Here is a 57,313-nt window from a genome sequence, read left to right on the forward strand (position 1 = left end):
AAAGATGTAATCTGGGCAACTTTGACGTTATGGAAAATTGTAGACCTTCCATTCATTGAAAGGTTCGAATACATAGGGATTTCCGTTTGGCTGTTCATGGTGCTGCCGAATGTTTGCCTAGGGGTTTGGGCAGCAAGCAGGACAGCGAAAAGAGTATTCGGATTTAGACAAAAAAAGATGATGGTTCTCATTCTGATCATCATCTTGGTTTCCTGCATTTTTTTGGATAACCGCTATAGGATCGATAAGTTTAACACGATCAGTTCGCAAATTGGTTTTTATATCGTTTATTTGTATCTTCCTCTCTTATTCATATGGCAGTCGATCGTCTATAAAGTCAGGGGGCATAAATCATGAAAATCAAACTTCTCTTGATAACATTAGCGAGCTTTTTAATGGCGGCGTGCGGCGTGGAAAAGCAAATATTAGAAGACATATTAATTGCTGAAGTCGTAGGTTATGATGATGCCGGAGACAAGAAAATCAAGGGTACGGTCGTGGTCAGCGTTCCCCAGCCTGGGGAGGAAGCAGATCTGGGTAAAGAAGTATATGAAGCGGACTCCCATGATATAAAGGCGGCCCGCCAGCAGGAAAATGCAAAAACACCATACCCGATTGTCGGCGGGAGACTGACAGTCACTCTATATGGTGAGGAATTGGCAAGTAAGGGATTGAATGATTATGTCGATACATATAGGCGTGATCCAATGGTGGGAAGGGATTTGTATTTAGCGGTCGTTCATGGCAAAGCGGAGGATGTAGTTAAAATGGAGCCGAAGTTGATTAAAACTCCAGGGGTTCAAGTGAAGGAGCTGATCGAACAGAATATAAGGACCAATTTGCCTGATGCAGACCTTCACAGGTATTTATATGCGTGTCATGGTATCGGGATCGATCCGGTCTTGCCCTTATTGGAAACTACAGGAGATCAAATACGGGTAAGGGGAATCGCCTTGTTTAAAAAGGATCGTTATATTGGTAAATATATACCTTATGAAGAAGGCTTCTTATATAAGGTCCTTAGTGAAAATTTTAAGCTGGGGAGTTATGAAATTAAATGGAAGGAAAATGACTTTACCGATATCAATAACGTGGAGTCACGTGTCCATTATCATATTTCGAATGCCAATCAAGACCCTAAGGTCAGGATTGAAGTGAAAATGAAAGCGAGTCTGCTAGAGGTCCAAGGCTATGACTTGGGCAAAGAGGTCGACCTGAATAAAATAGAGGCAAGGGCCGAGCGGGTCATTGGTAAAAAATTAAATGAGATGGTAACCATGTTTCAGGAGAACCATATAGATCCGCTTGCACTCGGTGATCATGCTAAAAGTAAAACAAGAAATTTTAATCAAAAGCATTGGGAGGAGACATATCCCGATATTCCAATCGAGGTCGATCTGGATATTGAAATGATTCAAACGGGAATAGCTGAATAAAAGTAGAATATTCTGGAGTTTCCCCCTTTATAATAGGGTATTGGTGTAAGGATTGTGTCAATGCGGCTAAAAAGGGGGAAAAGCATGGACAAAGCATGGTGGAAAGAGGCAGTTGTGTATCAAGTGTATCCAAGGAGTTTTATGGATAGTGATGGCGATGGTATTGGTGATATAAACGGGATTTTGATGAAGCTCGATTATTTACAAGAGCTGGGTGTGAACGTGATATGGCTATCCCCAGTTTATCAATCTCCCAATGATGACAATGGGTACGATATCAGTGATTATAAAGCAATCATGACTGAATTCGGGACCATGGCTGATTTCGATAGGTTGTTGAAGGCCGTTCATGAACGTGGAATGAAGATCATGATGGACCTCGTTGTCAATCATTCTTCAGATGAACATCCATGGTTCGAGGAATCCCGTTCCTCAAAAGATAATCCGAAACGTGATTATTATATTTGGAAACCTGGCAGGAATGGAAAAGAGCCAAATAATTGGGAGTCGATTTTTAAAGGTTCAGCATGGGAATATGATGAAGCAACCGATGAATATTATTTACATTTATTCAGCAGGAAACAACCGGATTTAAACTGGGAAAATCCTAAGCTCCGTGAAGAAATCTACAGCATCATGACTTGGTGGCTGGATAAGGGTGTCGATGGTTTCCGGATGGATGTCATCAACTTCCTTTCAAAAGATCAAAGCTATTCAGATGGAGCCGTCCAGCATGAAAAGCAGTATGGTGATGGAAGCCCCTTTTTCCTGAATGGCCCGCGCATACATGAGTTTTTGCAGGAAATCAATCAACGGGCCCTTTCTGGACATGACGTGATTACGGTTGGGGAGATGCCAGGCGTCACGCCGGAGGAAGCGCAGTTGTTCACAGGTAAAGATCGTGGTGAGCTACATATGGTCTTTCAATTCGAACATATGGATTTGGGGAAGGGGCCAGAAGGGAAATGGAGTAACGATAAATGGAAGCTAACCGATTTAAAGCGAATCCTCTCTAAGTGGCAGACTGGTTTGGAGAGGGATGGCTGGAACAGTTTATACTGGAACAACCATGATCAGCCCCGGGTTGTCTCAAGGTTTGGTAATGATGGAAAGTATCGTATTGAAAGCGCAAAGATGCTTGCCGCTTGTCTTCATATGCTGCAAGGTACACCTTATATATATCAAGGGGAAGAGCTGGGAATGACCAATGTTGCATTTGAAAGCATCGATGAATACCGGGATATCGAAACATTGAATTCATATGACGAACTCGTCCATTCTCATGGCTGGTCAAAAGAGCGGATGATGTCAGCCATCCACGCCCGCAGCCGGGATAATGCGAGGACACCGATTCAGTGGAATGACTCCCGGAACGCAGGATTCACGAAAGGGACCCCTTGGATTAAGGTTAATCCCAATTTTCCCGAGATTAATGCAGAAAAGGCTTACAATGATCCGAATTCCATTTTTCATTTTTATAAAAAGCTTATCCAACTGCGCAAGGAACATGATATCGTCGTTTATGGCCGTTTTGAACTGCTGTTGCCGGATGATGAACGAATATTTGCGTACACGAGATCGTTTGAGGAAGAGAAGCTATTGGTGCTATGCAACTTTAAAGAAGAGCAGGCCGCTTATACTTTGCCTGAAGAGCTGCATGCATATTCTGCCACAAAGCTGATCGGCAATTATGGTCAGGAGGAAGAAGGAATCTCCAGCAAACCCCTGCAACCATATGAATGCCGTGTTTATCATTTGAAATGAAAAAAGGACCTGTCCTTCTCAGGTTAGGGAAGAACAGGTCCTTTGCGTATTATTTTGATTTAAGGTCACATTCCTCGAGCGGAATGATTTTCGTTTTATGCTTAATTTTATAACCGAACCATAGGACGAAAAATAGAATCAAGCCAATGTAGGAAACGAACATTGAATTCCAGTCGATCCCATCGCTGCTGAACGCTTGATAGCCTTGTCCGATGATAATGATAATACAAAGGACAAGCGCGAATATAGGTCCGAATGGGAAGCCTTTTGCCCGGAATGGTAAAGCATTCATATCAAGGCCTTGAGCTGCATAAGCTTTGCGGAACCGATAATGGGCAATCGCAATCCCTACCCAAGTGACGAATCCTGCCATGCCTGAAGCGTTCAATAACCAGATATAAACGACGCCGTCCCCGAAAAATGAAGCTAAGAATGCAACGCAGCCAACTAAGGAAGTCACGATAAGTGCATTCACGGGCACTCCTCTTTTATCTAACTTGCCTAGGAATTTCGGTGCTTTCCCATCACGTGCCAAGTCCCATAACATACGGGTTGAAGCATACATGCCAGAGTTACCGGCAGAGAGTACGGATGATAAAATGATCGCGTTCATGATGGATGCAGCAAATGCAAGGCCGGCCCGTTCAAATACAAGCGTGAATGGACTTACGGCAACATCTTGACTCAATAAACGTGAATCCGTAAACGGAATGATCATTCCAATAACGAAAATTGCAAGGATATAGAACAAGAGGATGCGCCAGAAAACGGATCTGATTGCTTTAGGGATATTTTTTTCTGGATCTTCACTTTCACCAGCAGTCACTCCAAGCAATTCCGTACCTTGGAATGAAAAGCCGGCAGCCATGAATACGCCTAGAATCGTGAAGAACCCTCCGTTAAAGGGACCTTCGCCCATTGTGAAATTGGAAAAACCGATTGGGTCTTTCCCACCCATGATTCCAAGAATGATCAGAACACCCGTAATCAAGAAAATGACGACTGTCACGACCTTGATCATGGCAAACCAGAATTCTGTTTCCCCGAAACCTTTAACTGACATGTAATTGATAAGAAACATAGTGATTAACGCAATGGCACTCCAGATAAATGAAGGGCTATCAGGGAACCAGAACTTCATAATTAAGACAACGGCTGCCAATTCGGCGGCAATGGTGATTGCCCAGTTATACCAGTAGTTCCAACCAATCGCAAAACCGAAAGACGGATCGACGAATTTGGATGCATAGACACGGAACGAACCGGCCACTGGCATGAACGCCGCCATTTCTGCAAGACTTGTCATTAAGTAATAAACCATGATGCCGATGACCGCGTATGCCACCAAGGCACCGCCGGGACCGGCTGAATGAATGGCACCGCCACTTGCTAAAAATAAACCTGTTCCAATCGTTCCACCTAATGAAATCATCATTAAATGACGCGCTTTCAGGCTCCTTTTCAATTCAGTAGGGCTTGATGCTGATTGTGAATTTGACAATTGATGTTACACTCCTTTTTATTGGAAGGGAACGAAAAATAAAAAAACAGCAGTCGAAAAAGATCGACGGCTGTTTATAATAAACCCGTTTATCCTTCCGAAGATAGCTCCCCACGCTTTTTTGAAAAAACGTGACAGTGGTGTTCCTGTTCGGTAACACCGCCAGCGAGAATATACATGGAATATACCCTAACTTCGGCAACTTATCCTTTCAAACGGAGTCTTTAATTTTCCAGAATCTCGTCCGTTTTACTTTTATAAGATGCAGCCTCTAACTCATCGGTAAATGAGGAAGTATTCAATTTTCTAAAATCGTTGGCGTCAGTTTGTAGGTGACGTCGTACGACTGTACTCATGAATTTCATGCAATCGCTAATAGATTGCTAGTAATTGAGTAAACTTTACTATATCAAAATTATAAAATAACTTCTGGGATATCGCAATGATTATTTTATGTGGTTATTTTTTCCTAGTTAATGAATGATGGCAGTAAGGAAGAATCAAGTGACGATATATTAAAATATAGCACATCCTGATAACTAAACGGTTTTTCTTTTTATTAGGGCATAGTCCAGTTTTACATGTTTGACCTCTTCAGGATTCTCAAAGAGATCCACTGCCATTTTCCCGATCCATTCCAGCGGTAAGGAAATGGTCGTGATGTCGAGCATTTCGCCAAGGCTATCATTATTGAAGCCGAGAATGGCCACATCTTCCGGTACCCTTATACCCGATTTCTTAGCGGTAAGAATGAAGCCCGCCGCCGTGTCATCATTCGTGATGATGATGGCTTCAGGTTTATCCATCATCGAATTCCATTCCTGAAACAATTGTTCACCGTCTTTGATATGATAACTGCCTTCAAACAGCCATTCTTTATTGTTTATCAATTGATGTTTACTCATGATATCGTTAAAGGCCTTTGTACGATGGGAACTGTTTCTGCTCTTTTTACGGCCGAGGCTGTATCCGATTTTCTTATATCCTTTAGTAATCACGTACTCAAGGGCACAGGAGAAAGCTGCATAATGATCAATGCTGATGGATGAGAATTCAGCCTGGGCGGTATCTTCACATAAAATAATCGGTCCGTATTTTTGATAATCCAAGAGGATTTTCATTTCCGAAATCCTTGAACAAACGATAATGCCATCGAGCTGCTTCATTTGCAGCATATTAAAAGCCTGGATCTCTTTCTCCCTGTCATAATTTGTTTGAAAGATGACGATATGACAGCCGATTGCATTTGCCTGTTTTGTGATTCCGTTAACGATTGCCCCGTAATATGGGTGATTGTTGAAGGGGATGATGACGCCGATAAGGTTGGTTTTCCCTTTTGAAAGATGGATCGCGTTGATGTTTCTCGTATAATTCAAACGATTGATCGCTTCTAGGACGCTCTTTCTTTTATCGGGGCTTACATAAGGATGATCATTCAATACACGAGACACTGTTGAGACAGATACACCAGCACATTGAGCTATTTCTTTAATATTTGTCATGGTATCACCGTTTTTCTTTTTTTATATTGTACTGTATGAAACCCATTTCAGGGCAAGGGAACAGTGGGGACTGCTGAAGATTTCTTGAAATAGGGTCTTGTTATGGTATTGGTTTCATCCTTTAAGATTGGTCTAAGTCTTAGAGGAGGAGGAAATCAAGATGTTCCAAACTTTAATCACCCTGTTTTTGCTTTGCGGAATCGAATTGGGATTTGCGTACTTGGCCATTTCCTTGAAACAGGAGAAATGAGTGGCAATGCCCGTCAAGAAGTCCGCGACTTTACGCGTGGAAACCGCGTTTACTCGTGAATTTCACGTCGTCCAGAAATAGCTCCCCCTAGTTATGTTCACCAGTAAAACTCCACAATATAAATATAATTTCATCATACGGAATGACTGACTGTCAGAAGCTGCCTAGTGGAGCTTCCTGACAGTTTTTGCTGTGTGTAAAAGTCATTCGCCTTTTTGAAATGTTTAAAAATAGTTGCACTTTTTTTGTATATTTGTGTATAGTATAAAATAAGTTGTGTAGAGGAAACTTTTTAGCATTTACGACAATGTAAAAAAATTTACACTTAGTTTTGCACATGGCAAACTATTTTAGAAAGATGAAAAAGGGAGGGAATATGGATGGGTTTTCTTAAATCTATTGGAGGCGTGCTTGCTGCATTGCTGGTTTTAACGGGGTGCGGCAATGATACGGCCGAAAGTGATAATGGCAATGGCAAGTTGGATGTCGTTACAACAACGGGAATGATTGGGGATTTGGTTGAGAATATCGGCGGTAAACATGTCGAGGTCACAAGTTTAATGGGACCGGGAGTCGACCCCCATCTATATAAAGCGACGCAGGGTGATGTGAAGACATTGGATTCGGCTGATATGATTTTTTATAACGGACTGCATCTTGAAGGGAAAATGACGGATATATTTGAAATGATGAGCAAGGATAAACCGACGATTGCCGTAACGGAAGACTTCAAGGAGAACCAACTTCGCAAAGTGGGTGCATCTGAGCATGATCCCCACGTATGGTTTGATGTAAAGCTTTGGATCGTTGCGGCGGAGGCAGTTAAGAAAGAATTGATTGCCAAGGACCCGGACAATGAAGCGGAGTATCGTGAAAATTATGAGGAGTACGTTGTGCAATTGGAGGAACTTGATAAATATGTCCATGAGGAAATCGATAAAGTGCCAGAAGACCAACGGGTGCTCGTTACGGCACATGATGCTTTTGGGTACTACGGGCAGTCATATGGCCTGGACGTAAGAGGGCTCCAAGGGATCAATACATTATCGGAATATGGATCGAAAGATGTGACGGATATGCGGAACTATCTTGTGGAGAACAAAATAAAAGCGATTTTCATAGAGTCAAGCGTACCGAGGAAGGCTATCGAGGCTGTCATTCAAGGAGCAGGTAAGCAGGGCCACAAAGTGGAAATCGGCGGTGAATTGTTCTCGGATGCCATGGGTGAAAGAGGGACGGAAGAAGGAACGTATATCGGAATGGTCCGTCATAACACGGACACCATCGTCCGTGCTTTGAAATAGGGGGGAGAAACTATGAATCAAGCAGCTTTGAAGGTCGAGAATTTAACGATTGCTTATCATAAGAAGCCGGTTGTCGAAGATGTCTCGTTTGAGGTGCCGGAAGGGAATTTAATCGGAATCATAGGCCCCAATGGAGCAGGGAAGTCCACTTTGATAAAGGGGATACTCGAATTGATCCCGAAAATATCGGGGCACATCACGATCAAGGGCTCTACTTATAAATCGATGAGGAAGAGCATCGGCTATGTACCACAGCGGGAGTCAGTGGATTGGGATTTTCCGACCAACGCACTTGATGTCGTGATGATGGGCAGATATGGTCATCTCGGATGGCTGAGGCGACCAGGGAAGTCCGAAAGGCAGAAGGGGATGGAGTGCCTGGAGAAGGTGGGGATGGCTGAATACGCAAACCGCCAGATCAGCCAGCTATCAGGCGGACAGCAGCAACGGATATTCCTGGCCCGTGCATTGGCACAGGAAGCGGATATTTATTTTATGGATGAACCGTTCGTAGGGGTGGATGCCGCAACAGAGAAAGCGATCATACAATTGCTGATGGAATTGAAGGAAAAAGGCAAAACCGTTCTGGTTGTGCACCATGACCTATCCACCGTGAAGGAATATTTCGACTGGACGATGTTATTGAATAAGAAGGTGATGAAAATAGGTCCGACAGAAGAAGTGTTCATTCCCGAATACCTACAGGCAACATATGGAGGCCGCCTAGCGATACTATCAGACACAAAGTCCGGCCTTTTATTAAAATGAGGTGTACACGATGAATATAATGGACATTATCACCGATCCAAATACAAGGTGGATATTGCTTGGCACGATGTTCCTCGGATTAAGCAGCGGGGTCATCGGCAGCTTTGCCTACCTCAGAAAGCAGTCTTTGCTTGGCGACACGCTCGCACATGCAGCGCTACCCGGTATCTGTGTCGCCTTCATGTTAACTGGAGTGAAATCCACTTCCTACTTTTTGATAGGTGCCGCCCTGGCTGGCTTAGTCGCTGTCTTCTTGATCAGTGTGCTTACGAGATACAGTAAGATCAAGCAGGATGCGGCCTTGGGAATCGTCTTATCTTCTTTCTTTGGTTTCGGAATTGTGATGCTTACGCAAATCCAGCAGAGCGAGTATGGAAACCAGAGTGGATTGGATACCTTTTTATTCGGACAGACGGCGTCAATGGTCATGTCCGATGTATATATGATGATGACGGTTTCCTTCATTCTCATTTTCACTTGTACCGTATTTTTTAAAGAATTCAAATTACTGTCCTTTGATCCCGGGTTTGCTAAGGGGATGGGATTGCCGGTGGTTTTTCTGGATTATTTCATCATGATGCTGATCGTGGCAGCTGTAGTGATCGGTATCCAGGCTGTAGGCGTCGTATTGATGGCATCTTTACTGATAACGCCTGCGGTATCAGCGAGATATTGGACGGAGCGCCTGCATATCATGGTCATCCTGTCTGGTATATTCGGAATGTTGAGCGGTGTGTCTGGAACGTTGATCAGTACATCTGTCAATGATTTGCCGACAGGACCGTTAATTGTCTTATCCGCGACGGTATGGTTTTTCTTTTCCATGCTTTTTGCACCTAAACGCGGAGTGCTTTCATCTATATGGAGAAGGGTTTCGACGAAAAAGAAATATTCTCTCGAACAGGATAGAAGGAAAGGGAGCCACTCATCATGAATGATTTTTGGATTATCTTAGTCGGAGCATTAGTGGCGGGTTCTTGCAGTGTATTGGGGTGTTTTTTGATAGTCAGGAAAATGACGTTGATTGGGGATGCAATCAGTCATTCCGTTTTGCCGGGAATCGTATTGGCATTTTTAATAACCGGAACCCGTGATTCGGTTCCAATGCTGATCGGGGCTGCTGCGCTCGGCTTGCTTACCGTGTTCTTGATCCAGCTTTTCCAATCGTCGGGCGTTCAATCCGACGCTGCTATCGGGATTGTATTCACGTCCCTTTTTGCAACGGGGATCGTACTTGTGAGCTTGTACACGCAACAAATAGATTTTGACCTGGAACATGTCCTTTATGGGGAAATAGCCTATACCCCGTGGAACACGATGACAATCGGGGGAATCGAGGCTGGACCAAAAGCTGTTTGGATAGTCGGCAGTTGTTTTATCCTGAACCTCATAATGATTTTCCTTTTCTTCAAACAGTTTAAACTCGTTTCATTTGATCCAGCACTTGCTGCCGCGATGGGAATTCCTGTACTGTTCTTTCATTACTTATTGATGAGCCTCATTTCACTGACAACTGTTGCTTCTTTTGATAGTGTAGGTTCCATTTTAGTAGTTGGAATGCTCATCATACCTGCGGCAACGGCCTATCTGCTGTCAGACCGTTTAAGCCGCATGATATTGGTCAGTATCGGGGTCGGGGTGCTAAGTTCCGTCATCGGCTACTATTCAGCCACCATTTTGGATGCCTCGATATCAGGTTGCATGGTGGGTTCGGCCGCCATATTATTCGGATTGGCCTTTCTCTTCTCCCCAGGCAATGGATTGGTCAGCCTATTGCTGAAACGGAGAAAATCAAAGGAATCACACGCATAGCTCCCATGCCTGCAGGCTTCATGGAAATAACTCCATGAAGCCTGTAAACTATTCTTCTATATAGTTGTGATTTTATTTGTTTAAAGTATAATGAATAAGTGTATTTATAGATGTATCGCAGGAGCCTTTTTAAGGGAGAGTTTAGTATGGAAGAACAAAATAAATTTTCATCTCGAATAGATTTTTCTTTGGTCACAATATTGCTGTTATTATGCGTTGGAAGCTGCCTGGCAATCTATAGTGCCCAAACGACTGGACAGTACGCTGAAAACTTCTTAATAAAACAAATTTTTTGGTATATAGTGGGGATAGGAATCGTATTAGGGTTCATCACATTGGATTCAGACCAGTTGAAGAAAATCTCTTGGTACGCTTATGGCTTCGGATTATTTTTACTTTTTTTGCTGATCATTATGCCGGAAAGCATCGTTCCTGTCCGGAATGGTGCGAAAAGTTGGTTCATCATTCCGGGAATCGGTTCGATTCAGCCATCGGAATTCATGAAGGTTTTCCTGATCCTGGCTTTAGCGAATGTCATATCGAACCATCATCTCAAAAACACGCTGAAAACGATTCAAACGGATATCTGGCTGCTTATTAAAATCGGTCTTGTGACCGGTGCCCCTTTATTGTTAATCATGCAACAGCCGGATTTGGGCACCTCGCTTGTCATCATGTCAATCATGCTCGGAATGATTTTCATATCAGGGGTAACATGGAAGATCCTGCTGCCGATCGTTTCGGGAGGAATTGTCGTCGCTTCCACGGTCCTGTACTTTGTACTTTGGAAGCCGGAAATCCTGGAAAAATACCTAGGGGTAAAATCTTATCAATTCGGCCGTATCTATTCTTGGCTGGATCCATATAATTATGCCAGCTCCGAAGGGTATCACTTAACCAAATCCTTACTGGCCATCGGCTCCGGCCAGACCACAGGCAAGGGAATCGGTTCAAGGGAAGTGTATTTGCCCGAGAGTCATTCGGATTTCATTTTCAGCATCATCGGTGAAGAATTCGGCTTCATCGGATCAAGCATCATCATTTCCTTGTTTTTCCTATTGATTTACCACATAACAAAAACGGGAATGGACACGAAAAATAACTTCTATACATATATCTGTGTGGGCGTTATAAGCATGTTGACGTTCCACGTTTTTCAAAATATCGGCATGACTGTAGGCCTTTTGCCAATTACGGGGATTCCGCTTCCATTTGTCAGTTATGGAGGAAGCTCGCTCATGGGGAACATGATGGCGATGGGCTTAATATTCAGCATTCGGTATCACTATAAGAAGTATATGTTTTCCACGGATATCTAATAATAAAGCCGGCCCCCGATGGGCCGGCTTTATTTGTAGCAAAAAAACAAAAGGAGCAGAATCCCCCCCCTGAATGTTTGTTTATTGAATGTTCGTTCCAGATGGAAATTGATTTTTATAACCGGAAAATTGTTGATGCGATTGGCTTAAGCTGGAAGCTTGCGCCTTTTCTAAACTATACCAGCCTTTTTCGAACATAAGGTTATAGAGTTCACGCTGCATCTCCTGATTTTCTTTGGAAATGGAGAAAATGTCTTGGAATAATGCTTGATTGCTCATTTCATGCAGGGCAACGGAAAGGGAGTTACAAAAGTACTTTTCAGTTGTGAGCATATCATTTATAAAATCCCTGTCATTCATTTGCGGTGTTTTTGCCACGGGAGATTCAGGGTTTTGGACTTTGTTTTCATTGGGCATCAAGAACCCTCCTTTATTGATATTGTTGTTGACTCTGATTTTGGTCCGGGTTCAAATGTTTCAAAATGGTATCGTAATGGCGTTGATGCATGAGTCCGCACCGATTTAACGCTTCAATGATTTGCGGGTCCTTACATTGCGTGGCAAAAAAATGTGCCTTTTTAACCGCATTCAGATTCCATGCAAGCATATCGGTTAAGTATAAGCTATCTTTCACCGAAACCATCTCCGGCGGCTGTTTCATAAAGCCGGTCGACTGCTGTTGGCTATTAAACGAATTTTGCTGTTCCATCATTCTACCTCCTCATGTGTTCTTTAATCGGGCTTAATTTTCCCTTCATGAAATTTTTTATTCTTGATTCTAAATATCTGAAAAATGAATTAAATGGTAAAATAATCTTGTGCATCTATTTTCCAAAATGATTTGGAGGGGAATGCAGATGGAAAGGATTTTGAAAAATCTATTCCTTTTTTTATCAAAGAATAAAGCTATGACACAGGCAGCGAAAAAATACGGGCTGCGGTTTGGTGCATCTCGCTTCGTGGCAGGAGAATCCTTGGATATGGCATGTGATGTGATTGCTGAACTTAACCGGAAGGGGCTTGCTGTCACCATTGATTATTTGGGTGAATTCATTGAAGATGAACAAGAAGCAGGGAAGATGGCAGAAGAGTGCATCGAAGCCATCCGGATGATTGGCACAAATGAACTGGATTCACAGTTATCCCTGAAGCTGACCTCGATGGGCTTGGATGTGTCCGAACAAGTCGTAATGAATAACATGCGGAGAATCTTGGATGAAGCTAGAGCCCATCGTGTTTTCGTGACGCTTGATATGGAAGATTTTCCGCGCTGTCAGCCGACTTTGGATGTATTCAAAACCCTTAAGGCTGAATATAATGAATTGGGGACTGTCATTCAAGCTTATCTGTATCGTACTGAGAGGGATATTGAAGAGCTGGATGCATACGATCCGAATTTAAGACTTGTTAAAGGGGCTTATAAAGAACCAAGGGACGTGGCTTTTCCTGAAAAAAAAGATGTGGATGAGAATTTCAAGAAAATCATCAAGAAGCATATGCAAAATGGAAATTACACAGCCGTTGCCACACATGATGATAATATCATTGATTATACGAGGGACCTAGTCAAAGATCAGGGAATACCCCGGGATTCATTTGAATTTCAAATGTTATATGGCATCCGCACTGAAAAGCAGCTTGAACTTGCTAAAGAAGGATATAAGGTAAGGGTGTATGTTCCTTATGGTACGGATTGGTATGGATATTTCATGCGCCGCCTTGCGGAGAGGCCAGCCAATATTGCTTTCGTTTTAAAAGGCCTATTCAAGAAATAGGAAGCGAGAGCCGCCCCGGAAAAGGGACGGCTGCTCAAATCAAGAAGGATTATCTTTTGAACTGATTGTTCTGGCTGTTCACTTTATTGATTCCATGTTGACGTTCAGCGCCAGGGCCGGCATTGCCTTTAACACTTGCTGCGCTCACGGCTGCTTTAGAAGGATTATCTTTACGCTTCATTATATAAGTCACCTCCTGCCCGGTTATTTTTTACTGAACGGAGGAGAAATAACCGAAAGAATGCAGAGAAAAAAATATATTTTTTCCTGTTTAATCATTGCGGAATTTCCAAATATATTCTATATTAGTAATAAGAAAAAATATTCAAAATTTTTTTGAATTAAAAATGAATGAACATTCATTCAATAAATTGTGTAAGGGGGATATAAACTTGGTTCGACAAATACGAAAGGCTGCTGTTCTAGGGTCAGGAGTTATGGGATCAGGGATTGCTGCACACCTTGCTAACATCGGCATTCCGACTTTATTATTGGATATTGTACCTCGTGAACTCACTGAGGATGAAAAGAAAAAGGGACTGACATTAGATAATAAACAAGTGCGTAACCGCATCAGCCAAACGGCGATTACGAAACTTTTAAAACAGAAACCAGCTCCGCTTTCGGCTAAGGGAAACATCGCGTTGATCGAGGCTGGAAACCTGGAAGATGATATAAGTCGTTTAAAGGATGTCGATTGGATCATCGAAGTGGTCGTTGAGAAGCTTGAGGTTAAGCAAAATGTATTCGCCCAGGTTGATCAGCATCGTAAACCAGGAAGCATCGTTTCATCGAATACATCCGGAATTTCAATCGAAGCGATGGCAGAAGGACGTTCGGAGGACTTTCAAAAGCACTTCCTGGGAACTCACTTCTTCAATCCGCCGCGTTATCTTAAATTGTTGGAAATCATCCCTACTAAGGCAACTTCACCAGAAGTGCTTGAATATATGAAACGATTTGGCGAAGATGTTCTTGGAAAAGGTGTTGTCGAAGCCAAGGATACCCCCAACTTCATCGCAAACCGCATTGGAACTTATGGTTTATTGGTCACTTTGCGGGAAATGCAAAAAGGCGGATACAGTGTCGGTGAGGTCGATTCGGTTACAGGTCCGTTGATTGGAAGGGCAACTAGCGCGACTTTCCGGACACTTGACGTCGTTGGATTGGATACCTTTGCACATGTTGCCAGAAACGTTTATGACCAGGTGGACGGAGAAGAAAAAGAAGTTTTCAAGATACCTGATTTCATGAATGAAATGCTTAAGAATGGGTGGCTTGGAAGCAAGTCAGGACAAGGATTCTTCTTGAAAAAAGGTAAGGAAATCCTTGAACTGAATCCCGAAACCCTTGAATATGCTGCACGAAAAAGATTAAAAACGCCTTCCATCGAAATGGCTAAACAGGCCAAGGGCTTGGATAATAAAATGAAAGCGCTTGTTTATAGTGAAGACCGTGCCGGCCAATTGCTATGGAATGTTTTGAATCCGGCGCTTGTGTATTCTGCCCAGCTGCTTGGGGACATCGCGGATGACATTGTGGCGATCGATCAAGCGATGAAATGGGGATTTGGATGGTCCACAGGCCCATTTGAAACCTGGGATGCGATAGGGGTAGAAAAATCGGCAGCCCGAATGGAAGCGGAAGGCATCACCGTTCCGCAATGGGTGAAGGATATGCTCGCTAAAGGCATCACGTCATTCTATAAAGAAGAAAATGGCATAGTTCACTATTATGATAATGGTGAATATAAAGAGCTTGTCGAAAATTCTAAAGTGATCAATCTTAAAGCGATCAAGAAGCAAAAAGGCGTAATCAAGAAAAACAGTGGCGCAAGCTTGATCGATATCGGCGATGGAGTGGCTCTGCTTGAATTCACTTCGCCGAATAATGCAATCGGTCTGGATATCATACAAATGATCAATGCCGCGGTTGACGAAGCGGAAACGAATTTTAAAGGCCTGGTCATCGGAAACCAAGGAAAGAATTTCTGTGTCGGCGCTAATATTGCAATGATGCTTATGGAAGCGCAGGATGACAATATTTTTGAACTCGATATGGTCATCAGCCAATTCCAACAGGCGATGCTTAAAATTAAGTACAGTGCAGTTCCTGTAGTGGTTGCCCCGTTTAATATGACACTTGGCGGGGGTGCTGAAGTGTCCCTTCCGGCAGCGCGCATCCAGGCAACGACTGAAACGTATATGGGACTAGTGGAACCTGGTGTCGGCTTGATCCCAGGCGGCGGCGGGACTAAAGAACTTTATGTGAAGACGTTGAGGAATATGCCGAAGGGCGTTGACTTCGACTTACAGAAAGTGGCCAACCAAGTATTTGAAACGGTCGCCATGGCAAAAGTTTCGACCTCAGCCGAGGAAGCGAGGGGGAATAATTTCCTTAATTCAGCTGATGGAATAAGCGTGAATGCAGATCATCAGCTTTATGATGCGAAACAGGCGGTACTTTCCATGCATGAACAAGGCTATACCGCTCCAGCCCGCACAAAGATCCCTGTCGTAGGTGAAACTGGATATGCCGCACTGCTATTAGGGGCGGAATCCATGCGCCTTTCAGGATTTTTATCTGAACATGACCTTGTCATAGCCAAAGAGCTGGCATACGTCCTGGCAGGGGGGAAACTCCCATTTGGCACGGAAGTAGATGAACAGTATATCTTGAACCTGGAAAAACAGGCATTCCTAAAACTGATTTCGACTCCGAAATCCCAGGCAAGGATGCAGCACATGCTCGTTAAAGGTAAACCACTCCGTAATTGATGAATAGATGAAGATATGGCCAAAACGAGATCAATAGATCGATAGCTTAAAAATGAGTAAGGGGGATCCTCATGAAAGAAGCGGTAATAGTAGCTGGAGCAAGGACTCCGGTAGGAAGAGCGAAAAAAGGTTCTCTTGCTAGTGTACGTCCTGATGATTTAGGGGCTCTTGTCGTAAAGGAAACGTTAAAGCGTGCAGGGAATTATGAAGGAACGATAGATGACCTGATTATCGGTTGTGCAATGCCTGAAGCGGAACAAGGATTGAACATGGCGCGTAACATTGGAGCATTGGCAGGATTGCCTTATACAGTACCGGCCATAACGATTAATCGTTATTGTTCAAGCGGGCTGCAAAGTATCGCATATGGAGCGGAAAGGATCATGCTCGGCCAAAGTGATACAGTCATTGCAGGCGGGGCGGAATCCATGAGCCTTTTGCCAATGATGGGCCATGTAACACGTCCGAACGCGAGACTTGCGGAAACGGCACCGGAATATTATATGGGGATGGGTCACACTGCTGAGGCCGTTGCCAAAAAATACGGCATTTCCCGTGACGAGCAAGATGCATTTTCTGTTAGAAGTCATCAGAAGGCGGCTAAGGCCATTGCAGAAGGAAAGTTTTCCGATGAAATCGTACCGGTTGACGTTACCCTTCGTTCAGTGGGGCCAGATCTTAAGTTAAAGGAAAATTCATTTACTTTTACACAGGATGAGGGCGTTCGTCCAGGAACGACTGCTGAAGTGCTGAAAAAATTAAGACCTGCATTCTCCGTTACGGGATCCGTAACAGCAGGGAATTCATCACAGACGAGTGATGGTGCAGCCGCGGTCATGGTCATGGACGGGGAAAAGGCTTCTTCCTTAGGGATGAAACCGATGGGTAAGTTCCGTTCCTTTGCTGTAGCAGGAGTACCGCCTGAAATTATGGGTATCGGACCGATTGCAGCCATACCTAAAGCCTTGAAGCTAGCGGGTCTTGAATTATCGGATATTGGTTTATTTGAATTGAATGAAGCATTTGCTTCCCAATCCATTCAAATCATTCGTGAGCTCGGATTGAATGAAGAGATTGTCAATGTAAATGGCGGAGCCATCGCTTTAGGCCATCCACTAGGATGTTCGGGAGCGAAATTGACATTAAGCCTGCTTCATGAAATGAAGCGCAGGAACCAACAGTTCGGAGTCGTGACAATGTGTATCGGCGGCGGGATGGGTGCTGCCGGAGTGTTTGAATTAATGGCGTAATCCAAACCCTTCCGGAAGCTGTCATGCTTCCGGCGGGTTACTATCTTAAACACATAGGAGGAAATAACATGTCCAATCAAACTACAGATAACCTCATTAAAGGCGGGGCCTTTTTAATAGAAGATATTACGTATGATCAAGTGTTTACACCGGAAGATTATTCTGATGAGCATAAAATGATTGCCAAGACTTCCGAGGAATTCGTAGTGAATGAAATTCTGCCGCAGGTTGAACATTTAGAAAACCACGAGTTTGACCGTTCCGTTAAATTACTGAAGCATGCAGGTGAAATCGGTTTACTTGGTGCTGATGTTCCTGAGGAATACAGCGGATTGGGTCTCGATAAAATCAGTTCGGCATTGATTACGGAAAAAATGGCACTTGCAGGCGGTTTCGGAATTACGCATGGTGCACATGTAGGTATCGGCTCTTTGCCAATCGTATTATTCGGGAATGAAGACCAAAAGAAAAAATACCTTCCTTTACTTGCAACGGGTGAGAAGATTGCTGCGTATGCCTTAACGGAACCAAGCTCAGGTTCTGATGCCTTGGGAGCAAAAACGACAGCGAAATTGAATGCGGAAGGAACACACTATATTTTAAATGGCGAAAAACAATGGATTACAAATGCAGGTTTTGCAGATGTCTTCTGTGTATACGCCAAAATCGACGGCGAACAATTCTCCGCTTTCATTGTTGAGCGTGATTATAAAGGCGTATCAACTGGGGCTGAAGAAAAGAAAATGGGGATCAAAAGCTCATCTACACGTACTTTAATCCTCGAAGATGTTCATGTACCAGTCGAAAACCTTTTGGGTGTAGCCGGAAAAGGGCATGTCATCGCTTTCAATATCCTGAATATCGGCCGCTATAAATTAGGCGTCGGTGCTGTCGGCGGATCTAAACGTGCCCTTGAGATTACAGCTGCTTATACGAATCAACGTCAACAGTTCAAAACGAAAATTTCCGATTTTAACTTGACGAAAGAAAAACTTGCAACAATGGCAGCGAAAATTTATGCAGCAGAAAGCTCTGTATATCGTACGGTTGGCCTTTATGATCAAAGACAAAGCAAATTGACGGATGAGCAAGTGAAAGATGGGAAATCAATGGCGGCTGCAATCGCTGAATATGCCATTGAATGTTCATTGAATAAATTCTTTGCTTCCGAAGTATTGGATTACGTTACGGACGAAGGCGTACAGCTTCATGGCGGTTATGGTTTCATGCAGGAGTATGAAATTGAAAAAGCATATCGCGATTCCCGTATTAACCGGATCTTTGAAGGTACAAATGAAATCAATAGATTGCTTGTCCCGGGAACTTTCCTGAAGAAAGCACTTAAAGGGGAATTGCCGCTACTTCAAAAAGCTCAAGGCCTGCAAGAGGAATTAATGATGATGATGCCGGAAGAACCTGGCGAAGAGCCACTGGCACAAGAAAAAATGCTTGTTAGGAACGCTAAGAAAATCGGTATTCTGGCAGCTGGGCTTGCGGCACAGAAATACGGCAAAAATCTTGATCAAGAACAAGAAATCCTCTCCAACATTGCAGATATCGCATCCCTTGCCTATGCAGCTGAATCCGTGGTATTGCGTACGGAAAAGGCAATTGCAGCTACAGGTCTGGAGAAGAATAAACAAAAAGTGCTTTACACTGAAATCTTCGTTCAGGAAGCTTTCAATGAAATAGAACAGCATGCAAAGGAAACGTTAATTGCGGTGGAAACAGGCGATACTCTCCGCATCATGCTTTCGTCGCTCCGTAAGCTGACAAGACACACTCCGATCAATGTCATTGCGAAAAAACGCGAAGCATCCGTCAAAGTAATCGAAACGGAAAAATATGCTCTTTAAGCAATGAGTCAGAATCCGAAAAGGGAATGCCCGTATAGGCATTCCCTTTATTTCCTTTGATGAAATCGCATTGGAAATTCAAAAGACATTTCGTTGTATTGCGTGGTAAAAACGGGTATTCTATTGATAGGTGGTGAAATGATGGGCTTAACATTATATTGGTACCCAAAATGCGGTACATGCCGTAATGCGAAGAAGTGGCTGGATAATCATGAACTGCAATATGAAGCGATCCATATAGCGGATAATCCCCCTTCGCGAACTGAAATAGAACAACTATATAAAAACAGCAATTTGGAGTTGAAGAAGTTTTTCAATACTAGCGGTCAAAAATATCGGGAGCTGGGCTTAAAGGATAAGCTGAAAGAAGCTTCTGAAGCAGAGATGCTTGATATATTGTCCACAGATGGAATGCTTCTGAAAAGGCCGATTGTTACGGATGGCACCAAAGTGACGGTAGGATTCAAAGAAGAGCAATTCGAACAGGTTTGGAACTGAAATTTCACAAAATATTTGGTTAATTCCTTACTTAAACAAACAATCTACCTTATAATGGAATAGATAAAATAAGATGTACATATGGAGGGTTAATTATGACAACAACACCAAAAGAACTTCGTTACACTAAAGAACATGAATGGGTCAAAACGGAAGATGGAACAGTGCGCATTGGAATTACGGCATTCGCACAGTCCGAGCTAGGGGACATCGTATTCGTTGAGCTTCCGGAAATCGGCGATGAATTGAAAGCGAACGAACCATTTGGAAGCGTTGAATCCGTTAAGACCGTTTCTGAACTTTATGCACCTATCAGTGGCAAGGTTGTTGAAGTGAACGAAGATTTAAGTGACAACCCTGAATATGTAAATGAGTCTCCTTATGAAAAGGCATGGATGGTCGTGCTTGAACCATCTAATAGCAGTGATATTGAAAACTTGATGAGCGCTGAAGAGTATGAGAGTTTAATCAACGGTTAAAAAGAAAGGAGAGGGGGGACTGAAAAGGCCTGCTCTCTTTTTCATTTGTACAGTGGGTGAGTTGCGCACATAATTCGTGAGATGGAGTGATGACATGGAGTGGGGCGAATTCGATAAAGTGATCATTGTAGAAGGCAGTTCCGATAGAAGAAAAGTTGCCTCCGTTTTAAATGAAGATGTGGAAATAAGATGTACGAATGGGACCATATCATTAACTAAGCTGGATGAATTAGTGGATGAATTGATCGACCGTGATGTTTATCTCCTTTTTGACGCAGATGAATCAGGAGAAAAGCTGCGGAAGCAGTTCCGAAGGGAAATGCCGGAAGCGAACCACCTGTATATTAATAAAATGTACAAAGAAGTGGAGAGCTCACCCGAACATCATATCGCAACTGTGCTCCTATCTGCCAATATGAATGTGAAAATGAAATTTTTAAGTCAAAGGGTGAACGACTAATTGATGCAGGAATGGAAAGAAGAAGAGTGTAAGCTTGCTGTTGAAAATGGGGAAACCTTTTGCTTATATTTATATACACCTTTATGCGGAACCTGTCAGGTGGCCTCCAAGATGCTGACGATATCCTTGGAGCTTTTCCCCGAATTGAAGGCAGGCAAAATGAATATGAACTATATCCAAGCAATTGCCGAATCATATGAAATCGAAAGTGTTCCTTGCTTATTGCTTTTCAAAGAAGGGCAGCTGCACAAGAAAATATATGCCTTTCAATCCGTTCCTTATTTGTACGGATTGCTTAAGGAAATCAGTTAGGAAACCAACCAGAACCGCGGTTGGTTTTCTTTGTTACTGACATTAGAATGAGAGTAGGAAATAAACAAAGAATATTCTAACAATTCATTGACTGATTTAATCTAAAATGCTATATTTTGAATTAAGTAATGGCAGAATTTAATAGTTCTTATCAAGAGTGGCGGAGGGACTGGCCCGACGAAGCCCGGCAACCGGTATAAATTTTTATATACGGTGCTAATTCCTGCAGAGTGTTGGCTCTGGTAGATGAGGTGTGTTCTTGAAACCTCTTCTTATAGAAGTGGTTTTTTTGTTTATAAAAAGCCAGATTTCATATAAATCCAACTAAATCCATAGAAAAAAGGTGAAATTATATGTCAGAGAAAAAGTTGCGTTTCGAAACATTGAGTGTTCATGGCGGTCTGCAAGCTGATGAAACAGGTGTCCGTGCCGTTCCTATCTACCAAAGCAATGCATACTTGTTCAAGGATACCGACCATGCAGCGAATTTATTTGGCCTAAAGGAGAATGGCTATATATATTCACGGCTTCATAATCCCACGGTCAGCGTTTTTGAGGAAAGAATGGCCTTATTGGAAGGCGGTATCGGCGGATTGGCAACGGCAAGCGGAATGGCCGCCATCTCACTTTCGATCCTGAATATTGCTGCCGCAGGGGATGAGATTGTTTCAGCCTCTACATTATATGGCGGTACGTATAACCTTTTCGAAAACACTCTTCCTAAATATGGGATCAAAGTGAAGTTCGTTTCTCCCGATGACCCTGAGAATTTTAAAAGGGCGATTACACCAAGAACTAAAGCCATTTTTGCTGAAACGATCGGAAATCCAAGTTTGAGGGTGCTCGATATTGAAGCGGTAGCGGAAATCGCCCACGAAGCCGGCATACCTTTAATCATTGATAATACCTTCGCAACACCGTATCTTTGCAGACCAATTGATTTTGGAGCGGATATTGTCATCCATTCCGCTACAAAATGGCTTCTTGGAAATGGAACGACGCTAGGCGGTGTCATCGTGGATGGAGGAAAATTCGATTGGAACTCGCCAAACTATCCTGGCTTCACGGAGCCTGACCCTAGTTACGACGGTCTGGTATACGCCGAGGCAGTTGGCCCTGCCGCATTCATAACGAAAGCCCGAGTCCAGTTACTCCGTGATTTGGGCCCTACGCTAAGTGCCCAAAGTGCATTCCAGTTTACGCTTGGACTTGAAACGCTGCATGTAAGGATGAAAGAGCATCTATCAAACACCAAGTCTGTCATTCAATATTTAAAAAACCATCCTGCCGTGACCTGGGTTTCACATCCTGGTGATGAGGATCATCCCGATAAAGCCCTTGCGGATAAATATTTGCCAAAGGGAGCTGGATCTGTCGTCACATTTGGGATTCAAGGTAATCGCGAAGCTGGGGCAAAACTTATCAATTCGGTGGAATTATGGTCCCATGTGGCGAATGTAGGGGATGCGAAGAGCTTGATCATCCACCCAGCAAGTACCACCCATCAACAATTGAATGAGGCAGGTCTTGCGAAAGCGGGTGTAAGTGCCGATCAAGTCCGTTTATCGATTGGGATTGAAAATGTAGACGACTTAATAGAAGATTTGGAGCAGGCAATTGAAAAGGCGACGAACATCGTCTCCTTGACTTCCAAAACGCTTTAAGCAAAGTTCCTGTTCATTCTTGTACTAGAAATAATATACATTGCGCTCCTTTTTTATCTATGATAAAATTTCTCCATACTAAAGAACTTAATGATGTACAAATATTCTATATATTAGCTCTTATCAAGAGAGGTGGAGGGATGTGCCCGATGAAACCCGGCAACCGACAAGGTGATTTCCTTGGAAAGGTGCCAATTCACACAAAGTTTAATCACTTTGGAAGATGAGAGGAAGGCCTGATTCTTCACCTGCCTTTCTGCTCATGCAGAAAGGTTTTTTCTATTTTAATTGGGAACATGATAGGAGAAACAGACTAATAATGTAGAGAAATCAACTAAGTTCATAGGTTTTATTGGATAAAAGAGGTGAGGGTTAATGATTACATTGACGAAAGTCAGTAAGCTGTTCCGAACAGGAAAAGGAAACAGTGAGACGATCAAGGCTGTAAATAATGTGAATGTTGAAATAAATAAAGGCGAGATTTTCGGGATCATCGGTTACAGTGGAGCGGGGAAAAGTACTTTGATCAGAATGCTCAATGGATTGGAAACACCGACAGAGGGATCCGTTGTGGTGGCTGAAAAGGAAATTTCAAAAATTAAAGGGGCTCAGCTCCGTAAGGCCCGTCAAGAAATCAGCATGATTTTCCAGCATTTCAATCTATTATGGTCAAGGACCGTTCAGGAGAATATATCTTTCCCGTTGGAAATTGCAGGAGTTTCTAAACCTGAACGCACCAAGCGTGTGAACGAATTGATCAAGTTAGTCGGACTTGAAGGCAGGGAAAAGGCCTATCCTTCGCAATTAAGCGGAGGGCAAAAGCAAAGGGTGGGAATAGCCAGGGCTCTGGCAAATGACCCTAAAGTGCTTCTGTGTGATGAAGCGACTTCTGCTTTGGATCCGCAGACTACCGACTCCATACTCGAATTGCTTGTTGACATCAATAAGCGTTTGGGATTGACGATCGTCTTGATTACGCATGAAATGCATGTAATACGTAAAATCTGCCATCGTGTCGCCGTGATGGAAAGCGGGCAGGTTGTTGAACAGGGTCCTGTCCTGGATGTTTTCAAGAATCCTAAAGAACAAATGACGAAGCGTTTCGTGCAACAGGTAACGGAACCGGAAGAAACGAAAGAAACGATGGACCATTTGCTCGAACGCTATCCAGCAGGCAAAGTGATTCAATTGACCTTTGTAGGTGATCATGCAGAAAGCCCATTGATCACCAAGCTTGTACGTAACTTCGAGTTGGATGTCAATATCGTTCAAGGTAAGATATCCCAAACAAGAAGCGGTTCATATGGAACATTGTTTATCCATCTAGATGGCAAAGAGGATGAAATGCTCCGCGCAATCGAATTCATTAAAGCACAGCAGGTAGGCGTGGAGGTGATTACTCATGCTTGAAGAATTATTGCCGAATGTTGATTGGGAAGACATCATTGAAGCTACGAAAGAAACGCTTTACATGACAAGCGTCTCTGTAGTGGCAACCTTTTTTATAGGCATAATACTAGGATTGATCCTTTTCCTGACAGGGAAGGGTAATATGTGGCAAAACCGGGCTGTCAACGGAGTCATGAGTGCTGTCGTCAATATATTCCGCTCCATTCCATTTCTTATTTTGATCGTGCTGCTCATTCCTTTCACTAAAGCGCTTGTCGGTTCCATGATCGGTGAGAACGCTGCACTGCCGGCACTTATTATCGGTGCTGCCCCATTTTATGCGCGTATGGTTGAAATCGGCCTTCGTGAAATCGATAAAGGTGTAATTGAAGCCGCTAAATCGATGGGAGCAAAAACGAGCACGATCATTTGGAAGGTCCTTCTTCCAGAGTCGATGCCTGCCCTTATTTCCGGGATTACGGTAACATCGATTGCATTGGTTGGATATACCGCGATGGCCGGGGTCATCGGCGCTGGCGGGCTTGGTAATCTAGCCTATTTGGACGGCTATCAAAGAAATCAAAATGACGTTACGCTTGTAGCGACAATCGTTATTCTAATTATCGTCTTCATAATTCAAATTATTGGAGATGTGATTACATCTAAATTGGACAAAAGATAAAGGGAGATGAAGAGGATGAAAAAGTTTTTAGGATTTGCATTAATCTTAGTGTTATCTATCGCTTTGGCTGCTTGTGGAAGTGAAAAGGATAAAAGCGGCAGCGATACGGATAAAGAATCGAAGAAAATAGTTGTAGGGGCATCCAATGTTCCTCATGCAGAAATCCTTGAGGAAGCTAAACCGCTTCTTAAAGAAAAAGGAATCGATTTGGAAATTGAAACGTTCCAGGACTATGTTTTACCGAATAAGGCGTTGAATGATAAGGAATTGGATGCTAACTACTTTCAACACATTCCATATTTAGAGGGGCAAATTAAAGAAAATGGATATGACTTCGTCAATGCTGGCGGAATCCATATCGAGCCGATTGCTCTATATTCACAAAAATATAAAAGCATTGATAAACTTCCGGAAGGCGCAACAGTTATTATGAGCAGCTCTGTTGCTGATCATGGACGCGCTTTATCCCTTTTGGAAAAGAATGGCCTGATCACTTTGAAAGAAGGCATCGATAAAACGACAGCTACAACGAAAGACATCGTAGAAAATAAGAAAAACCTTAAATTCGATGCCGATTATGAAGCGGCCCTGCTTCCTAAAATTTATGAGAGCGGCGAAGGCGATGCAGTCTTGATCAACTCCAACTATGCAATTGACGCCGGTTTGAATCCGCTTGAAGATTCAATTGCGATTGAAGATTCCGAATCACCTTATGTGAACGTCATTGCCGTAAACAAAGGTGACGAAAATAAAGAAGCAATCAAAGCGCTTGTAGAAGTATTGCATTCTAAAGAAATTCAAGATTTCATTCTTAAAGAATACAAAGGTGCAGTTGTACCGGCGGATAAATAATTCGAGAATGGCGGCCTGATTTAATTCAGGTCTCAGTTTAAAAAGGTTTCGGAATGGTCTCATTCCGAAACCTTTTTTTTTATTGGATTTGAATCACAATAGCCCTCTATATTTGTTATTGAGTGCCGATGGGCAGGGATAGTTGCGGAATCTGCGTCAACAGCTTCAGGTTTTATTCATTTATGCTTCAGCAGACAGTAACGGAGTTGTGTTGGGACGATAGTAACACCCGGAAATACTCGATTAAGAGCCTCTGGCTGAACAAATGATTAATAAAGCTGCCGAACTTAGAGAAGTGAAGCACTTTATCACGGAAATCCTAACCGGCATCGAATGGAATATAGAATGTAGGTGAAAGTGATTCTATCTGATTGTGTAGTCTTAGTGGATTGGAGCGGGTGTTCGAGACTCCTGCGGGAAGCGAGTCAAGGGGAGACACCGCAGGCGCAAAAGCGCCGAGGGCGGACCGCCCGCGGAAAGCGAGTGCCTGAAGTGGAAAGTAACGTTCAAATTTTGAAAACCTAAAAATCTAAAAAACTGTAGACAAACTAAAAATTATGAGCGACGCATTATGTAAAAGCTGAACGGACAAACCAGCTCGCTATAATGATTATCCAGGTTGTTTCAGTCTGCGTCTTAATTTAATTCCTTTCATGTTTAATCAGGAAAGGAAAGGGTATATAGATAATGAAGGTGAAAAAATGATACACAAATTTGAAAGGATGGTTCACTATCAATACTCTGGATTTAAATGTAACAAGCGAAATGGAAAAGGCGATGCAGTCTTCACATGGGATTGGCTACAGTGAGTACAGTAGAGACTTAGACCTCCGTATCGAGGTTGAGAAGGAACGGGATAGGGAACATGTAAAGTGCAACAAAATGGTCCAGGAACTACAACGCAAAATTCACGGCTAAGCATATAAAAGAATTCTTTAAAAGATCGGTCTGTAGAGGTAAAATGGAAAGTGGTCCATAAAATAAGGGTTTCCTTATTGGATAAACTTACATAATACCTGACAGTCCGATTTTTTTCTTTTTAAGCGGAACGTTCATACCTTGCAATCGAAACCTTTGAACATATAGTAATAAGGACGAAGATTTGCCGAATAATAAGATAATTTTAACAAAAGATAAAATAAGTATGAATATGCAGTAAACAGGCCATATCTGTTAATATTGTAAGAATCGGACAGGTTTTTAACATGGCCGAAGTGGAAACCCCTATCTATTTAGTTGATTCCAAATTGGATTTGTTATAAAATTGGAATGAGAATAAAGTGAGAATGCTTTTACGGAAATTATAGTAATGAAAGTAATCTTTACTTTCTGGTAATAAAATTGGAATTAGTTCACGGAGGTATTATTATGTCAGCTTCTACATTAACGGTTAAAGATCTGCACGTATCAATTGAAGGCAAAGAGATTTTAAAAGGGGTAAACCTTGAAGTTAAAGGTGGGGAAATCCATGCGATCATGGGACCAAATGGAACTGGTAAATCAACTTTATCATCAGCAATCATGGGTCACCCTAAATATGAGGTAACTAGCGGAAGCATCACATTCGATGGTGAAGATGTATTGGAGATGGAAGTAGACGAGCGCGCTCGTGTCGGTCTATTCCTAGCTATGCAATATCCAAGTGAAATCAGCGGTGTTACAAATGCAGACTTCTTACGTTCTTCCATTAACGCACGCCGTGAAGAAGGCGATGAAATTTCATTGATGAAATTCATCCGTCAAATGGACCAAAAAATGGAATTCCTTGAAATGGATGAAGATATGGCGCAACGCTATTTAAATGAAGGTTTCTCAGGCGGAGAGAAAAAACGCAACGAGATTCTTCAATTAATGATGATCCAACCTAAAATTGCAATCTTGGATGAGATTGATTCAGGTCTAGATATCGATGCACTTAAAGTCGTTTCAAAAGGAATCAACGAAATGCGCGGAGAAGACTTTGGATGCTTGATCATCACCCACTACCAACGTCTATTAAATTACATCACTCCTGATTTTGTACATGTAATGATGCAAGGACGTGTCGTAAAATCAGGCGGTCCTGAACTTGCTGCCCGCTTGGAAGCGGAAGGTTATGACTGGATTAAACAAGAATTGGGCATTGAAGACGAAACTGTTGGCGAAGAAGCGTAAGTAGGAGGATTTGCAATGACTACAGAAACGAAATTACCGTTTGAACAAGAGGATATAAGCTCCTATTCAACTAAAAATAATGATCCAGCTTGGCTATCCGAGCTTCGGATTCAAGCGTTTTCTGAATTAGAAAAGCTCCCGATGCCAAAGCCGGATAAAACGAAAATCGATAAATGGAATTTCACTTCTTTCCAAACTCATACGGTTGAGAGTGAAGCTTTTGCCTCTTTAGAGGAGCTTCCGGAAGAAATTAAGTCCATCATTGAAGAAAATGAAAACTTGTACATCCAACGCAATAATACGCCGGCACATATCAATCTGTCAGCTAATGTGAAAGAACAAGGCGTCATTTTTACGGATATTTTATCAGCGGCCCGCGATCATGCTGAGCTCGTGCAAAAATATTTCATGAAAGACGGCGTTAAAATAGATGAGCATCGTTTAACAGCGCTTCATGCTGCATTGGTTAATGGGGGAGCATTCCTTTATGTTCCAAAAAATGTAGAAATCAAAGAGCCGATTCAATCGGTATTCCTTTTGGATAATCCGGATACTACACTTTTCAACCATGTCTTGATCGTAGCTGAAGATAATAGCTCTGTCACATATGTAGAGAACTATTTCTCAACCGTTGAGTCTAACGAAGGTGTTGCCAACATCGTAACTGAAGTATTTGCAAATGCGAATGCCAAAGTCCAATATGGTGCGGTCGATACCCTTTCAAAAGGCTTCACGACATATGTTAACCGCCGTGGAGTGGCAGGACGTGACGCACGTATTGAGTGGGCGCTTGGCCTGATGAACGACGGAAATACGATTTCGGATAATACAACATATCTAATGGGCGATGGCTCCCACGGTGATACAAAAACCGTTGTAGTAGGACGCGGGGAACAAAAGCAGAACTTCACGACAGCCATCATTCATTATGGCAAACGCTCTGAGGGTTATATCCTTAAGCACGGTGTCATGAAAGAATCCGCATCCTCCATTTTTAATGGAATTGGGAAAATAGAGTATGGTGCTACAAAGGCCAATGCTGAACAAGAGTCACGTGTGTTGATGTTAAGTGAAAAAGCACGCGGAGACGCCAATCCGATCCTCTTGATCGATGAAGATGATGTAACGGCTGGTCATGCTGCTTCAGTCGGCCGTGTCGACCCGCTTCAACTGTATTATTTAATGAGCCGTGGTATTACAAAGAAAGAAGCAGAAAGACTTGTCATTCACGGATTCTTGGCCCCTGTTGTTAACGAGCTTCCAATTGAGGGAGTCAAAAAACAATTAGTAGCGGTCATTGAAAGGAAAGTACAGTAATGAACCCATACGAAATTCGTAAGCTTTTTCCAATATTAGATCAAGAAGTCAATGGTCAGCCATTAGTTTATTTAGATAGTGCTGCAACCTCTCAAAAACCGGCTGCAGTGATTGAAGCGATTGAGCAATATTACCGCGGCTATAACTCGAATGTTCACCGCGGGGTGCATACACTAGGAACAAAAGCTACGGATGCGTATGAAGGTGCTCGTGAAAAGGTACGTAAATTCATTAATGCTTCTTCTACAGAAGAAATCATCTTTACCAGAGGCACAACGACTGCTTTAAATACTGTAGCAAGAAGTTACGGTGGTGCAAATATTAAAGAGGGTGACGAAATCGTCATCTCTTACATGGAGCATCACAGTAATATCATTCCGTGGCAGCAGCTTGCCAAAGAAAAAGGCGCTGTATTGAAGTATATTCCGCTTCAGGAGGATGGCACGATTTCCGTTGACGATGCGAGGGCTACAATTACGGAAGCAACGAAAATCGTGTCCATCATGCAGGTTTCGAATGTGCTTGGCGTTATCAATCCTGTGAAGGAAATCGCCCAAATTGCCCATGATCACAATGCTGTAATGGTAGTCGACGGGGCACAAAGCACGCCGCATCTAAAAGTGGATGTCCGTGATTTGGATTGTGATTTCTTTGCCTTCTCAGGTCATAAAATGGTCGGTCCAACAGGCATCGGCGCATTATATGGCAAGAAAGATCTTCTGGAAAAAATGGAACCGATTGAATTCGGCGGAGAGATGATTGATTTTGTAGGTTTGTATGAGTCTACATGGAAAGAACTCCCGTGGAAATTCGAAGGCGGTACCCCAATCATCGCCGGCGCCATCGGCATGGGGGCTGCCATTGATTTCTTGGAGGAAATCGGTTTGGATAATATTGAACGGCATGAACATAAGCTCGCCGCTTATGCAATGGAGAAAATGTCAGCAGTTGAAGGACTGACCATTTACGGTCCTAAAGATGCAGAAAAGCGTGCTGGTGTAATAACCTTTAATATTGATGACGTACATCCACATGATGTCGCAACCGTTCTTGATGCAGATGGAATTGCTGTCCGTGCCGGTCACCACTGCGCACAGCCATTAATGAAATGGCTTGACGTATCAGCGACAGCAAGAGCAAGTTTCTATCTATATAACACGGAAGAAGATATTGATAAGCTTGTGTCCGGGCTTGTTAAAACGAAGGAGTATTTCAGTAATGTCTTTTGATAACCTTGATACACTTTACCGTCAAGTCATTATGGATCACTATAAGAAACCTCGTAATAAGGGCATGCTAGAAGATGGAAGCATGACAATCGATATGAATAATCCAACTTGCGGCGATCGGATTCGTTTAACGATGAAGATTGAAGACGGCAAGGTCAGCGATGTTAAATTCGATGGTGATGGTTGTTCGATATCGATGAGTTCGGCTTCCATGATGACGCAAGCCATTAAGGGCAAAGACGTTGATACTGCCCTAGCGATGTCCGAGACTTTTTCCTTAATGATTCAGGGAAAAGAATACGACGATGAGATGGACCTTGGGGATATTGAAGCCCTTCAGGGTGTTTCTAAATTTCCTGCCCGAATCAAGTGTGCTACCCTAGCTTGGAAAGCCATGGAAAAGGGATTGAAGGAATAATTAAATTAAAATGAGCTGTTGTAATTCAGCCATTTGAAATGGAGGAATACGAGCTATGGCAAAGAAAATGCCTGATATCGGCGATTATAAATATGGCTTTGCGGATAAAGATGTTTCCATCTTCCGTTCAAAGCGTGGTCTGACAAAAGAAATCGTGGAAGAAATTTCTCGAATGAAGGATGAACCGCAATGGATGCTTGATTTCCGTTTGAAATCATTGGAGCATTTTTACAACATGCCAATGCCTCAATGGGGCGGCGACATGCAGAGCCTGAACTTCGATGAAATCACATACTATGTTAAGCCATCAGAGAAATCAGAGAAGTCTTGGGATGAAGTTCCTGATGAAATCAAACAGACTTTTGATAAATTGGGAATTCCTGAAGCCGAACAAAAATACCTTGCCGGTGTATCTGCCCAATATGAATCTGAAGTGGTTTACCATAGCATGAAAGAAGAATTGGAAGACTTGGGTATCGTGTTTAAAGATACGGACTCAGCACTTCGTGAAAATGAAGATATCTTCCGTGAGCATTTCGGGAAAACGATCCCGCCTACTGACAATAAATTTTCTGCATTGAACTCGGCAGTTTGGTCAGGTGGATCATTCATCTATGTACCAAAAGGCGTTAAAGTGGATACTCCGCTTCAAGCTTATTTCCGGATCAACTCTGAAAACATGGGGCAATTCGAACGTACGCTAATCATTGTTGATGAAGGCGCATCCGTTCACTATGTAGAAGGTTGTACAGCTCCTGTTTATACAACTAACTCCCTTCATAGTGCGGTTGTTGAGATTGTCATCAAGAAAGATGCCTACTGCCGTTACACGACGATCCAAAACTGGGCAAACAACGTGTTTAACCTGGTTACGAAACGTGCGGTTTGTGACGCTAATGCAACAATGGAATGGATTGATGGTAACATCGGTTCGAAATTGACAATGAAATATCCTGCTGTCATCTTAAAAGGTGAAGGCGCTCGCGGTATGACATTATCGATTGCCATTGCTGGTAAAGGCCAACACCAAGACGCGGGAGCGAAAATGATTCACCTAGCGCCAAATACATCTTCAACGATTGTATCTAAATCAATTTCTAAACAGGGCGGTAAAGTAACATACCGTGGTATCGTTCATTTTGGACGTAAAGCGGATGGAGCTCGTTCCAACATTGAATGTGATACATTAATCATGGATAATCAGTCTACATCTGATACGATCCCTTACAATGAAATCTTGAATGATAACATTTCCCTTGAACACGAAGCGAAGGTTTCCAAAGTATCTGAAGAACAATTGTTCTACTTGATGAGCCGCGGAATTTCTGAGCAAGAAGCAACGGAAATGATCGTAATGGGCTTCATCGAACCATTTACAAAAGAACTTCCAATGGAATATGCGGTTGAAATGAACCGTCTGATCAAGTTCGAAATGGAAGGCTCCATCGGATAATAACCGACTGGCCTGCCTGTAAGGCGATTTAGAATAATCATTCATACAAAAGCCTGCCGGGTTTGACTGGCAGGCTTTTTGTTTTGATATTTTGATATTCCACACCCTTATACGAAAGATTAGATATGGCTCAATGAGGGTAAAAAAATAAAAGAAGAAGTCAGGAAATGGTCCTGTCCCAAAGGAGTGATGATGCAGATGATTTATGTTGGTGTGACCGGTTGGGGTGATCATGATAGTTTATATCATGGAGGTGTTTCCCAACGTGATAAACTCAAAGAGTACGGCGCTCATTTTCCCATTGTGGAGGTGGATGCTTCATTCTATGCAGTCCAGCCAAAGAGGAACAGTGAAAAGTGGGTATCCGAGACGCCAGCATCATTCCGGTTTGTCGTTAAAGCCTACCAAGGGATGACAGGACATCAACGTGGGGAAATCCCATTTGAAAGTAAGAAGGAGATGTTCAAGGCGTTTTGCGACTCACTGGAAGCATATCGGAAGTCCGGCAAGCTCGCGATGGTCTTATTTCAGTTTCCGCCATGGTTTGATTGTAAACGTGAAAACGTGAATTACCTGCGATGGTGCAAAGCTGAAATGGGCGATATCCCAGTTGCCATAGAGTTCCGGAATCAAAGCTGGTACAGGCCAAACGTAGTCCAGCAAACTTTGGATTTTATCGAAAAGGAAGGCTGGATCCATACTGTATGCGATGAGCCGCAGGCTGGTGAGGGATCCATTCCTGTCGTTCTGCATGCCACCGATAAAGATAAAACCCTGGTACGCTTTCATGGCCGTAACCTGCATGGTTGGCAAAGGCCTGCTTCGGGGGATAATTGGCGTGAGGTCAGGTACCTATATCGATATAATCATCAGGAATTGACTGAATGGGTGGAGAAAATCAGGATATTGGAAAAGGAATCCAAGGAGTTATATGTCCTGTTCAATAATAACTCAGGCGGGGATGCAGCTGATAATGCCAAACAAATGATCGAGCTGCTTGGTATAGAATATGAAGGGCTGGCTCCTAAGCAGCTTGGTTTGTTTTAAGAGGGATTATATAATGAATAATGTGATGATGTGACAAGCTAGTAGAGGTAATATCCTCACAAACAGATAAAGGCGGATTTTTTCATGGTATGGTTAGTATTAGTGGGTATTGGATTATTAGCGGGATCAATCGGCGCTCTTGTCGGTCTGGGAGGCGGAATCATCATTGTGCCTTCCCTTTTATATTTAGGTACATCTACAAATATTATCGATGAGCTGACTCCACAGGTCGCCGTTGGTGTTTCAACCGTAATCATGATTTTTACCGGCTTATCTTCCACTCTATCTTATTTAAAGCATAAGGTGGTGGATTATAAGGCCGGCTTAATCTTTTTTATTGGCAGTGCACCTGGCGGAATAATGGGGGCCCATGTGAATAAAAACCTTAACGCCGAAGCTTTTTCATTGTACTTTGGAATTTTCATGGTTTTCATGGCCATCGTGTTATTAGTGAAAAATCGTTTGAAGCCCATGCTTTTCAAGCCTGGAAAAGGGAAAATAGTGAAAACGTATAAAACCGAAAATGGACATTCATTTTCCTATGGTTACCACCCCCTGTTAGCTGTATTGATTTCTTTTGTGGTGGGATTCAGCTCCGGGTTATTTGGAATTGGCGGCGGAGCCTTAATGGTACCCGTCATGATGCTTCTTTTCTTCTTCCCTCCGCATATGGCTGTAGCGACTTCGATGTTCATGGTATTTCTATCTTCCATCACTAATTCGATTACGCATATTTCCCTTGGAAATGTAAATTGGCCATATGCTTTTGCCCTGATTCCGGGTGCGTGGTTCGGTGCTAAATTGGGTGCATTCATAAATACGCGCCTAAAGAGTGCGTCGCTGGAGAATATGTTGAAAATAGTGCTGATAATCATTGGTTTACGTCTTATATACCAAGGCATTACAGGATAAACGAGGAGGAAAAATGATGTCAGAAATCATTCATTTATATCACACCAATGATCTCCATAGTCATTTTGAGAATTGGCCTCGTATTGATAAGTTTCTTAAAGAAAGAAGACAACTTCATCAAGAAACGGGAGAAGAAGCGATCATACTGGATATAGGCGATCATGTGGACCGCTGGCATCCATATACAGAAGGTACGTTGGGTAAAGGAAATATTGAACTGCTTAATGAAGCGGGCTACCAATATGTGACCATCGGCAATAATGAAGGGATCACTTTACCTCATGATGCATTGGACTCCTTATATGATCATGCAAGGTTCAAGGTCTTGGCAGCCAATATTTATTACGGTGATAATGAAAGGCCGGAATGGGCGCTTCCATTTTGGATACATACAACGGCAAAAGGCACCAAAATCGCGATGATAGGTTTGACAGCCTTTTTTCAAAAGTTTTATTCTGCGATGGGCTGGGAAATAAAGGAACCATTCATGGAGTTAAAGGCGCAGCTCGAAAGGGTCAAAACAGAGGCGGATGTAATCATCATCCTTTCCCACCTGGGCATCCATGATGATGAGAGGATGGCAAGGGACTTTCCGGAGATTGACATTATACTTGGCGCGCATACCCACCACATCCTCCACCAAGGTAAATTGATCAATGACACACTCCTTTGCGGGGCAGGGAAATATGGTTTTTTTGTTGGACAGGTGGAAATGACCGTCAATCAGGAAAAGAAAATTAGCCAGAAGAGGGCCATTCTTTATGATACCAATGACTTTTTGGAATTGGAGAATGAACGTTCATGGATTGAAGAAATATACCAGGCCGGAGGGAAAACGCTAAAACAGGTTGCTGTGGATTTACCGGTGGCACTAGATAATGATTGGTTCAAACGAAGTCCTTTGACGGAAATCCTTGTGGAGGCCCTAAGGGAGTGGAGTCAGGCGGATTGTTCCTTTTTGAATGCAGGTCTTCTGCTCGAGGGGCTTCCGAAGGGACCTGTCACAAAAGGGGATATTCACAGAATCTGCCCACATCCCATCAATCCTTGCGTCGTTGAAGTAGATGGGAATGAGTTAAAGGAAATCTTGATGCAATCGAGAAATGAAGAGTGGCCTCATATTCAGGTGAAAGGTTTCGGTTTCCGCGGAAAAATCATGGGAGTCATGCAATACGATCAAATTGAATTTAACGAAATGGAGAATGGAATCGTAAAAGGGATCCTTATAAAAGGAGAGAAACTGCAGGCGGATAAGTCCTATAAATTGGCAATACCTGATATGTTCACGTTCGGGCACTTCTTTCCAAGTATCCATCGCTCCAATCGCAAGGAATACTTACTGCCGGAATTCTTACGGGATATCCTTTTATGGAAGCTGAAGAAAATATACACTAACCCCTGATTCAAAAATCACGGTTTTGCCCTTTTTTTCATAAAGTATGGGGAAGGAAGGGGCGAAACCAATTGATTAACATGATCCCAATAATTCTTGATAATCATACATTCCTAGCCATTTCTGTCCGACTGCCGAAAACGAATTTACTTGCTGTCGCGTCCGAAAAAGGGTATATAATGTGCGGTGCATTAGATGTTGGACTGCTGAACGATAAATTGAGAGATCGTAAAATCCTTGCAGGGAGGGCCACAGGAGTTAAATCGATTGAAGAGTTATTGGAAGCGCCGCTTGAATCAGTCACCTGGGAGGCTGTGGAAAAGGGCATACATCCAGGAATGATTGGTAAAGAGGCATTAATCAAAATGATTTGAAAAGGTGGGCTTTCTTTCTTCCGAAGGGGGCCTTATTTTTTTATCAAAGTAAATGCTAATATTTTATAAATAAATATGTTCTAAAAGATTCATTTATAAAAATATGCTCCGATAAAACTTATAAAAGAAAGAATCGGTTTGAATTATAAATATTGAATGGGGAAACGGAGTACAAGTATGAGGCTAGCTATTAGAAAGTCCCTAAGACCTGGAGCAAGGATCGGTAAAAACATTTATAATGATCGGGGCCATATCCTATTGTGCGAGGGTCAATCGACTGGTTTCCCTTAATATTCCCTATGTTTACATTCAAGATTCCAGGACGGATGACATTATTCCGAAGCCCCCAGTTTCCGGGAAACTTAGAAGAGAAGCCATTAATATGATTGAAACCACTTTCCTGGACATGAAAAATAAAATGAACCTGGATGGATCATTCACGATAGAGCAGGCTAACGTCAAATTAACTCAAATAGTCCGGAACATCATGGGCGAGCTGAAAAGGAATAAAGAGCTAATGACTTTATTGGCCGACGTTTATACATACGATGACTATATCTTCACACATTCCTTCAATGTGACCTTATATACCTTGGCGATCGGGGTGGAATTGAATATCAATGTTAAGAATCTCGAAATTCTTGGGCTTGGAGCGATTTTACATGATGTCGGCAAAATGCTCGTGCCTTTGGAAGTCCTCCGTAAACCCGGTAAGCTGACGGAAAAGGAGTTTGAACAAATCCAAAAACATGCCGATTGCGGATTTCATCTAATTAAAAATGTTCATACCGTTTCACTTTTAGTTGCGAATTGTGCCTATCAGCATCATGAAAGGTTAGATGGATCTGGATATCCCCGTGGGATAAAAGGGGATGAAATCCATTATTTCGGCAAGATCATTGCCGTTGCCGATGTGTTTGATGCCGTTACTTCCAATCGGGTTTACCGTAAGGCCATGCTGCCGCATCAAGGATTGGAAGTCCTTTATGCCGGAGTCGGGAAAAAGTTCGACAATGCGATCATCGAGGCTTTCCGCAGGGCGGTTGCCATTTATCCCAATGGTCTATCCGTCGAATTGAATGATGGGAGGAAAGGGGGAGTATCCTCTCAAAATGAGGGGATAGGAGACCGCCCAATGATAAGGATACTTGAAGAAGATGGAGAGCGGATAAAAGAGCCCTACGAAGTGGACTTGAATAAAAACCTGCATTTGCTCATCATGAAATGTCTCGATATACAAGAACCAGCCTAACCTCAAGGATAAGCTGGTTTTTTCATTCCTTGTTTTCCTTCATGATGGCAGGTGCAACCGAGCCGTTTCCGTTACTGAAATAACTTGGAACATCACCTTCGATCAGCAGGCTTCCGACTGTCACTTCCTGGCTTACCTTGGTCTCCTTCGTGAAAGAGGGGATGACGATTTGAATATTGACATCAAAGTCCACAATCAATTCATAATAAACATTATTGATGCCTGCGTTTGTCAGTTTTGTCCTCAAATCCGATTCAACATTCCCGATGACTGACATTTTCACTGGGATTTCAGGTCCGTAATTGGAAAGGAGGTTATTCCCGGTTACGACACCAAATGGTATATAATACACCACACTTTTATATTGTTCATCATTTATTTTGGCTGAACCTGTTTTAAAAGGGTTTCCCTGTTTGATGCCAAGCTTCTTTTGAATATCCTTCGTGATGTTAGCCCGCAATTCACTATATATGACTGGATTGAAGCTATAGGAAGAACTGGAGTCCTCACCACCCTTGGTGTTGGTGATGATTTTGTTCATGTCAATCTTGGCTATATTCTCATCAACCGATTCATGAATCGTTTCGGTTGCAATCCTTTTGATTTCATATTCGGCTACACTCATGATCACGGGTTCGATCGATTTGTCCACGTACCAAAGAGTCATGATGCTTGATATGATGAACAGGATAAATGAATAGAGAAATACTTTTCGGGTGGGAAGAGGCCCCTTTTTTCGGAATTTCTTCGTTCGAAATCTTTTTCGGAACACGCTTTAGCCCCCTTTACTAATAACTATGCATCAAGTTCAGGGGTTTATGTTCGAATCAAAAAAAAGCAGCGTAAAATTCACGCCGCTCACTATTTCTTTTTGGCCAGATCTTTCCTTTCCCACAATTTTAAATAGGGGTAAGGGTCAAAGCTCCATTCTGTGATTCCGTTGTCTTTGTACATTCCGTAATGAAGATGAGGAGGGAATTTTCCGGAAGTTCCTGGAGGACCGTAGCCCGTACTGCCGACACCCCCGATGACTTGTCCGGGCTCAACGATTTGACCGACTTTCAACCCTTTGGCGAAGCCGCTTAAATGGGCAAAGTAATGATAGGTATTATTTAAATCCCGTATCCCGATCCTCCAACCGCCGAATTTATTCCAGCCTTTCATTTCAATGATTCCATAGCTCGTGGAACGAACGGGAAGGCTATAATCCGCAAAAATATCAGTGCCCTCATGGATTCTCCTTCCGCCCCATCCGCGAGCGCTTCCCCATGTATTCAAGTACGTATAATGAGTCCGTACTGGAACCGGGAAGGCTTTTTCATGTAGATCCAACCGGTCGTATTTCTTATAAATCTCGGCATTGCCCATAATGATGCTGACGGCTTTATCGCGTTTATAATAATCCCACAAGCCGATCCGGATATTATCTTCATCTGCACCATATGCTTGGAGATGCTTCGAAAAAGCATATAATCGATCGGTATCATTAGTAATATCCGCTTTGCCATCACCATTGCCATCCTGGCCCAACCCATCAAAAAATGTGATCGTGAGCGGGTTCACATCGTTTAAGTCAGGATTGAGAGCCCCGCTCCACTTTGAAGGCTCGATGTGGATGCCTATAAAGCCTTTTGCCGGCTCTAAATCCCTTCGTGCGGCCCTTAGGCTGTGTTCATATTGATCTGCTCCAGCAAGGTAATACCACGGGATTTGGAGGGCAGCCTCCATATTTTTATATAGCGCCATTCTCCCGGCATAAACATCAGGGGTATCGGCAGCATTGGCGACTTGGCCTGGTGCCAAGATAAACAAACAAGTTATCGTTAGAAGGAATAATTTTTTCAACGGGGCAGGCTCCTTTCATGATATTCTCCGTTATTAAAAGACATCAGTCCATCCATCTTTTATAGTTTTGCTTATTTGGCAATAAACATGAAAAATAAATAATGGGAAACCAACTATAACTTGTATAAATGCTTTTTTATTGTTAAAGTAGGGTGTGTTAATTTCTATAGAATGGAGTGGCATTTTCATGTCTTCTAGAAATAAAGAAATTCTTCGAAAACCAGATTGGTTGAAAATAAAGCTTAATACTAACGAAAATTACCTCGGTTTAAAAAATATGATGCGCGAGAAAAATCTTCATACTGTCTGTGAAGAGGCAAAATGTCCGAATATTCACGAATGCTGGGCAGTGAGAAGGACGGCTACTTTCATGATTCTAGGTGAAATCTGTACAAGGGCTTGCCGTTTTTGTGCAGTAACAACCGGACGTCCGAATGAATTGGATTGGGCTGAACCGGAGCGTGTTGCCGATTCCGTTGTTTTGATGAATTTAAAGCATGTCGTGATTACAGCTGTTGCCCGTGATGATTTAAAGGATGGAGGCGCTGAAGTTTTCGCTGAAACGGTCCGTGCCATCCGTCGCAAAAATCCATTTACATCAATTGAAGTATTGCCGTCTGATATGGGCGGGGTGTTTGAAAATATCAAGACTTTGATGGATGCTAAACCGGATATCCTTAACCATAATATAGAGACTGTCAGAAGTTTATCCGACCGTGTACGGGCTCAGGCCAAGTATGATCGTTCATTGGAGCTTTTAAGAAGAGCCAAGGAACTGTATCCGGAAATACCGACAAAGTCCAGTTTAATGGTGGGGCTGGGTGAAACGCGTGAGGAAATCCTTGAGACAATGGATGACCTAAGGGCCAATAATGTGGATATCATGACGATCGGCCAGTATTTGCAGCCGACTAAAAAGCATTTAAAAGTGCTGAAATACTACACGCCTGAAGAATTTGCCGAACTGAAAGAACGTGCATTGGAAAAAGGATTCAGCCATTGTGAATCAGGTCCGCTTGTCCGTTCGTCCTACCATGCGGATGAACAGGTTAATGCTGCGGCAAAACATAAGCAGAGCAAAGGTGAAGAATTATTGAAATAGAGTGAAATAAAGGACCGAAAAAATTCGGTCCTTTTGTATTCAACGGTTATCCATTTTTTGATGGATGTTATCGTGATGATCTCTTTTATCGTTAACCATTTCGCCGTTTTCATTTTCACCGTCACTCATTTTGTATCCTTGAGGCGACTTCAGCATTCTTTTGATGGTCTGTTCAATCGTATAGTCAATCCCTCTGCTGCCGGATTTCACTGTAGCGAAGTTCTCGACATCTTGGGCAAGGGTTTGATAATCATCACTGACATAGACATGATAGTAGCGAGGCACGACGGACATGGCAGTACGTTTAACCTGGTCTGCGGTTTCCGTCCGATCCTTTGCATTGGTATCATATACGACAAGCACTTCCTCATCAGTAACGAGGGTAGCGGCATCATTGACATTTGGAATCTGAACACTCAGTTTAGAGATGACATCAGAAAGTTGTTCACGGTCAATGGAAGCAGCTTTGTTGGAAATGTTACGGCCGTCAATGGTTGCACTATTTGTGCGGGTAAAACCGAAATCATCACTTTTATTGTCATTATTACGATAATCCTCGTCATAATATTGAGTTGGATTATTTACGTTTGTTGGGTTACCGGCATTGTTTTTTGCACCTAGCCCCTGGTCTTCTTCTTTATCAGCACATCCGGATAGTGCAATAATCGAGCTTAAACCAATCGTTATTATCGTTTTTTTCATCAATAACACCCCCATAACTTTAGGATGAACATATTTCTCTATTTTTCGCTTAGTAATTGATGGGGAATCAGTTATAATTTAAAGAAGGAATGTATATATGAGAGGTGAAAACAATGATTAACATCAATAACATGACCTATGAAATAATTGAGGATGAAAGGGTAGGCTATAACGAAGAAGCGTTTAAAGCCAGATACAGTGAGATTTTAACGAAGTATGATTATATAGTGGGCGATTGGGGTTACGGGCAATTGAGGCTGCGTGGATTTTTTGATGATTCCAATCAGAAAGCCACCTTTGATACGAAAATAAGCACGCTTAGTGAATATCTATATGAATACTGCAATTTTGGCTGTCCTTATTTCGTCGTGAAGAAAATAAAGAAATAAAAAGGCCAGAATTCACTCTGGCCTTCCATGTTAAGAGTTGCCATATCCTTTATATGGAGGCTGTTCGTCTTTTTCTGAATCATCATGTGTCGGATGTGCCCCAGGATATTGTCGAGGCATACCCTCATGTAACGATTTATTTTCATAATCAAAGGCACTTTGATATCGTTGCCCTTCCTGCCACGGGGTATTTTTATTCTGAACTGGTTCATCTTTTGCTATGGCTGATCCAAAAGGTCCTTCGGGAAATTCTTCAGGAATTAAATAATCCCTCTGTTTTTCGACATTGGAAAAATCGTGGTATTCTTCTTTGTCCAAGATAATCCCCCCTCATGTAATCGGTCTTACACTCAGTAGGTTTCCCGTTTAAGCTAAAAAACTTCAGCACTCAGACGATTTCCATTAAAAAGTGACGAAGTTCTTCGGCTTCCGCTTCCGACAATTGAAAGGCATGCTCAAGATAGCCTTCCTCTTCCAAATCATCAGGCCCAATAATCGCGAAACGGTTACTCTGCATATTTAAAACAAGCTTCTTTCCATAGAAACGATCGGTTGCCGTAATGGCCAGGTCGAATCTTGATTCCTCTCCCATGAAGCTTATGAACCGGGTTTTTGAATCAACGACGTCATTGTATAAATAAAAGCGATCTTCCATAATATCATTCCCTTCGTATCTTCACATTTGTAGTTCCATCATAACAAAGTGACTTCAATAGGGGAACAGACATTTTTCGGGCTTCAGCTGAAGAACTTCGCTCCAGCAATAATGGCATTCATCGATTAAATGAAAATGGCAAGAATATAAATGGAATCGGGGAGTGTACGTCTGGAAATGCACCCGCGTAGAATAGGCAATGTGTGGTTGAAGGAATTGAGAGTAAGGGAGAAGCTATGGTATTATCAAGGAATAAGGTTGGTTCGGTACAGCGTTTTTAACTATGCCGCTCATTCAACCAATGATTCCCTATATCATCTTAGATCAGAAAGGATCTGGAAAAAATGTACTTTGTAGACCGCCAAAAGATTGAACAAATATTAGGTTTTCTTGAAAAGCAGCTTGGACTTTTTGAGGGGCAGGATAATTGGGATGGAGACCATTCGGAACTTATCGCTGAAAGGCTTATACAAACTTCCATCGATTCCGTGTTGGATGTAGGAAATGCGGTAATTGATGGTTTCATTATGCGTGATCCAGGAAGTTATGAGGATATTATCGATATCCTTCAAGATGAAAAAGTGATTTCAGAAGAAAAAGCGATGCAATTCAAAAAGGTTTTGCCATTAAGGAAAATGCTGGTTCAAGACTTCATTGAAGTGAATCACAAAGAACTGCATGCCGTATTTTCGGAAAATATCGAGGCATTCAAGCAATTCCCTGATTTGGTGAGGAACTATTTAACGAATGAATTGGGACCTGTTTCAGCTTTTAAAAACTAGCAGCGTTAGGAAGGCGAATTTCAAATGAAGTCGTATAAAGGATATTTAATTGACTTAGATGGCACCATGTATCGCGGAACGGAACAAATTGCGGAAGCGGCAGGGTTTATTAATGACTTAAGGAAAAGGGATATCCCTTATTTATTCGTCACCAATAATTCATCCCGGACTCCGGCACAGGTAGCGGATAAATTGAGAAGCATCGGCATATCGACGGAGGATGACCAGGTTTTCACGACAAGCATGGCTACTGCCAATTACATAGCTGAACAAAAGAAAGGTGCATCGGTCTACGTGGTGGGTGAAGAAGGCATAATCGAGGCTCTTAAGGAAAAAGGAATGAAGCTTGTGGAAGAGCATCCCGATTATCTGGTCATGGGCATCGACCGCGGCATCAATTATGAAAAGCTGTCAAAAGCCTGTCTTGCTGTAAGAAATGGTGCTGTTTTCATTTCGACCAATGGTGATATTGCCATTCCTACCGAGCAAGGCCTTTTGCCTGGGAATGGTTCCTTGACCTCCGTTGTTTCCGTTTCGACCCAGGTACAGCCGATTTTCATTGGAAAGCCAGAATCCGTCATAGTGGAGCAAGCCTTAAGAGTATTGGGGGTTCCTAAAGAAGAGACAATCATGGTTGGAGATAACTATGATACGGATATTCTTGCCGGCATTAATGCTGGAATCGATACACTGCTTGTACATACTGGCGTAACGACAAAAGAACGTTTAAAGCAATATAAGGAGCAGCCTACGCATGTGGTGGACACCCTTGACTTATGGCGCTTTGAATGAAAAAAACCAGGTCTGCGAATGCAGCCCTGGTTTTTTCATGTCGTCAATATCATTCGTTTATTCCGCATTTTCGGTTCTATGGGCAAGCCGGCTTGAAGCGGCAGCGGCAATTGCCCCAACGATATCATCTAAAAAGGTGTTCACCTTACCTGTGCTTTTATCGTTTAAATATTTTAAGATACCCGGCTTTTGTTTATCGATGAAACCATAATTGGTGAAGCCGATGGATCCATAAACATTCACAATTGAAAAAGCCAATATTTCATCGACCCCATATAGGCCTTCATCTATTTCAATGATGCTTAGCAGAGGCTCCTCGAGCAGTTTTTTCTCAGCCAGAATATCCAACTGTATGCCGGTAAGGATGGCATTTTGGACCTCGCGTTTTGAAAGGACACGTTCGACATTGTGAAGGCAATCGGACATTTGGAGATTTTCATGGTAGCCGGATTGTAAATACATGACAAGCTCAGCGATATCCTCCAATTTCACTCCTCGTTCAATTAGCCATTTCCGAGCTGTCTTTTCTGACATTGATTGTTCAATATTAGCCATTTCATCACCCATTTCTCTATATTTTAAAGGGATAGTTCTAATGCAGGTAGTTTGATTTGATTAAACTGAAAACCTATGGAGGATGTTTTGATTGGAATTTCTAATAAGGTTTCGATAATCATTCAGAAAACGGGTTATTCCACATATATATAAGTATATGATGTCCAATATTTCTATTATATCCATTTGATGAAGGAGGCCATTCCATGATAGAAGAAATCATTTTTAATAATTATGGCATACAGGTGGAGCTTGAAGAAGCCAATGTCAGGTTTCCAAGCTTCCGCTCAGGAAATATGGTGTACAGTATTGTTCCCATTGAAAATATGGAGCAGGAGGAATTAGTGGAACGGTATAAAATGTCTCAACATCTGATTTCACAAGGTGATCGTCACGTATCCGCCTTTGTCCTTGCCAATCATGGAAGTTATGTTTCGGAAGCGGATGAACAATTATTCATCCTTCTCGCCAATCAGGCATTGGAAGGTCCGAGAAATTTCAATCCGGGAAGACGTCTGGCAAGATTCCATCAGCGTGGGAGAACGATTAATGAAACGATTCGAACTTGTTCAAGGATCGGTAAATGGAAAGAACTCTGGGAACAAAGGATCGATCAGTTAGAAAAGATTTGGCGGGATAAGCTCAACGCCCATCCTGATAACCAGTTTGAAAAATTATTTATAGAAACCTTTCCCTATTATATGGTCCTAGGTGAAAATGCGATTCAATATTTAGTCGACACGGAAATTGATGATACCCCGCAAATTGTCGATAGCGGAACGGTATGTTATGAACGTTTTTTACATGATACCTGGAAAAGCAATAAGTGGATGAAAAATCCGTTCGATTGGGTATTCGACCACGGAACCAGGGATGTCGCGGAATGGGTGAGGGAACATTATTTTCAAAATGTGCATACCCATCAGCGGGGCATTGGCCATTTCTTTCACGAATATCAGTCCATAGAACCCTTTTCCAGTTTTTCAGCCCGGTTGTTATATTCGAGGATGCTGTTTCCCATTCATTATTTTGAAACGGTGGAAGAGTATTTTTCAAAAACGACGGAATCGAGGTCGAATGAATTGGAGGATAAAATAGCTTCTATCACGAAATCCTCCCAACAATATGAGTCCTTCCTCAAACATTTTTATGAATTGGCAGAGGTCCCTGCCAAGCATTATGATTTGCCTAAAATTGACTGGATTTAGATAAAAACGGGAAAGAAATATGATTCATTCTTACTTACTATGTTATGATGATAACAAGATTTTTTAGAATAATTAGATATTTAATCACTGCGGAAGGATGGGATCATGAAAAGATTGATGATGGCCGCCGTTATAGCCTTTTTAATCATCCAAACGGCGAATCTTGCGAAAGCTGAATCGAAAACAAGTTGCGAATCGACTCAATTCAAGATTGTCATGAAGTCTGAAGCGGATGTGAAAGAAAAGGCGTCGGCTGCCAGTAAAACGTTAAAAACGTATAAGAAAAATAAAGAATTATCGGCAAGCGGGAGAACTGGAAACTGGTATGAAATCTGTCACGCAAATAAGGCCGCATATATCAATATGGCAGATGTAAAAGAGGTTTTCAGTACTGATGAAAAAGCTCTTCTGAAGAAATTCGATAGGAGGAAAGGCGTTAACCAAGTTGTATCGGCGACAGGTAAATCGATGAGTGATACGAAGGTAACGATCCAAACTTATGAGAAGAAACAAGGGGAATGGCGCCGGGCATTGAAGAAGATGGAGGGTGTCATTGGGAAGAACGGCTTCACGAAGAGCAAAAAAGAGGGGGATGGGAAATCCCCGGTTGGAATTTATTCCTTTGGTACGGCCTTTGGAAGCGAAACGAAGCCGGCCGGAATGAAAATGGGTTATAAGAAAACGACCAAATATGACTACTGGATTGATGATCAGACATCCAAGGATTATAACAAGTGGAAAACCTATAAAGGAAATCCTGCAGTTAAATGGAAGTCTTTTGAAAGGATGAATCATGAACTGTATAGGTATGGAGCGGTCATCAATTATAATACGGATCCCATCATAAAAGGAAAAGGCAGTGCAATCTTTCTCCATATATGGAGAGGGGGTACAAATCCGACGGCGGGATGTACAGCCACGGCCGAAAGGAATGTCCTCAGTTTAATGAAATGGATGGATCCCGTGCAAAAGCCACATATTGTAATGGGTACAAATGATTCATTGAAGAGCGTTAAGTAATAATCATCAAAATGGTTTTCCCATAAAAAAAATAAACGTTACCCGTTCTTACTCGTTCAAGGGATGGACGAAAAAAGTTCGTGCATCCATCTTTTCTAACTATTGATAATTATGTGAATTAAACTTATAATGTCTACTATACAAATACAAATGTTTTCTACAGGCAAACAGTTTTAAGGGGGAACCAAAATATGAAAGCCATCTCGATCGGTTTATTGGGGTTAGGTACAGTCGGATCAGGAGTCGTACAAATCATTGAAAGCCACCAGGACAAGCTCATGCATCAAGTGGGCTGTTCCATATCCATTAAGAAGATACTAGTGAAAGACACGACGAAGGAGCGGCTTGTCGCGGTCGAAAAAGGAATGTTAACGGACAATCCTGAGGATATCCTTTCGAATCCCGAGATTGATGTTGTAATAGAAGTGATGGGCGGAATCGAAGAAACACGCGGCTATCTAATAGAAGCGATAAAAAATAAAAAGCATATCGTTACGGCCAACAAAGACCTAATGGCGTTACATGGACCGGAACTGTTGGAATTGGCCACCGATAATCAATGTGACTTGTTCTATGAAGCAAGTGTTGCAGGGGGAATTCCGATTTTACGCGGTCTTGTCGATGGGTTATCTTCTGACCGCATCACGAAAATGATGGGAATCGTCAATGGAACGACAAACTTCATTTTAACGAAAATGAGCAAGGAAGGCAGAGCTTATGATGACGTATTGAAGGAAGCCCAGGAGCTGGGATTCGCTGAAGCCGATCCGACAGCGGATGTAGGCGGATTGGATGCGGCCCGTAAAATGGCGATCCTATCAACACTCGGGTTCTCAATGAACATTGGCTTGAATGATGTTGAGGTACAAGGCATTACCGAAATATCCGAAGAGGATTTGAGATATAGCAAGAAGCTTGGTTATACAATGAAATTGATTGGGGTCGCTTCCAGGGCAGGGGATAGGGTCGACGTAAGTGTCCAGCCTGCACTTCTTCCGGAAGCACATCCGCTGGCATCGGTAAATAATGAGTATAATGCTGTATACGTTTATGGGGAAGCCGTAGGGGAAACGATGTTTTACGGACCGGGGGCTGGCAGTCTTCCTACTGCGACTGCAGTCGTTTCGGATATGGTGACGGTCATCAAGAATATGAGGCTGGGCGTAAATGGCCGCAGTGCCGTTGCACCTCAATACCCGAAACAATTAAAAGATGCCACTGAAATTTTCGCTAAATTCTTCATTCGGTTACATGTTCAGGATGAAGTTGGCGTTTTAGCCAAAATCACGAATTTATTTGCCGAGCACGGGGTAGGATTCGATAAAATCCTTCAATTGCCGCTGGATGAAAAGGAATCTTCCGAAATCGTATTAGTTACGCATACTGCCACAAAGGCTGCATTTGAGCAAATAATACAGAAATTACATGATTACAATATGGTAAGAGAAGTGAAAAGCACATACAGAGTTGAAGGAGAGGACATCAAATGAGCTGGCAAGGACTTATAAGCACGTATAAAGATTTTTTACCCGTCAATGAAAATACGCCTGCACTAACCCTTTTGGAGGGCAATACACCTTTAATCAGACTGAATCGATTATCCGAAGAGTGGGGAATCGACTTACATGTAAAATATGAAGGGGCAAATCCAACTGGGTCATTTAAGGACCGCGGAATGGTCATGGCCGTCGCCAAAGCGATAGAAGACGGCAGCGACACGATCATCTGTGCATCCACAGGGAATACATCTGCAGCTGCAGCAGCTTATGCGGCCCGTGCCAACCTGCGCTGTATTGTCGTCATCCCGGAAGGTAAAATAGCCATGGGCAAGCTTGCCCAAGCCGTTATGTATGGAGCGGAAATCATCTCGATCGAAGGGAACTTCGACCAAGCTTTAAAGATCGTCCGTTCGCTTAGTGAGAGTTCACCGATAACTCTTGTGAATTCGGTCAACCCATACCGGATTGAAGGGCAGAAGACAGCGGCTTTCGAAATATGTGATGCTCTCGGCTCCGCACCGGATATTTTGGCGCTGCCAGTCGGGAATGCAGGGAATATAACGGCTTACTGGAAAGGCTTTAAGGAATATAACGAATCGAAACAAACGGGCCTTCCTGAAATGAGAGGGTTCGAAGCTGAAGGAGCGGCTGCAATTGTCCGGGATAGCATTATTGAAAATCCAGAAACGATCGCAACGGCCATCAGGATTGGAAATCCTGCAAGTTGGAAGTTTGCTGTGGAAGCGGCAAATGAATCCAAAGGCAAAATTGATGAGGTGACAGACGAAGAAATTCTGGAAGCCTACCATTTCCTTGCTAAAAAAGAAGGGGTATTTGCAGAGCCGGCATCATGTGCTTCCATTGCAGGTATCTATAAACAATTAAAAAGCGGTGAAATCAAAAAAGGAAGTAAGATTGTTGCTGTATTGACTGGAAATGGATTGAAGGATCCGAATGTGGCAGTCAATACAAGCACGATTCAACCTACATTGCTGCCAATGGATGAAGAAGTCATTTTGGAACATCTGCAAGGTGTGAAACAGGCATGAGTGCGGAATCAGAGATGTTCTTGATCCGTGTACCAGCAAGTACGGCCAACTTAGGGCCAGGTTTCGATTCCATCGGCTTGGCGCTAGGACTTTACTTGGAAATACACGGATCTTCATCAGATCATTGGGAAGTCGTCCCGCTTTCAGAGGAAATGTCTGTTTTTCCAAGGGATGATCGTAATTATATCGTCCAAATTGCCAAGGAAACGGCGGCCTCCTATGGAAAAGAACTTTCCCCATGCCGGCTTTTCGTCTCTAGCGAAATTCCACTGGCGCGCGGGCTTGGAAGCAGTGCATCTGCCATTGTGGCGGGAATTGAATTGGCGAACATCGTTGGTGAGCTTCATTTATCAAATGAGGAGAAGAATAGGCATGCTTCCCTCTTTGAAGGGCATCCCGATAATGCGGGGGCATCTGTGTATGGTGGATTGGTTGTGGGCCTTCATACGGAGGAAAGGACGGATGTCGTGTCATTTCCGATCGAGGGAGTTAAGGTGATCGCTGTCATTCCCCATTTTGAATTGCTTACTGAGGATTCAAGAAATGTCCTTCCGAATTCGCTTTCCTATAAAGATGCGATAAGCGGGAGCGCAGCCGCAAATGTAATGCTTGCAGGAGTTCTATCGAAAGATTGGAAACTTGTTGGTGAAATGATGCAAAGTGATCGTTTCCATCAGCCATATCGAGCGGAGTTGGTCCCTCATTTAGCGCTTATAGAAGAAGTCGTCCACAATGAAGGCGGATTTGGTGCGGCACTAAGCGGAGCAGGACCAACCGTTTTATGCTTGGCATCTCCAGAAAAAAGTGAAGGTTTGCTCACTGGATTGAAGGATAGATTTCCGGAATTCCATGTGAAGGAATTGGAAATCGATAATGATGGAAGTTATACGGCAATCCTTTCTGAACAGGAAAAAAAGGAATTGAAGTTTTTGAAATCGTGAGCCGTGTTCATTTGCCGTCCATATAAAAAAGCTGACCCGTGTCAAGCCGTATCAATTCATTTGATAGGGCAAAAGCCGAGTCAGCTTTATTTTTATTACAGTCCGCAAAAAGATTCCGGCCTGCATGAAAAAAGGTTGAACGTGTATAGATGAAGTGATCCTTCATCCATACGCTGCATGATATTTAAAGGGCTATTAGAAAACTTGTTCAACTTCCACTACACCAGGAACTTCTTCAAGAAGGGCACGCTCAATCCCAGCTTTTAGCGTAATGGTCGAACTAGGACAGCTTCCGCAAGCTCCTAGTAATCTTAATTTTACAATTCCATCTTCTACGTCAACTAGTTCACAGTCACCGCCATCACGAAGAAGAAACGGACGAAGCTTATCTAGGACTTCTTGAACTTGAACTTCCATTGTTTGTTCAGACATTGCAATCGACTCCTTTCCTAATCATATTATAATGCGAAGGTAATAAAAAATCCAACTGTAACTTTGCGGAAATATAATCTATATTATTCTGGTATGATGGAAACAGGTGAAGTTTTAAACATTATTCAAATGAAGCAACTATAATAAACTGAAGGAGGAAGAGTATGGTAAGGAAAGATATTGAGATAGAAGTGTATGGAGCTGAGCAAATTTGCGCCAGTTGTGTGAATCTCCCCTCTTCGAAAGATACCTGTGAGTGGCTTGAAGCCGCTTTAACGAGAAAATTTCCTGAGCAGCCATTCAAAATATCCTATATAGATATGTATAACCCACCAGAAACATTGAAGCAAAAGAGCTTTGCCGAGAAAATGATCGAGGAAGATTTATTTTATCCACTGGTCCTCATCGAAGGTGAAATCATTGCGGAAGGAAATGTCCGTCTCAAAAAAGTGGTGGAAACGATGGAGAAATATGGATACTCAGTGCAAGTGTGATATATAATGGAAGAAATAAGAAAAACTGACCCATGAATGGGCTGCATGCAGCTCATTGGGCCAGTTTATAATCAACCGTTATGGTATTTATACATCCACAGAATGCCTGATTTCATTAGGCGTGCCACTCTGCCGGTGATTGGGCGATTTGCAACAAGACCAAAACCTTGTTTCTTCCCAAGGGAACCTAATGTTCCTTTTAATTTCATGGTAGGGAAGGTTTCAGGAAGTGGTTCATTTGCCCATTTCTTCACAAGGACTTGGACGATTTGCTCAGCTTGGGACTCCGCTAATTGAGCACTAGGTGCATGAGGCAGGCTCGCACAGTCGCCGACTACAAAGATGCTGTCATCATTAGGAAGGAAATGCTGAGGAGTCAGAACGGCTCTTCCTTGACGGTCTTTTTCAATATCCATATCGCGGATGATCTTGCTTGGCTGAATTCCAGCTGTCCATACGATGACGTCGCTTTGAACGGCTTCGTCGCCATTGTAAAGAAGGTTTGGTTCAACTTTCGTAATATTTGAATGATGGACGATTTCGATGGTATGTTTATCGAACCATGATTCGACAAAAGTACTTAATCTTTCTGGGAAAGCAGATAGAATATGCGGTCCACGGTCAAATAGCTTAACGTTTAAATCTGAACGGCTTTCAATCAATTCACTTGCAAGCTCAACACCGCTCAGTCCGCCGCCAACGATAGAAACGGTTGCACCGGCACCTAAATTATTCAAAGCTGAATATGTGCGGCGTGATTTATCAATTGTTTGGATACTGTAAGTGTGTATGTCTGCACCAGGAATATCGTGGTATTTGTCTTCGCAGCCAAGGCCAATGACTAAATCATCATAAACGACAGGATCTTGATTTTCTATAATGACCTGTTTATTTTCCATGTCGATGGAAAGTACTTCTCCGTATACGTTCTTCAAGCGAGGATGTTCAGGAAATGCAACACGGATGTGCTGATCTGGAATGGTACCTGCTGCTAAAGCATAATATTCCGTTTTTAAGCAGTGATAAGGATTACGGTCGATAAGCGTGATGCTCACATTTTCAGGAAGCTGATTAGGCAGCAATCTTTGCAACATGCGCATACCACCATACCCGCCACCAAGTATGACTAGATTCTTCATATGATTTTTTCCCCTTTATTTGATCTCTTGAAAAATTTGATTAGCACTTAACTATAGGATTCCCCCAAATGGTCCCCTTAAAAGTTTAATTAAATATATATACCCCAATTTGTAGTAAGAATAAAAAATTAGATAATTTTCTTTTTTTACGTACCCCGACAAAAGTATAACGAATATAAAAGGAAATCACAACCGATATCTTGAAATAGGCTTATTTTTTATGCGTAAATATTGACTGTTAATGGGAAAAGTAATAAGATGAGTTGTTAGTAACTGTGAGGTGAAACAATGTACCCGATTATTGAATTTTGCGTAAGCAATCTAGCCAGCGGGGCTCAGGAGGCTCTCGAAAGATTGGAGCGGGATCCGAATTTGGATATCATAGAATATGGTTGCCTGGGACATTGCGGCAGATGCTCCAGTAACTTATATGCACTTGTAAATGGTGAAGTGGTTTTTGGTGACACAACGGATGAATTGGTAGATAAAATATATAAATACATTGATGAATTTGAAATGTCTTAATCATCAACGGCGGATAAAAGGCTGTTCCTGGAAGGGACAGCCCTTTTCTTATCAGTGCTGCAGCAAAGGGTGGATTGTTTCCTGGGTCCGTTTGAATTCCTGAAAGCGGTGTCTGGCCATCTGGATGAGGGAGGCTTTCCCCGGGTTTTTTTTGGGACACGAATGGAAAGTACTTGATGGCTGCCTTTTCATTGCCTATCTTCCTTGAGATTTCTCCACCGAGATATAGGATCCTGGCTTCGGATAACTGGGTGCCGCTGAAGTCCCCTGTTGAATACGATGCTTCATATTCCTTTATGGCGAACTTGAAAATCTTTCTTCTTGTTCCTTGTTTTGGTTTTATCCTATATAACCAGGCTATCCGTAAACAGATTCCAGCAAGGATTATAGGTTTTTCCTTTTTTAAAGCCCCGCAATAACTCGCCAGCTTGTATGTATTGATCGCGTCTTTAATGGATTTTTCCTTGCTAAAATGATGGGGAACCCAATGGGAGCTGACTTTTTCCAAAATGATTTCCAGTGTAGTGGGGGGGAGAAGTACCGGGGCATTCCATGATGTTGTCATATAGAGGATATATTCTTTCGATGGTGATTACCCCCTTATTGTATTTTAGGATTGGATTCAATGGATTGGACCATTATGCCTATGCCTATTGTTATAGATTAATTTTAGTTGGTAAAATAGGTGGGGGAATATGAATTTTTCCAAGCTGGAAAATTGAGCGCGGGAATTTCTTTGGTATATACTATAAAGAGAAATGGTTCTATCTCACATATTCAGAAGAAGGAGGGATTTATTGTGAGTGAAGTTGTTCAAATAACGGAAGCTGCCGCTTTTCAGATAAAAGAAATGATGAAACATAATGGTGAAGAGGGTTCCTTTTTAAGAGTGGCCGTTAAAGGCGGAGGCTGCAGTGGATTATCCTACGGAATGGGCTTTGAACAAGAGCCCGGAGAAAAAGATAGCCAGTTGGAACAGTTTGAAATTAAGATCCTTGTTAATGCCGAGGATGCAGATATATTGAATGGAACGGTAATTGATTATAAGCAAACGATGATGGGCGGAGGCTTTACGATCGAAAACCCAAATGCCATCGCATCATGCGGTTGCGGGTCTTCCTTCAAAACGGCAAAAAACGCCGGCACGCCGGAGAACTGCTAAGTAAACTCCAATACATCGGAAAAAGGGGGCACTTTAATGAGTGCCTCCTTTGTTTGTTTTTTACAAGAGGGATTAGGATGGTCTCATCCTAACACGAGACTAGATTATCCTTACTGTTTTTTATTGTAAATGAAGAAATTTGCGACACTCCTGCAGAATAACTGGCTAGCCAAGACCAAACAGACGCTTGGCAGACAGGGTGCGGATTTCTGAAATCAACTACAACGTTTTTTTAAGAAAACGGTAGGCAAACATGCTTTTCTTTGAGATTGGGCAAGAACGGCTGCGACATCGGCTCTTGGAATGGACTTATCAGTATGATCGACTTTCTCATCCGCAAAGATTTTTCCGATCGCTTGTTCATTTGTCAAAGCAACCGGCCGGACAATCGTGTATGTAAGCCCGCTTGCTTTAAATGTTCATCGGCATCATATTTTGCTTTAAGATAATGGCGCATTTCTTCTTGGGCTTGTTCCGGATTATCAGAACCGACCGAGCTTAACATGACAAACGTTCGAACCCTTTCTTTTTGGAGGCATCAACCAGTTTAATGGCACCATTCTTATCCACAGCTGTCGTTTTATCCGGCCCAGTTTTGGGTCCGGATCCGGCGGCAAAAATGATGGCTTCCATGTTATCCACTGCTTTATCCACATTTCCCTCTAAATCTGCAAGATTGGATGCCCGCCGAGTTCTTTTATCGTTTGAGCTTGTTCCTCTTTCCTTGTCATCCCGTATACGGTCAATTGCAATTTTTTGATAATTCCCCAATGATCTGCTTTCCGGTCGTGCCGTTAGCCCCTGCAATTAAAATATTCTTGGATGCATTCCCCTTTCATGGCTTCTCCTACTCTTTACCCAATAGAATGACAAGGGTAAGCACTGTGGATAACTAATTGAAAAAACTTATCCACAATCATCGAATTGGGGACAAAAAAAACCGGCCATGAAAGCCGGTTTTTGCGTAAGATAATTAAAACATGGAAGAGCTGTGCATCGGCTGAACTTTTGCTTTTGGGTCAATATATTGTTTGGCGTGATTGACGGCAGTGGGTGCCTCACCAAAACCGCTGGCAATCAATTTTACTTTGCCATCATAGGTTGCAATATCGCCTGCTGCATAAATTCCCGGGATATTCGTTTCCATTCTGGAATTCACCAAAATGCTGTTCTTCTGGATATCAAGTCCCCATTCCTTAATGGGACCAAGAGAAGAAACGAAGCCGTAATTGACGATGACTGCATCTACATCCATGGTCTCTGTATCGTCACCATTTGTATCCTTGATGACAATTGTATGGATACGTCCGTCTGTACCAATCAACTCTGCAGGTATGTATGGAGTCTTTATTTCCACTTTTGAATTTTTAAGTGTTTCTACACTATGTTCGTGGGCACGGAACTTATCCCTTCTGTGAATGATGCTCACTTTCTCGGCGATCGGCTCCAGCATTAAGGCCCAGTCCACTGCTGAATCCCCACCGCCGAAGACGACCACTTTTTTGCCGGCAAAATGATTTAGGTCATCGATGAAATAGTGAAGGTTGCCGTTTTCATATTTTTTTGCATCTTCAATTTCGATGCGGCGGGGTTGGAAAGCCCCATTTCCAGCTGTGATGATAATCGTTTTGGAGTAATGGATTTCTTTATCAGTCGTTAACTTGAACACTCCATCGGCTTGCTTTTCCACTTCTTGAACGGCTTGCTCCAGGACGACATCCTGTTCGAACTTTGCCATTTGTTCTTTCAAATTATTCACTAGCTCCTGAGCTCGCACTTTGGGGAAACCAGCGATATCATAGATGTATTTCTCAGGATAAAGGGCCGACAATTGTCCGCCTAATTGTGGCAGGCTCTCGATGATTTTTACGGATGCCTGTCTCATTCCTCCATAAAATGCAGTGAATAATCCAACCGGGCCTCCGCCAATGATTGTAATATCATAAACTTTTTCATTAACTTCCAACGTTATCCCTCCGATATACTAGGTTTGCTGAAATTTATTCTCTTATTTTAACATAGATGATCTTTTAAAAAACGGAGAAAGTTAGAAAAGTGGGAAAGTTTTGACTATATTTGCACAGTTTCCTGATGAATGTTCTGTATCCGCTTTCAAATCCGGGTGAAATTACCCTTTGCCAATGTTGAGCATATCGTATTAATATGGTCGCAACTGGGTGAAAAGTAATGTTTTCCGGCTATATTTTAACCCGAAAAAGTTCGGTTTGTTACTTGAAAAAGGTAAGGAAAAAGACTAATATTTACTTAGATATCATTTGGTAAATTTTTTATGAATTTTTTATGACATTTATGAAGTGTTACGTGAAATACGTCACAAATGTATAAGAGTGCTTTTTATAATGGAAATTATAAAGATAGACAATATATTTTAGTTATGGAAAGCATCACAAGAAAATATCGTAAAGGTGGAAGAATACTTTTGAAAAAGCCAACAATCGTTGTTTTAGGTGCAGGTTATGGTGGATTGATGACTGTTACTCGCTTACAGAAGGCGTTAGGTCAAAATGAAGCAGAAATCGTATTAGTTAACAAAAATGATTACCACTATGAAACAACATGGCTGCATGAAGCATCCGCTGGAACGCTTCATCATGATCGTGTGCGCTATCCAATCAAAAGTGTCATTAACAGCAAAGTTAAATTCATCCAGGATTCCGTTTTGGAAGTGAAAACGGAGAACAAAAAAGTCATCCTTGAAAACGGCGAAATTTCTTATGATTATTTAGTGATTGGTCTTGGACCTGAATCGGAAACATTCGGAATCCAGGGGCTAAAAGAATATGCTTTCTCTATCTCTAACGTGAACACGGCACGTAAAATCCGTGACCATATCCAATTGCAATTCGCGACGTACAGTACTGAGGTCGAAAAGAATGAAGACCGTTTGACGATCGTTGTTGGAGGAGCAGGATTTACGGGTATCGAATTCCTTGGCGAATTGGCTAACCGTGTCCCTGAACTTTGTAAAGAATACGACATCGATTTCCAAAAGGTCCGCATGTACTGTGTGGAGGCAGCCCCAGCCGTCCTTCCTGGCTTCGATCCGGAATTGGTGGATTATGCAGTATCTTACCTTGAGAAAAAAGGTGTGGAATTCAAAATCGGTACACCGATCAAGGGGGCGACTCCTGAAGGCATCATCGTGGCAAAAGGCGAAGATGAAGTGGAAGAAATCAAAGCGGGCACCGTTGTATGGGCAGCTGGCGTACGTGGAAACTCCGTGATAGAGGCTTCCGGTTTTGAAGCTATGCGCGGACGTATTAAAGTGAACCTTGACATGCGGGCACCGGGGCATGACGATATCTTCATCGTAGGGGATTGCGCTTTAATCATCAACGAGGAAATTAATCGTCCATATCCACCTACTGCACAAATAGCGATGCAGCAAGGTGAGGTCATTGCAAAGAACCTGACTAAATTGGTTCGTAACGAAAGCGACCTGGAAACGTTCACCTTCGAAAACAAAGGAACGGTATGTTCACTTGGTGAAGATAATGCGATTGGTGTTGTCTTCGGCAAGAAAGTTACAGGTAAGACTGCATCATTCATGAAGAAAATGGTTGATAACAGGGCATTGTTAATGATTGGCGGAGCCTCACTTGTTGCTAAAAAAGGTAAATTCAACGTTCTTTAATTTTTTTGATAGATCAATAATGGCCATTTGGGGATTGTCCCTGAATGGCTTTTTCATTGGCATCCCATCCATCGATGAGTGTGCCATAGCGGAGTATGCAATTTTTTGTGTGGAATATAATGGGGATGACGAAGTTTGATCAAGGAAATTATCTTTGGCATCATCTTT

The 57,313-nt window shown here is 42.5% G+C and carries 59 protein-coding genes, 2 pseudogenes and 3 riboswitches (1 of these 64 running past the window's edge); of the genes and pseudogenes, 44 read left to right on the top strand and 17 right to left on the bottom strand.

The window, feature by feature from the left end:
- From ACFX4H_RS18220 to ACFX4H_RS18230, 3 genes are all read left to right on the top strand, one after another.
- Positions 1-357, top strand: the end of a protein-coding gene (locus ACFX4H_RS18220; protein ID WP_377435985.1) for a GerAB/ArcD/ProY family transporter. It extends 744 nt beyond the left edge of the window; only the last 357 of its 1,101 coding nucleotides appear in the window; the start codon falls outside the window, past its left edge; the stop codon is at positions 355-357.
- Positions 354-1,436, top strand: coding sequence for a Ger(x)C family spore germination protein (locus ACFX4H_RS18225; protein WP_377435986.1), 1,083 nt, complete (start codon positions 354-356; stop codon positions 1,434-1,436). The genes ACFX4H_RS18220 and ACFX4H_RS18225 overlap by 4 nt, the downstream gene beginning before the upstream one ends.
- Positions 1,437-1,520: 84 nt before the next feature.
- Positions 1,521-3,200 (top strand): glycoside hydrolase family 13 protein, encoded by a 1,680-nt coding sequence (locus ACFX4H_RS18230; RefSeq protein WP_377435987.1) that lies wholly within the window; start codon positions 1,521-1,523, stop codon positions 3,198-3,200.
- A 49-nt stretch (positions 3,201-3,249) separates the two neighbouring features.
- On the opposite strand, the gene ACFX4H_RS18235 is transcribed toward ACFX4H_RS18230, so the two are convergent.
- Complete coding sequence (locus ACFX4H_RS18235; protein WP_249598375.1) at positions 3,250-4,701, bottom strand: amino acid permease; 1,452 nt, start codon at positions 4,699-4,701, stop codon at positions 3,250-3,252.
- Positions 4,702-4,797: 96 nt separating this feature from the next.
- Positions 4,798-4,983: riboswitch (Lysine riboswitch) on the bottom strand.
- Positions 4,984-5,240: 257 nt separating this feature from the next.
- The gene (locus tag ACFX4H_RS18240; RefSeq protein WP_241636522.1) at positions 5,241-6,203 is read right to left on the bottom strand and encodes a LacI family DNA-binding transcriptional regulator; all 963 of its coding nucleotides are present in this window, start codon (positions 6,201-6,203) and stop codon (positions 5,241-5,243) included.
- A gap of 630 nt (positions 6,204-6,833) precedes the next feature.
- Here ACFX4H_RS18240 and ACFX4H_RS18245 point away from each other — a divergent pair.
- The 5 genes from ACFX4H_RS18245 (at position 6,834) to ACFX4H_RS18265 (ending at position 11,656) form a co-directional block, all read left to right on the top strand.
- Positions 6,834-7,757, top strand: coding sequence for a metal ABC transporter solute-binding protein, Zn/Mn family (locus ACFX4H_RS18245; protein WP_283866737.1), 924 nt, complete (start codon positions 6,834-6,836; stop codon positions 7,755-7,757).
- 12 nt (positions 7,758-7,769) lie between these two features.
- Positions 7,770-8,525: a metal ABC transporter ATP-binding protein gene (locus tag ACFX4H_RS18250; RefSeq protein WP_034310095.1), complete on the top strand. Its 756-nt coding sequence runs from the start codon at positions 7,770-7,772 to the stop codon at positions 8,523-8,525.
- 10 nt (positions 8,526-8,535) lie between these two features.
- Complete coding sequence (locus tag ACFX4H_RS18255; RefSeq protein ID WP_127777710.1) at positions 8,536-9,459, top strand: metal ABC transporter permease; 924 nt, start codon at positions 8,536-8,538, stop codon at positions 9,457-9,459.
- Entirely contained in the window at positions 9,456-10,337 is an 882-nt protein-coding gene (locus ACFX4H_RS18260; RefSeq protein ID WP_283866736.1) for a metal ABC transporter permease, read from the top strand. Before ACFX4H_RS18255 ends, ACFX4H_RS18260 begins: the two co-directional genes overlap by 4 nt.
- Positions 10,338-10,483: 146 nt before the next feature.
- Entirely contained in the window at positions 10,484-11,656 is a 1,173-nt protein-coding gene (locus tag ACFX4H_RS18265; protein WP_048688186.1) for an FtsW/RodA/SpoVE family cell cycle protein, read from the top strand.
- Between the two features lie 81 nt (positions 11,657-11,737).
- Here ACFX4H_RS18265 and ACFX4H_RS18270 read toward each other — a convergent pair whose 3' ends face one another.
- Both ACFX4H_RS18270 and ACFX4H_RS18275 read right to left on the bottom strand, forming a co-directional pair.
- The gene (locus tag ACFX4H_RS18270) at positions 11,738-12,073 is read right to left on the bottom strand and encodes a spore coat protein (RefSeq protein WP_063574745.1); all 336 of its coding nucleotides are present in this window, start codon (positions 12,071-12,073) and stop codon (positions 11,738-11,740) included.
- A gap of 13 nt (positions 12,074-12,086) precedes the next feature.
- Positions 12,087-12,365 (bottom strand): hypothetical protein, encoded by a 279-nt coding sequence (locus ACFX4H_RS18275; RefSeq protein WP_377436038.1) that lies wholly within the window; start codon positions 12,363-12,365, stop codon positions 12,087-12,089.
- A gap of 148 nt (positions 12,366-12,513) precedes the next feature.
- On the opposite strand from ACFX4H_RS18275, the gene ACFX4H_RS18280 reads away from it, so the two are divergent.
- Positions 12,514-13,431: a proline dehydrogenase gene (locus ACFX4H_RS18280; protein WP_323602459.1), complete on the top strand. Its 918-nt coding sequence runs from the start codon at positions 12,514-12,516 to the stop codon at positions 13,429-13,431.
- 49 nt (positions 13,432-13,480) lie between these two features.
- Here the strand turns inward: ACFX4H_RS18280 and ACFX4H_RS18285 are convergent, their stop codons facing one another.
- Positions 13,481-13,615, bottom strand: coding sequence for a YuzL family protein (locus tag ACFX4H_RS18285; RefSeq protein ID WP_072273724.1), 135 nt, complete (start codon positions 13,613-13,615; stop codon positions 13,481-13,483).
- A 163-nt stretch (positions 13,616-13,778) separates the two neighbouring features.
- On the opposite strand from ACFX4H_RS18285, the gene ACFX4H_RS18290 reads away from it, so the two are divergent.
- From ACFX4H_RS18290 to ACFX4H_RS18390, 22 genes are all read left to right on the top strand, one after another.
- The gene (locus tag ACFX4H_RS18290) at positions 13,779-16,208 is read left to right on the top strand and encodes a 3-hydroxyacyl-CoA dehydrogenase/enoyl-CoA hydratase family protein (protein ID WP_377435988.1); all 2,430 of its coding nucleotides are present in this window, start codon (positions 13,779-13,781) and stop codon (positions 16,206-16,208) included.
- Between the two features lie 71 nt (positions 16,209-16,279).
- Positions 16,280-17,458, top strand: coding sequence for an acetyl-CoA C-acetyltransferase (locus ACFX4H_RS18295; protein WP_328137809.1), 1,179 nt, complete (start codon positions 16,280-16,282; stop codon positions 17,456-17,458).
- A 68-nt stretch (positions 17,459-17,526) separates the two neighbouring features.
- The gene (locus tag ACFX4H_RS18300; RefSeq protein WP_377435989.1) at positions 17,527-19,314 is read left to right on the top strand and encodes an acyl-CoA dehydrogenase family protein; all 1,788 of its coding nucleotides are present in this window, start codon (positions 17,527-17,529) and stop codon (positions 19,312-19,314) included.
- Between the two features lie 141 nt (positions 19,315-19,455).
- On the top strand, positions 19,456-19,812 hold the full coding sequence (locus ACFX4H_RS18305; RefSeq protein ID WP_034310119.1) for an arsenate reductase family protein: 357 nt from the start codon (positions 19,456-19,458) through the stop codon (positions 19,810-19,812).
- 95 nt (positions 19,813-19,907) lie between these two features.
- Positions 19,908-20,291 carry a glycine cleavage system protein GcvH gene (gcvH, locus tag ACFX4H_RS18310; protein ID WP_034310122.1) on the top strand — a complete coding sequence of 128 codons (384 nt, stop codon included), beginning with the start codon at positions 19,908-19,910 and terminating at the stop codon, positions 20,289-20,291.
- Between the two features lie 94 nt (positions 20,292-20,385).
- A complete protein-coding gene (locus ACFX4H_RS18315) occupies positions 20,386-20,751 on the top strand; it encodes a toprim domain-containing protein (protein ID WP_034310126.1) in 366 nt (121 codons plus the stop codon).
- A 3-nt stretch (positions 20,752-20,754) separates the two neighbouring features.
- Positions 20,755-21,063 (top strand): thioredoxin family protein, encoded by a 309-nt coding sequence (locus tag ACFX4H_RS18320; protein WP_053537408.1) that lies wholly within the window; start codon positions 20,755-20,757, stop codon positions 21,061-21,063.
- Positions 21,064-21,208: 145 nt separating this feature from the next.
- Positions 21,209-21,316, top strand: a riboswitch (SAM riboswitch).
- A 100-nt stretch (positions 21,317-21,416) separates the two neighbouring features.
- The gene (locus ACFX4H_RS18325; RefSeq protein ID WP_377435990.1) at positions 21,417-22,727 is read left to right on the top strand and encodes an O-acetylhomoserine aminocarboxypropyltransferase/cysteine synthase family protein; all 1,311 of its coding nucleotides are present in this window, start codon (positions 21,417-21,419) and stop codon (positions 22,725-22,727) included.
- A gap of 117 nt (positions 22,728-22,844) precedes the next feature.
- A riboswitch (SAM riboswitch) is annotated at positions 22,845-22,957 on the top strand.
- A gap of 145 nt (positions 22,958-23,102) precedes the next feature.
- A complete protein-coding gene (locus tag ACFX4H_RS18330) occupies positions 23,103-24,137 on the top strand; it encodes a methionine ABC transporter ATP-binding protein (RefSeq protein WP_034310128.1) in 1,035 nt (344 codons plus the stop codon).
- Positions 24,130-24,798 (top strand): methionine ABC transporter permease, encoded by a 669-nt coding sequence (locus tag ACFX4H_RS18335; RefSeq protein WP_034310130.1) that lies wholly within the window; start codon positions 24,130-24,132, stop codon positions 24,796-24,798. The genes ACFX4H_RS18330 and ACFX4H_RS18335 overlap by 8 nt, the downstream gene beginning before the upstream one ends.
- Positions 24,799-24,813: 15 nt before the next feature.
- Positions 24,814-25,650: a MetQ/NlpA family ABC transporter substrate-binding protein gene (locus ACFX4H_RS18340; protein WP_241636516.1), complete on the top strand. Its 837-nt coding sequence runs from the start codon at positions 24,814-24,816 to the stop codon at positions 25,648-25,650.
- Between the two features lie 777 nt (positions 25,651-26,427).
- Complete coding sequence (locus tag ACFX4H_RS26860) at positions 26,428-26,568, top strand: YuzK family famiily protein (protein WP_483878270.1); 141 nt, start codon at positions 26,428-26,430, stop codon at positions 26,566-26,568.
- Positions 26,569-27,018: 450 nt separating this feature from the next.
- A complete protein-coding gene (sufC, locus tag ACFX4H_RS18345) occupies positions 27,019-27,804 on the top strand; it encodes a Fe-S cluster assembly ATPase SufC (RefSeq protein WP_034310141.1) in 786 nt (261 codons plus the stop codon).
- 15 nt (positions 27,805-27,819) lie between these two features.
- Positions 27,820-29,121, top strand: coding sequence for a Fe-S cluster assembly protein SufD (sufD, locus tag ACFX4H_RS18350; RefSeq protein ID WP_034310144.1), 1,302 nt, complete (start codon positions 27,820-27,822; stop codon positions 29,119-29,121).
- Positions 29,121-30,350 (top strand): cysteine desulfurase, encoded by a 1,230-nt coding sequence (locus ACFX4H_RS18355; protein ID WP_048688225.1) that lies wholly within the window; start codon positions 29,121-29,123, stop codon positions 30,348-30,350. The genes sufD and ACFX4H_RS18355 overlap by 1 nt, the downstream gene beginning before the upstream one ends.
- Positions 30,340-30,768: a Fe-S cluster assembly sulfur transfer protein SufU gene (sufU, locus tag ACFX4H_RS18360; protein ID WP_034310148.1), complete on the top strand. Its 429-nt coding sequence runs from the start codon at positions 30,340-30,342 to the stop codon at positions 30,766-30,768. The genes ACFX4H_RS18355 and sufU overlap by 11 nt, the downstream gene beginning before the upstream one ends.
- 55 nt (positions 30,769-30,823) lie before the next feature.
- The gene (gene sufB, locus ACFX4H_RS18365) at positions 30,824-32,221 is read left to right on the top strand and encodes a Fe-S cluster assembly protein SufB (protein WP_034310152.1); all 1,398 of its coding nucleotides are present in this window, start codon (positions 30,824-30,826) and stop codon (positions 32,219-32,221) included.
- A gap of 198 nt (positions 32,222-32,419) precedes the next feature.
- On the top strand, positions 32,420-33,268 hold the full coding sequence (locus ACFX4H_RS18370; RefSeq protein WP_053536752.1) for a DUF72 domain-containing protein: 849 nt from the start codon (positions 32,420-32,422) through the stop codon (positions 33,266-33,268).
- An 84-nt stretch (positions 33,269-33,352) separates the two neighbouring features.
- A complete protein-coding gene (locus ACFX4H_RS18375; protein ID WP_241636515.1) occupies positions 33,353-34,180 on the top strand; it encodes a sulfite exporter TauE/SafE family protein in 828 nt (275 codons plus the stop codon).
- Between the two features lie 16 nt (positions 34,181-34,196).
- Positions 34,197-35,582, top strand: a complete 1,386-nt coding sequence (locus ACFX4H_RS18380) for a bifunctional metallophosphatase/5'-nucleotidase (protein WP_377435991.1) — start codon at positions 34,197-34,199, stop codon at positions 35,580-35,582.
- A 62-nt stretch (positions 35,583-35,644) separates the two neighbouring features.
- Complete coding sequence (locus ACFX4H_RS18385; protein WP_034310161.1) at positions 35,645-35,947, top strand: YunC family protein; 303 nt, start codon at positions 35,645-35,647, stop codon at positions 35,945-35,947.
- Between the two features lie 382 nt (positions 35,948-36,329).
- Positions 36,330-37,199 carry an HD-GYP domain-containing protein gene (locus ACFX4H_RS18390; protein ID WP_377435992.1) on the top strand — a complete coding sequence of 290 codons (870 nt, stop codon included), beginning with the start codon at positions 36,330-36,332 and terminating at the stop codon, positions 37,197-37,199.
- A gap of 22 nt (positions 37,200-37,221) precedes the next feature.
- On the opposite strand, the gene yunB is transcribed toward ACFX4H_RS18390, so the two are convergent.
- Together yunB and ACFX4H_RS18400 are read right to left on the bottom strand one after the other, a co-directional pair.
- Complete coding sequence (gene yunB, locus ACFX4H_RS18395) at positions 37,222-37,971, bottom strand: sporulation protein YunB (protein WP_034310166.1); 750 nt, start codon at positions 37,969-37,971, stop codon at positions 37,222-37,224.
- 89 nt (positions 37,972-38,060) lie between these two features.
- On the bottom strand, positions 38,061-39,044 hold the full coding sequence (locus ACFX4H_RS18400) for a M23 family metallopeptidase (protein ID WP_034310168.1): 984 nt from the start codon (positions 39,042-39,044) through the stop codon (positions 38,061-38,063).
- Between the two features lie 187 nt (positions 39,045-39,231).
- Here ACFX4H_RS18400 and lipA point away from each other — a divergent pair, with 187 nt between their 5' ends.
- The gene (lipA, locus tag ACFX4H_RS18405; RefSeq protein WP_034310172.1) at positions 39,232-40,146 is read left to right on the top strand and encodes a lipoyl synthase; all 915 of its coding nucleotides are present in this window, start codon (positions 39,232-39,234) and stop codon (positions 40,144-40,146) included.
- A 39-nt stretch (positions 40,147-40,185) separates the two neighbouring features.
- Here the strand turns inward: lipA and ACFX4H_RS18410 are convergent, their stop codons facing one another.
- The gene (locus ACFX4H_RS18410) at positions 40,186-40,848 is read right to left on the bottom strand and encodes a YhcN/YlaJ family sporulation lipoprotein (protein WP_034310174.1); all 663 of its coding nucleotides are present in this window, start codon (positions 40,846-40,848) and stop codon (positions 40,186-40,188) included.
- Between the two features lie 113 nt (positions 40,849-40,961).
- Here ACFX4H_RS18410 and ACFX4H_RS18415 point away from each other — a divergent pair, with 113 nt between their 5' ends.
- Positions 40,962-41,237 carry a YutD family protein gene (locus ACFX4H_RS18415; protein ID WP_377435993.1) on the top strand — a complete coding sequence of 92 codons (276 nt, stop codon included), beginning with the start codon at positions 40,962-40,964 and terminating at the stop codon, positions 41,235-41,237.
- A 30-nt stretch (positions 41,238-41,267) separates the two neighbouring features.
- Here the strand turns inward: ACFX4H_RS18415 and ACFX4H_RS18420 are convergent, their stop codons facing one another.
- Together ACFX4H_RS18420 and ACFX4H_RS18425 are read right to left on the bottom strand one after the other, a co-directional pair.
- A complete protein-coding gene (locus ACFX4H_RS18420) occupies positions 41,268-41,555 on the bottom strand; it encodes a cytosolic protein (RefSeq protein WP_377435994.1) in 288 nt (95 codons plus the stop codon).
- Positions 41,556-41,625: 70 nt separating this feature from the next.
- The gene (locus tag ACFX4H_RS18425; RefSeq protein WP_034310182.1) at positions 41,626-41,892 is read right to left on the bottom strand and encodes a DUF3055 domain-containing protein; all 267 of its coding nucleotides are present in this window, start codon (positions 41,890-41,892) and stop codon (positions 41,626-41,628) included.
- Between the two features lie 344 nt (positions 41,893-42,236).
- On the opposite strand from ACFX4H_RS18425, the gene ACFX4H_RS18430 reads away from it, so the two are divergent.
- Complete coding sequence (locus tag ACFX4H_RS18430) at positions 42,237-42,674, top strand: DUF86 domain-containing protein (RefSeq protein ID WP_034310185.1); 438 nt, start codon at positions 42,237-42,239, stop codon at positions 42,672-42,674.
- A 24-nt stretch (positions 42,675-42,698) separates the two neighbouring features.
- Positions 42,699-43,466: a TIGR01457 family HAD-type hydrolase gene (locus ACFX4H_RS18435; protein WP_034310188.1), complete on the top strand. Its 768-nt coding sequence runs from the start codon at positions 42,699-42,701 to the stop codon at positions 43,464-43,466.
- A 57-nt stretch (positions 43,467-43,523) separates the two neighbouring features.
- Here ACFX4H_RS18435 and ACFX4H_RS18440 read toward each other — a convergent pair whose 3' ends face one another.
- Positions 43,524-44,021, bottom strand: a complete 498-nt coding sequence (locus ACFX4H_RS18440) for a phosphatidylglycerophosphatase A family protein (RefSeq protein ID WP_034311650.1) — start codon at positions 44,019-44,021, stop codon at positions 43,524-43,526.
- Positions 44,022-44,227: 206 nt separating this feature from the next.
- On the opposite strand from ACFX4H_RS18440, the gene yutH reads away from it, so the two are divergent.
- The 5 genes from yutH (at position 44,228) to thrB (ending at position 49,738) form a co-directional block, all read left to right on the top strand.
- Entirely contained in the window at positions 44,228-45,229 is a 1,002-nt protein-coding gene (gene yutH / locus ACFX4H_RS18445) for a spore coat putative kinase YutH (protein WP_053536746.1), read from the top strand.
- Positions 45,230-45,334: 105 nt separating this feature from the next.
- Positions 45,335-46,249, top strand: a complete 915-nt coding sequence (locus ACFX4H_RS18450; protein WP_249598361.1) for a L,D-transpeptidase family protein — start codon at positions 45,335-45,337, stop codon at positions 46,247-46,249.
- A 191-nt stretch (positions 46,250-46,440) separates the two neighbouring features.
- On the top strand, positions 46,441-47,739 hold the full coding sequence (locus tag ACFX4H_RS18455; RefSeq protein ID WP_034310194.1) for a homoserine dehydrogenase: 1,299 nt from the start codon (positions 46,441-46,443) through the stop codon (positions 47,737-47,739).
- Positions 47,736-48,797 carry a threonine synthase gene (thrC, locus tag ACFX4H_RS18460; RefSeq protein WP_063589767.1) on the top strand — a complete coding sequence of 354 codons (1,062 nt, stop codon included), beginning with the start codon at positions 47,736-47,738 and terminating at the stop codon, positions 48,795-48,797. The genes ACFX4H_RS18455 and thrC overlap by 4 nt, the downstream gene beginning before the upstream one ends.
- Positions 48,794-49,738: a homoserine kinase gene (gene thrB, locus ACFX4H_RS18465; protein ID WP_052137351.1), complete on the top strand. Its 945-nt coding sequence runs from the start codon at positions 48,794-48,796 to the stop codon at positions 49,736-49,738. Before thrC ends, thrB begins: the two co-directional genes overlap by 4 nt.
- 195 nt (positions 49,739-49,933) lie before the next feature.
- Here thrB and ACFX4H_RS18470 read toward each other — a convergent pair whose 3' ends face one another.
- Positions 49,934-50,170 (bottom strand): NifU family protein, encoded by a 237-nt coding sequence (locus ACFX4H_RS18470; RefSeq protein ID WP_034310199.1) that lies wholly within the window; start codon positions 50,168-50,170, stop codon positions 49,934-49,936.
- Positions 50,171-50,334: 164 nt separating this feature from the next.
- Here ACFX4H_RS18470 and ACFX4H_RS18475 point away from each other — a divergent pair, with 164 nt between their 5' ends.
- A complete protein-coding gene (locus tag ACFX4H_RS18475) occupies positions 50,335-50,664 on the top strand; it encodes a YuzD family protein (RefSeq protein ID WP_098185555.1) in 330 nt (109 codons plus the stop codon).
- Positions 50,665-50,735: 71 nt separating this feature from the next.
- Here ACFX4H_RS18475 and ACFX4H_RS18480 read toward each other — a convergent pair whose 3' ends face one another.
- On the bottom strand, positions 50,736-51,803 hold the full coding sequence (locus tag ACFX4H_RS18480; protein ID WP_377435995.1) for an NAD(P)/FAD-dependent oxidoreductase: 1,068 nt from the start codon (positions 51,801-51,803) through the stop codon (positions 50,736-50,738).
- Between the two features lie 288 nt (positions 51,804-52,091).
- Between ACFX4H_RS18480 and ACFX4H_RS18485 the strand changes: the two genes are divergently transcribed.
- Positions 52,092-52,328: a YuzB family protein gene (locus ACFX4H_RS18485; RefSeq protein WP_063589769.1), complete on the top strand. Its 237-nt coding sequence runs from the start codon at positions 52,092-52,094 to the stop codon at positions 52,326-52,328.
- 157 nt (positions 52,329-52,485) lie between these two features.
- On the opposite strand, the pseudogene ACFX4H_RS18490 reads toward ACFX4H_RS18485, so the two are convergent.
- Positions 52,486-52,893, bottom strand: a pseudogene (locus ACFX4H_RS18490) (DUF2225 domain-containing protein); the annotation flags it as partial.
- A 234-nt stretch (positions 52,894-53,127) separates the two neighbouring features.
- On the opposite strand from ACFX4H_RS18490, the gene ACFX4H_RS18495 reads away from it, so the two are divergent.
- Positions 53,128-53,490: a HesB/IscA family protein gene (locus ACFX4H_RS18495; RefSeq protein ID WP_063574759.1), complete on the top strand. Its 363-nt coding sequence runs from the start codon at positions 53,128-53,130 to the stop codon at positions 53,488-53,490.
- Positions 53,491-53,705: 215 nt separating this feature from the next.
- On the opposite strand, the pseudogene ACFX4H_RS18500 reads toward ACFX4H_RS18495, so the two are convergent.
- The 3 genes and pseudogenes from ACFX4H_RS18500 to ACFX4H_RS18510 form a co-directional block, all read right to left on the bottom strand.
- A pseudogene (locus ACFX4H_RS18500) lies at positions 53,706-53,995 on the bottom strand (NAD(P)H-binding protein).
- Entirely contained in the window at positions 53,989-54,261 is a 273-nt protein-coding gene (locus ACFX4H_RS18505; RefSeq protein ID WP_328137820.1) for a Rossmann-fold NAD(P)-binding domain-containing protein, read from the bottom strand. Before ACFX4H_RS18505 ends, ACFX4H_RS18500 begins: the two are co-directional and overlap by 7 nt.
- Positions 54,262-54,463: 202 nt before the next feature.
- Entirely contained in the window at positions 54,464-55,456 is a 993-nt protein-coding gene (locus ACFX4H_RS18510) for an NAD(P)/FAD-dependent oxidoreductase (RefSeq protein ID WP_034310210.1), read from the bottom strand.
- 474 nt (positions 55,457-55,930) lie between these two features.
- Here ACFX4H_RS18510 and ACFX4H_RS18515 point away from each other — a divergent pair, with 474 nt between their 5' ends.
- Positions 55,931-57,145, top strand: a complete 1,215-nt coding sequence (locus tag ACFX4H_RS18515) for an NAD(P)/FAD-dependent oxidoreductase (protein WP_034310214.1) — start codon at positions 55,931-55,933, stop codon at positions 57,143-57,145.
- The last annotated feature ends 168 nt before the right edge of the window (positions 57,146-57,313 follow it).

This window comes from Peribacillus sp. YIM B13477 (genome assembly GCF_042787955.1).
Taxonomy (GTDB): domain Bacteria; phylum Bacillota; class Bacilli; order Bacillales; family DSM-1321; genus Peribacillus; species Peribacillus frigoritolerans.

What these genes read in the sequence shown, in the direction of transcription:
- ACFX4H_RS18225 (WP_377435986.1), top strand. Translation starts at nt 354, where the DNA reads ATGAAAATCAAACTTCTCTTGATAACATTAGCGAGCTTTTTAATGGCG.
- ACFX4H_RS18230 (WP_377435987.1), top strand. Translation starts at nt 1,521, where the DNA reads ATGGACAAAGCATGGTGGAAAGAGGCAGTTGTGTATCAAGTGTATCCA.
- ACFX4H_RS18320 (WP_053537408.1), top strand. Translation starts at nt 20,755, where the DNA reads ATGCAGGAATGGAAAGAAGAAGAGTGTAAGCTTGCTGTTGAAAATGGG.
- ACFX4H_RS18330 (WP_034310128.1), top strand. Translation starts at nt 23,103, where the DNA reads ATGATTACATTGACGAAAGTCAGTAAGCTGTTCCGAACAGGAAAAGGA.
- ACFX4H_RS18290 (WP_377435988.1), top strand. Translation starts at nt 13,779, where the DNA reads ATGAATGAACATTCATTCAATAAATTGTGTAAGGGGGATATAAACTTG.
- ACFX4H_RS18450 (WP_249598361.1), top strand. Translation starts at nt 45,335, where the DNA reads ATGAAAAGATTGATGATGGCCGCCGTTATAGCCTTTTTAATCATCCAA.
- lipA (WP_034310172.1), top strand. Translation starts at nt 39,232, where the DNA reads ATGTCTTCTAGAAATAAAGAAATTCTTCGAAAACCAGATTGGTTGAAA.
- ACFX4H_RS18480 (WP_377435995.1), bottom strand. Translation starts at nt 51,803, where the DNA reads ATGAAGAATCTAGTCATACTTGGTGGCGGGTATGGTGGTATGCGCATG.
- ACFX4H_RS18485 (WP_063589769.1), top strand. Translation starts at nt 52,092, where the DNA reads ATGTACCCGATTATTGAATTTTGCGTAAGCAATCTAGCCAGCGGGGCT.
- ACFX4H_RS18335 (WP_034310130.1), top strand. Translation starts at nt 24,130, where the DNA reads ATGCTTGAAGAATTATTGCCGAATGTTGATTGGGAAGACATCATTGAA.
- ACFX4H_RS18410 (WP_034310174.1), bottom strand. Translation starts at nt 40,848, where the DNA reads ATGAAAAAAACGATAATAACGATTGGTTTAAGCTCGATTATTGCACTA.
- gcvH (WP_034310122.1), top strand. Translation starts at nt 19,908, where the DNA reads ATGACAACAACACCAAAAGAACTTCGTTACACTAAAGAACATGAATGG.
- ACFX4H_RS18355 (WP_048688225.1), top strand. Translation starts at nt 29,121, where the DNA reads ATGAACCCATACGAAATTCGTAAGCTTTTTCCAATATTAGATCAAGAA.
- sufU (WP_034310148.1), top strand. Translation starts at nt 30,340, where the DNA reads ATGTCTTTTGATAACCTTGATACACTTTACCGTCAAGTCATTATGGAT.
- ACFX4H_RS18270 (WP_063574745.1), bottom strand. Translation starts at nt 12,073, where the DNA reads ATGCCCAATGAAAACAAAGTCCAAAACCCTGAATCTCCCGTGGCAAAA.
- ACFX4H_RS18245 (WP_283866737.1), top strand. Translation starts at nt 6,834, where the DNA reads ATGGGTTTTCTTAAATCTATTGGAGGCGTGCTTGCTGCATTGCTGGTT.
- ACFX4H_RS18375 (WP_241636515.1), top strand. Translation starts at nt 33,353, where the DNA reads ATGGTATGGTTAGTATTAGTGGGTATTGGATTATTAGCGGGATCAATC.
- ACFX4H_RS18275 (WP_377436038.1), bottom strand. Translation starts at nt 12,365, where the DNA reads ATGGAACAGCAAAATTCGTTTAATAGCCAACAGCAGTCGACCGGCTTT.
- ACFX4H_RS18255 (WP_127777710.1), top strand. Translation starts at nt 8,536, where the DNA reads ATGAATATAATGGACATTATCACCGATCCAAATACAAGGTGGATATTG.
- ACFX4H_RS26860 (WP_483878270.1), top strand. Translation starts at nt 26,428, where the DNA reads ATGCAGTCTTCACATGGGATTGGCTACAGTGAGTACAGTAGAGACTTA.
- ACFX4H_RS18425 (WP_034310182.1), bottom strand. Translation starts at nt 41,892, where the DNA reads ATGGAAGATCGCTTTTATTTATACAATGACGTCGTTGATTCAAAAACC.
- ACFX4H_RS18435 (WP_034310188.1), top strand. Translation starts at nt 42,699, where the DNA reads ATGAAGTCGTATAAAGGATATTTAATTGACTTAGATGGCACCATGTAT.
- thrC (WP_063589767.1), top strand. Translation starts at nt 47,736, where the DNA reads ATGAGCTGGCAAGGACTTATAAGCACGTATAAAGATTTTTTACCCGTC.
- ACFX4H_RS18475 (WP_098185555.1), top strand. Translation starts at nt 50,335, where the DNA reads ATGGTAAGGAAAGATATTGAGATAGAAGTGTATGGAGCTGAGCAAATT.
- sufB (WP_034310152.1), top strand. Translation starts at nt 30,824, where the DNA reads ATGGCAAAGAAAATGCCTGATATCGGCGATTATAAATATGGCTTTGCG.
- ACFX4H_RS18440 (WP_034311650.1), bottom strand. Translation starts at nt 44,021, where the DNA reads ATGGCTAATATTGAACAATCAATGTCAGAAAAGACAGCTCGGAAATGG.
- ACFX4H_RS18390 (WP_377435992.1), top strand. Translation starts at nt 36,330, where the DNA reads ATGATTGAAACCACTTTCCTGGACATGAAAAATAAAATGAACCTGGAT.
- ACFX4H_RS18280 (WP_323602459.1), top strand. Translation starts at nt 12,514, where the DNA reads ATGGAAAGGATTTTGAAAAATCTATTCCTTTTTTTATCAAAGAATAAA.
- ACFX4H_RS18470 (WP_034310199.1), bottom strand. Translation starts at nt 50,170, where the DNA reads ATGTCTGAACAAACAATGGAAGTTCAAGTTCAAGAAGTCCTAGATAAG.
- ACFX4H_RS18250 (WP_034310095.1), top strand. Translation starts at nt 7,770, where the DNA reads ATGAATCAAGCAGCTTTGAAGGTCGAGAATTTAACGATTGCTTATCAT.
- ACFX4H_RS18370 (WP_053536752.1), top strand. Translation starts at nt 32,420, where the DNA reads ATGATTTATGTTGGTGTGACCGGTTGGGGTGATCATGATAGTTTATAT.
- ACFX4H_RS18265 (WP_048688186.1), top strand. Translation starts at nt 10,484, where the DNA reads ATGGAAGAACAAAATAAATTTTCATCTCGAATAGATTTTTCTTTGGTC.
- ACFX4H_RS18430 (WP_034310185.1), top strand. Translation starts at nt 42,237, where the DNA reads ATGTACTTTGTAGACCGCCAAAAGATTGAACAAATATTAGGTTTTCTT.
- ACFX4H_RS18315 (WP_034310126.1), top strand. Translation starts at nt 20,386, where the DNA reads ATGGAGTGGGGCGAATTCGATAAAGTGATCATTGTAGAAGGCAGTTCC.
- ACFX4H_RS18305 (WP_034310119.1), top strand. Translation starts at nt 19,456, where the DNA reads ATGGGCTTAACATTATATTGGTACCCAAAATGCGGTACATGCCGTAAT.
- ACFX4H_RS18455 (WP_034310194.1), top strand. Translation starts at nt 46,441, where the DNA reads ATGAAAGCCATCTCGATCGGTTTATTGGGGTTAGGTACAGTCGGATCA.
- ACFX4H_RS18295 (WP_328137809.1), top strand. Translation starts at nt 16,280, where the DNA reads ATGAAAGAAGCGGTAATAGTAGCTGGAGCAAGGACTCCGGTAGGAAGA.
- thrB (WP_052137351.1), top strand. Translation starts at nt 48,794, where the DNA reads ATGAGTGCGGAATCAGAGATGTTCTTGATCCGTGTACCAGCAAGTACG.
- ACFX4H_RS18260 (WP_283866736.1), top strand. Translation starts at nt 9,456, where the DNA reads ATGAATGATTTTTGGATTATCTTAGTCGGAGCATTAGTGGCGGGTTCT.
- yutH (WP_053536746.1), top strand. Translation starts at nt 44,228, where the DNA reads ATGATAGAAGAAATCATTTTTAATAATTATGGCATACAGGTGGAGCTT.
- sufD (WP_034310144.1), top strand. Translation starts at nt 27,820, where the DNA reads ATGACTACAGAAACGAAATTACCGTTTGAACAAGAGGATATAAGCTCC.
- ACFX4H_RS18340 (WP_241636516.1), top strand. Translation starts at nt 24,814, where the DNA reads ATGAAAAAGTTTTTAGGATTTGCATTAATCTTAGTGTTATCTATCGCT.
- sufC (WP_034310141.1), top strand. Translation starts at nt 27,019, where the DNA reads ATGTCAGCTTCTACATTAACGGTTAAAGATCTGCACGTATCAATTGAA.
- ACFX4H_RS18240 (WP_241636522.1), bottom strand. Translation starts at nt 6,203, where the DNA reads ATGACAAATATTAAAGAAATAGCTCAATGTGCTGGTGTATCTGTCTCA.
- ACFX4H_RS18325 (WP_377435990.1), top strand. Translation starts at nt 21,417, where the DNA reads ATGTCAGAGAAAAAGTTGCGTTTCGAAACATTGAGTGTTCATGGCGGT.
- ACFX4H_RS18380 (WP_377435991.1), top strand. Translation starts at nt 34,197, where the DNA reads ATGTCAGAAATCATTCATTTATATCACACCAATGATCTCCATAGTCAT.
- ACFX4H_RS18415 (WP_377435993.1), top strand. Translation starts at nt 40,962, where the DNA reads ATGATTAACATCAATAACATGACCTATGAAATAATTGAGGATGAAAGG.
- ACFX4H_RS18300 (WP_377435989.1), top strand. Translation starts at nt 17,527, where the DNA reads ATGTCCAATCAAACTACAGATAACCTCATTAAAGGCGGGGCCTTTTTA.